The sequence below is a fragment of the Ramlibacter sp. AN1133 genome (genome assembly GCF_037890035.1).
GTDB lineage: Bacteria > Pseudomonadota > Gammaproteobacteria > Burkholderiales > Burkholderiaceae_C > Ramlibacter.
In genome coordinates, this window is the sequence record NZ_JBBKTQ010000005.1 from 1 (window position 1) to 53,111 (window position 53,111).

63 protein-coding genes (1 of these 63 running past the window's edge) are annotated in these 53,111 nt (G+C 70.8%); 39 read left to right on the top strand and 24 right to left on the bottom strand.

Features of this window, described 5'->3' with window-relative positions; translation table 11 throughout:
* Positions 1-99 precede the first annotated feature (99 nt).
* Entirely contained in the window at positions 100-564 is a 465-nt protein-coding gene (locus tag WG923_RS07875; RefSeq protein WP_340350403.1) for a hypothetical protein, read from the bottom strand.
* Between the two features lie 264 nt (positions 565-828).
* On the bottom strand, positions 829-1,176 hold the full coding sequence (locus WG923_RS07880; RefSeq protein ID WP_340350404.1) for a hypothetical protein: 348 nt from the start codon (positions 1,174-1,176) through the stop codon (positions 829-831).
* 329 nt (positions 1,177-1,505) lie between these two features.
* Here WG923_RS07880 and WG923_RS07885 point away from each other — a divergent pair, with 329 nt between their 5' ends.
* The 9 genes from WG923_RS07885 (at position 1,506) to WG923_RS07925 (ending at position 9,180) form a co-directional block, all read left to right on the top strand.
* A complete protein-coding gene (locus WG923_RS07885) occupies positions 1,506-2,597 on the top strand; it encodes an integron integrase (protein WP_445322908.1) in 1,092 nt (363 codons plus the stop codon).
* A gap of 111 nt (positions 2,598-2,708) precedes the next feature.
* Positions 2,709-3,359 (top strand): Crp/Fnr family transcriptional regulator, encoded by a 651-nt coding sequence (locus WG923_RS07890; protein ID WP_340350405.1) that lies wholly within the window; start codon positions 2,709-2,711, stop codon positions 3,357-3,359.
* Positions 3,360-3,430: 71 nt separating this feature from the next.
* Positions 3,431-3,631, top strand: coding sequence for a YgaP family membrane protein (locus WG923_RS07895; RefSeq protein ID WP_340350406.1), 201 nt, complete (start codon positions 3,431-3,433; stop codon positions 3,629-3,631).
* A 2-nt stretch (positions 3,632-3,633) separates the two neighbouring features.
* A complete protein-coding gene (locus WG923_RS07900; RefSeq protein ID WP_340350407.1) occupies positions 3,634-4,095 on the top strand; it encodes an OsmC family protein in 462 nt (153 codons plus the stop codon).
* Between the two features lie 156 nt (positions 4,096-4,251).
* Entirely contained in the window at positions 4,252-5,229 is a 978-nt protein-coding gene (locus tag WG923_RS07905) for a tripartite tricarboxylate transporter substrate binding protein (RefSeq protein ID WP_340350408.1), read from the top strand.
* A 6-nt stretch (positions 5,230-5,235) separates the two neighbouring features.
* On the top strand, positions 5,236-6,456 hold the full coding sequence (locus tag WG923_RS07910) for a CaiB/BaiF CoA transferase family protein (protein ID WP_340350409.1): 1,221 nt from the start codon (positions 5,236-5,238) through the stop codon (positions 6,454-6,456).
* The gene (locus WG923_RS07915; protein WP_340350410.1) at positions 6,453-7,445 is read left to right on the top strand and encodes an acrylyl-CoA reductase family protein; all 993 of its coding nucleotides are present in this window, start codon (positions 6,453-6,455) and stop codon (positions 7,443-7,445) included. The genes WG923_RS07910 and WG923_RS07915 overlap by 4 nt, the downstream gene beginning before the upstream one ends.
* Positions 7,442-8,716, top strand: a complete 1,275-nt coding sequence (locus WG923_RS07920) for an acetyl-CoA hydrolase/transferase family protein (protein WP_340350411.1) — start codon at positions 7,442-7,444, stop codon at positions 8,714-8,716. The genes WG923_RS07915 and WG923_RS07920 overlap by 4 nt, the downstream gene beginning before the upstream one ends.
* Before the next feature lie 263 nt (positions 8,717-8,979).
* Entirely contained in the window at positions 8,980-9,180 is a 201-nt protein-coding gene (locus WG923_RS07925) for a hypothetical protein (RefSeq protein ID WP_340350412.1), read from the top strand.
* Between the two features lie 38 nt (positions 9,181-9,218).
* On the opposite strand, the gene WG923_RS07930 is transcribed toward WG923_RS07925, so the two are convergent.
* On the bottom strand, positions 9,219-10,757 hold the full coding sequence (locus WG923_RS07930) for an acetolactate synthase large subunit (RefSeq protein WP_340350413.1): 1,539 nt from the start codon (positions 10,755-10,757) through the stop codon (positions 9,219-9,221).
* 126 nt (positions 10,758-10,883) lie between these two features.
* On the bottom strand, positions 10,884-11,852 hold the full coding sequence (locus tag WG923_RS07935) for a Bug family tripartite tricarboxylate transporter substrate binding protein (protein WP_340350414.1): 969 nt from the start codon (positions 11,850-11,852) through the stop codon (positions 10,884-10,886).
* A gap of 129 nt (positions 11,853-11,981) precedes the next feature.
* Here WG923_RS07935 and WG923_RS07940 point away from each other — a divergent pair, with 129 nt between their 5' ends.
* Complete coding sequence (locus WG923_RS07940; protein ID WP_340350415.1) at positions 11,982-12,176, top strand: hypothetical protein; 195 nt, start codon at positions 11,982-11,984, stop codon at positions 12,174-12,176.
* Between the two features lie 71 nt (positions 12,177-12,247).
* Here the strand turns inward: WG923_RS07940 and WG923_RS07945 are convergent, their stop codons facing one another.
* Positions 12,248-13,129 carry a hypothetical protein gene (locus tag WG923_RS07945; RefSeq protein ID WP_340350416.1) on the bottom strand — a complete coding sequence of 294 codons (882 nt, stop codon included), beginning with the start codon at positions 13,127-13,129 and terminating at the stop codon, positions 12,248-12,250.
* A gap of 210 nt (positions 13,130-13,339) precedes the next feature.
* Between WG923_RS07945 and WG923_RS07950 the strand changes: the two genes are divergently transcribed.
* The 9 genes from WG923_RS07950 to WG923_RS07990 all read left to right on the top strand — a co-directional run bounded on the left by WG923_RS07950 (position 13,340) and on the right by WG923_RS07990 (position 22,388).
* On the top strand, positions 13,340-14,056 hold the full coding sequence (locus WG923_RS07950; RefSeq protein ID WP_340350417.1) for a DUF1028 domain-containing protein: 717 nt from the start codon (positions 13,340-13,342) through the stop codon (positions 14,054-14,056).
* A complete protein-coding gene (locus WG923_RS07955) occupies positions 14,056-15,069 on the top strand; it encodes an ABC transporter ATP-binding protein (protein ID WP_340350418.1) in 1,014 nt (337 codons plus the stop codon). Before WG923_RS07950 ends, WG923_RS07955 begins: the two co-directional genes overlap by 1 nt.
* Positions 15,066-16,145, top strand: coding sequence for an ABC transporter ATP-binding protein (locus WG923_RS07960; protein WP_340350419.1), 1,080 nt, complete (start codon positions 15,066-15,068; stop codon positions 16,143-16,145). The genes WG923_RS07955 and WG923_RS07960 overlap by 4 nt, the downstream gene beginning before the upstream one ends.
* A gap of 30 nt (positions 16,146-16,175) precedes the next feature.
* Complete coding sequence (locus WG923_RS07965) at positions 16,176-17,699, top strand: ABC transporter substrate-binding protein (protein WP_340350420.1); 1,524 nt, start codon at positions 16,176-16,178, stop codon at positions 17,697-17,699.
* 57 nt (positions 17,700-17,756) lie between these two features.
* Positions 17,757-18,698, top strand: a complete 942-nt coding sequence (locus tag WG923_RS07970; protein ID WP_340350421.1) for an ABC transporter permease — start codon at positions 17,757-17,759, stop codon at positions 18,696-18,698.
* 10 nt (positions 18,699-18,708) lie between these two features.
* Positions 18,709-19,593, top strand: a complete 885-nt coding sequence (locus tag WG923_RS07975; protein ID WP_340350422.1) for an ABC transporter permease — start codon at positions 18,709-18,711, stop codon at positions 19,591-19,593.
* Between the two features lie 183 nt (positions 19,594-19,776).
* Complete coding sequence (locus WG923_RS07980; RefSeq protein ID WP_340350738.1) at positions 19,777-21,309, top strand: acetyl-CoA hydrolase/transferase family protein; 1,533 nt, start codon at positions 19,777-19,779, stop codon at positions 21,307-21,309.
* A 54-nt stretch (positions 21,310-21,363) separates the two neighbouring features.
* Positions 21,364-21,831 carry a hypothetical protein gene (locus WG923_RS07985; RefSeq protein ID WP_340350423.1) on the top strand — a complete coding sequence of 156 codons (468 nt, stop codon included), beginning with the start codon at positions 21,364-21,366 and terminating at the stop codon, positions 21,829-21,831.
* 143 nt (positions 21,832-21,974) lie between these two features.
* On the top strand, positions 21,975-22,388 hold the full coding sequence (locus tag WG923_RS07990) for a bacteriohemerythrin (protein WP_340350424.1): 414 nt from the start codon (positions 21,975-21,977) through the stop codon (positions 22,386-22,388).
* Positions 22,389-22,394: 6 nt separating this feature from the next.
* Here WG923_RS07990 and lepB read toward each other — a convergent pair whose 3' ends face one another.
* Positions 22,395-23,060 (bottom strand): signal peptidase I, encoded by a 666-nt coding sequence (lepB, locus tag WG923_RS07995; RefSeq protein WP_340350425.1) that lies wholly within the window; start codon positions 23,058-23,060, stop codon positions 22,395-22,397.
* A gap of 109 nt (positions 23,061-23,169) precedes the next feature.
* Between lepB and WG923_RS08000 the strand changes: the two genes are divergently transcribed.
* The 5 genes from WG923_RS08000 (at position 23,170) to WG923_RS08020 (ending at position 26,492) form a co-directional block, all read left to right on the top strand.
* Complete coding sequence (locus tag WG923_RS08000; RefSeq protein ID WP_340350426.1) at positions 23,170-23,307, top strand: hypothetical protein; 138 nt, start codon at positions 23,170-23,172, stop codon at positions 23,305-23,307.
* A gap of 58 nt (positions 23,308-23,365) precedes the next feature.
* Positions 23,366-23,557: a hypothetical protein gene (locus WG923_RS08005; RefSeq protein WP_340350427.1), complete on the top strand. Its 192-nt coding sequence runs from the start codon at positions 23,366-23,368 to the stop codon at positions 23,555-23,557.
* A 77-nt stretch (positions 23,558-23,634) separates the two neighbouring features.
* Positions 23,635-24,492 (top strand): polysaccharide deacetylase family protein, encoded by an 858-nt coding sequence (locus tag WG923_RS08010; protein WP_340350428.1) that lies wholly within the window; start codon positions 23,635-23,637, stop codon positions 24,490-24,492.
* An 11-nt stretch (positions 24,493-24,503) separates the two neighbouring features.
* Complete coding sequence (locus WG923_RS08015) at positions 24,504-25,469, top strand: tripartite tricarboxylate transporter substrate binding protein (protein WP_340350429.1); 966 nt, start codon at positions 24,504-24,506, stop codon at positions 25,467-25,469.
* 12 nt (positions 25,470-25,481) lie between these two features.
* Complete coding sequence (locus WG923_RS08020) at positions 25,482-26,492, top strand: ABC transporter substrate-binding protein (protein ID WP_340350430.1); 1,011 nt, start codon at positions 25,482-25,484, stop codon at positions 26,490-26,492.
* Between the two features lie 12 nt (positions 26,493-26,504).
* Here the strand turns inward: WG923_RS08020 and WG923_RS08025 are convergent, their stop codons facing one another.
* Genes WG923_RS08025 through WG923_RS08040 form a run of 4 tightly spaced genes read right to left on the bottom strand, consistent with a single transcriptional unit; the run spans position 26,505 to position 29,674 of the window.
* The gene (locus tag WG923_RS08025; protein WP_340350431.1) at positions 26,505-27,401 is read right to left on the bottom strand and encodes a reductase; all 897 of its coding nucleotides are present in this window, start codon (positions 27,399-27,401) and stop codon (positions 26,505-26,507) included.
* Positions 27,402-27,411: 10 nt separating this feature from the next.
* Positions 27,412-27,990: a thiamine pyrophosphate-dependent enzyme gene (locus tag WG923_RS08030; RefSeq protein WP_340350432.1), complete on the bottom strand. Its 579-nt coding sequence runs from the start codon at positions 27,988-27,990 to the stop codon at positions 27,412-27,414.
* Positions 27,987-28,517 (bottom strand): phosphonopyruvate decarboxylase, encoded by a 531-nt coding sequence (locus tag WG923_RS08035; protein ID WP_340350433.1) that lies wholly within the window; start codon positions 28,515-28,517, stop codon positions 27,987-27,989. The genes WG923_RS08030 and WG923_RS08035 overlap by 4 nt, the downstream gene beginning before the upstream one ends.
* Positions 28,517-29,674 (bottom strand): NAD(P)-dependent oxidoreductase, encoded by a 1,158-nt coding sequence (locus WG923_RS08040; RefSeq protein ID WP_340350434.1) that lies wholly within the window; start codon positions 29,672-29,674, stop codon positions 28,517-28,519. Before WG923_RS08040 ends, WG923_RS08035 begins: the two co-directional genes overlap by 1 nt.
* Here WG923_RS08040 and WG923_RS08045 point away from each other — a divergent pair.
* Together WG923_RS08045 and WG923_RS08050 are read left to right on the top strand one after the other, a co-directional pair.
* Positions 29,581-30,927: a hypothetical protein gene (locus WG923_RS08045; RefSeq protein WP_340350435.1), complete on the top strand. Its 1,347-nt coding sequence runs from the start codon at positions 29,581-29,583 to the stop codon at positions 30,925-30,927. The genes WG923_RS08040 and WG923_RS08045 overlap by 94 nt on opposite strands.
* A gap of 36 nt (positions 30,928-30,963) precedes the next feature.
* Positions 30,964-31,890: an alpha/beta fold hydrolase gene (locus tag WG923_RS08050; protein WP_340350436.1), complete on the top strand. Its 927-nt coding sequence runs from the start codon at positions 30,964-30,966 to the stop codon at positions 31,888-31,890.
* Between the two features lie 12 nt (positions 31,891-31,902).
* Here WG923_RS08050 and WG923_RS08055 read toward each other — a convergent pair whose 3' ends face one another.
* The 3 genes from WG923_RS08055 to WG923_RS08065 all read right to left on the bottom strand — a co-directional run bounded on the left by WG923_RS08055 (position 31,903) and on the right by WG923_RS08065 (position 33,287).
* Positions 31,903-32,316: a hypothetical protein gene (locus tag WG923_RS08055; RefSeq protein WP_340350437.1), complete on the bottom strand. Its 414-nt coding sequence runs from the start codon at positions 32,314-32,316 to the stop codon at positions 31,903-31,905.
* Positions 32,317-32,474: 158 nt separating this feature from the next.
* Positions 32,475-32,987 (bottom strand): MOSC domain-containing protein, encoded by a 513-nt coding sequence (locus WG923_RS08060; RefSeq protein ID WP_340350438.1) that lies wholly within the window; start codon positions 32,985-32,987, stop codon positions 32,475-32,477.
* Positions 32,988-33,017: 30 nt separating this feature from the next.
* Positions 33,018-33,287, bottom strand: a complete 270-nt coding sequence (locus tag WG923_RS08065) for a KTSC domain-containing protein (RefSeq protein ID WP_340350439.1) — start codon at positions 33,285-33,287, stop codon at positions 33,018-33,020.
* Between the two features lie 156 nt (positions 33,288-33,443).
* Here WG923_RS08065 and WG923_RS08070 point away from each other — a divergent pair, with 156 nt between their 5' ends.
* Positions 33,444-33,722 (top strand): hypothetical protein, encoded by a 279-nt coding sequence (locus WG923_RS08070; protein ID WP_340350440.1) that lies wholly within the window; start codon positions 33,444-33,446, stop codon positions 33,720-33,722.
* 49 nt (positions 33,723-33,771) lie between these two features.
* Here WG923_RS08070 and WG923_RS08075 read toward each other — a convergent pair whose 3' ends face one another.
* Entirely contained in the window at positions 33,772-33,918 is a 147-nt protein-coding gene (locus tag WG923_RS08075) for a hypothetical protein (protein WP_340350441.1), read from the bottom strand.
* A 266-nt stretch (positions 33,919-34,184) separates the two neighbouring features.
* On the opposite strand from WG923_RS08075, the gene WG923_RS08080 reads away from it, so the two are divergent.
* The gene (locus tag WG923_RS08080; protein ID WP_340350442.1) at positions 34,185-34,490 is read left to right on the top strand and encodes a hypothetical protein; all 306 of its coding nucleotides are present in this window, start codon (positions 34,185-34,187) and stop codon (positions 34,488-34,490) included.
* On the opposite strand, the gene WG923_RS08085 is transcribed toward WG923_RS08080, so the two are convergent.
* Entirely contained in the window at positions 34,491-35,456 is a 966-nt protein-coding gene (locus WG923_RS08085) for a threo-3-hydroxy-L-aspartate ammonia-lyase (RefSeq protein ID WP_340350739.1), read from the bottom strand.
* Between the two features lie 76 nt (positions 35,457-35,532).
* On the opposite strand from WG923_RS08085, the gene WG923_RS08090 reads away from it, so the two are divergent.
* Positions 35,533-35,874, top strand: a complete 342-nt coding sequence (locus tag WG923_RS08090) for a hypothetical protein (protein WP_340350443.1) — start codon at positions 35,533-35,535, stop codon at positions 35,872-35,874.
* 81 nt (positions 35,875-35,955) lie between these two features.
* Here the strand turns inward: WG923_RS08090 and WG923_RS08095 are convergent, their stop codons facing one another.
* Positions 35,956-36,231 (bottom strand): hypothetical protein, encoded by a 276-nt coding sequence (locus WG923_RS08095; RefSeq protein WP_340350444.1) that lies wholly within the window; start codon positions 36,229-36,231, stop codon positions 35,956-35,958.
* Positions 36,232-36,412: 181 nt separating this feature from the next.
* Here WG923_RS08095 and WG923_RS08100 point away from each other — a divergent pair, with 181 nt between their 5' ends.
* Complete coding sequence (locus tag WG923_RS08100; RefSeq protein WP_340350445.1) at positions 36,413-36,853, top strand: DUF7673 family protein; 441 nt, start codon at positions 36,413-36,415, stop codon at positions 36,851-36,853.
* 16 nt (positions 36,854-36,869) lie between these two features.
* On the opposite strand, the gene WG923_RS08105 is transcribed toward WG923_RS08100, so the two are convergent.
* The 5 genes from WG923_RS08105 to WG923_RS08125 all read right to left on the bottom strand — a co-directional run bounded on the left by WG923_RS08105 (position 36,870) and on the right by WG923_RS08125 (position 43,162).
* Positions 36,870-37,391 carry a hypothetical protein gene (locus WG923_RS08105; RefSeq protein WP_340350446.1) on the bottom strand — a complete coding sequence of 174 codons (522 nt, stop codon included), beginning with the start codon at positions 37,389-37,391 and terminating at the stop codon, positions 36,870-36,872.
* Positions 37,392-37,556: 165 nt separating this feature from the next.
* Positions 37,557-39,212, bottom strand: coding sequence for an alpha-amylase family protein (locus tag WG923_RS08110; RefSeq protein ID WP_340350447.1), 1,656 nt, complete (start codon positions 39,210-39,212; stop codon positions 37,557-37,559).
* Positions 39,209-40,393, bottom strand: a complete 1,185-nt coding sequence (locus tag WG923_RS08115) for a serine hydrolase domain-containing protein (protein ID WP_340350448.1) — start codon at positions 40,391-40,393, stop codon at positions 39,209-39,211. The genes WG923_RS08110 and WG923_RS08115 overlap by 4 nt, the downstream gene beginning before the upstream one ends.
* A gap of 3 nt (positions 40,394-40,396) precedes the next feature.
* A complete protein-coding gene (locus tag WG923_RS08120) occupies positions 40,397-41,803 on the bottom strand; it encodes an amidase (RefSeq protein WP_340350449.1) in 1,407 nt (468 codons plus the stop codon).
* Between the two features lie 177 nt (positions 41,804-41,980).
* Positions 41,981-43,162 (bottom strand): acyl-CoA dehydrogenase, encoded by a 1,182-nt coding sequence (locus tag WG923_RS08125; protein WP_340350450.1) that lies wholly within the window; start codon positions 43,160-43,162, stop codon positions 41,981-41,983.
* A gap of 117 nt (positions 43,163-43,279) precedes the next feature.
* Here WG923_RS08125 and WG923_RS08130 point away from each other — a divergent pair, with 117 nt between their 5' ends.
* Positions 43,280-44,176, top strand: a complete 897-nt coding sequence (locus tag WG923_RS08130) for a LysR substrate-binding domain-containing protein (RefSeq protein ID WP_340350451.1) — start codon at positions 43,280-43,282, stop codon at positions 44,174-44,176.
* Between the two features lie 114 nt (positions 44,177-44,290).
* Here WG923_RS08130 and WG923_RS08135 read toward each other — a convergent pair whose 3' ends face one another.
* Both WG923_RS08135 and WG923_RS08140 read right to left on the bottom strand, forming a co-directional pair.
* Positions 44,291-45,421 carry a 6-phosphofructokinase gene (locus WG923_RS08135; protein ID WP_340350452.1) on the bottom strand — a complete coding sequence of 377 codons (1,131 nt, stop codon included), beginning with the start codon at positions 45,419-45,421 and terminating at the stop codon, positions 44,291-44,293.
* A 183-nt stretch (positions 45,422-45,604) separates the two neighbouring features.
* Positions 45,605-46,165, bottom strand: coding sequence for a c-type cytochrome (locus WG923_RS08140; protein ID WP_340350453.1), 561 nt, complete (start codon positions 46,163-46,165; stop codon positions 45,605-45,607).
* A gap of 199 nt (positions 46,166-46,364) precedes the next feature.
* On the opposite strand from WG923_RS08140, the gene WG923_RS08145 reads away from it, so the two are divergent.
* The 8 genes from WG923_RS08145 to WG923_RS08180 all read left to right on the top strand — a co-directional run bounded on the left by WG923_RS08145 (position 46,365) and on the right by WG923_RS08180 (position 53,041).
* Positions 46,365-46,934, top strand: a complete 570-nt coding sequence (locus WG923_RS08145; protein WP_340350454.1) for a hypothetical protein — start codon at positions 46,365-46,367, stop codon at positions 46,932-46,934.
* Between the two features lie 131 nt (positions 46,935-47,065).
* Positions 47,066-47,605 carry a glycine zipper 2TM domain-containing protein gene (locus WG923_RS08150; RefSeq protein WP_340350455.1) on the top strand — a complete coding sequence of 180 codons (540 nt, stop codon included), beginning with the start codon at positions 47,066-47,068 and terminating at the stop codon, positions 47,603-47,605.
* Between the two features lie 21 nt (positions 47,606-47,626).
* Positions 47,627-47,863, top strand: a complete 237-nt coding sequence (locus tag WG923_RS08155; protein ID WP_340350456.1) for a PepSY domain-containing protein — start codon at positions 47,627-47,629, stop codon at positions 47,861-47,863.
* Between the two features lie 3 nt (positions 47,864-47,866).
* Entirely contained in the window at positions 47,867-48,538 is a 672-nt protein-coding gene (locus WG923_RS08160; RefSeq protein WP_340350457.1) for a response regulator transcription factor, read from the top strand.
* On the top strand, positions 48,535-49,866 hold the full coding sequence (locus WG923_RS08165; RefSeq protein ID WP_340350458.1) for an ATP-binding protein: 1,332 nt from the start codon (positions 48,535-48,537) through the stop codon (positions 49,864-49,866). The genes WG923_RS08160 and WG923_RS08165 overlap by 4 nt, the downstream gene beginning before the upstream one ends.
* A 124-nt stretch (positions 49,867-49,990) precedes the next feature.
* Positions 49,991-50,263, top strand: a complete 273-nt coding sequence (locus WG923_RS08170) for a YkvA family protein (RefSeq protein WP_340350459.1) — start codon at positions 49,991-49,993, stop codon at positions 50,261-50,263.
* 99 nt (positions 50,264-50,362) lie between these two features.
* The gene (locus tag WG923_RS08175) at positions 50,363-51,745 is read left to right on the top strand and encodes a sensor histidine kinase (RefSeq protein WP_340350460.1); all 1,383 of its coding nucleotides are present in this window, start codon (positions 50,363-50,365) and stop codon (positions 51,743-51,745) included.
* Between the two features lie 129 nt (positions 51,746-51,874).
* Positions 51,875-53,041: an SPASM domain-containing protein gene (locus WG923_RS08180; protein ID WP_340350461.1), complete on the top strand. Its 1,167-nt coding sequence runs from the start codon at positions 51,875-51,877 to the stop codon at positions 53,039-53,041.
* 42 nt (positions 53,042-53,083) lie between these two features.
* Here WG923_RS08180 and WG923_RS08185 read toward each other — a convergent pair whose 3' ends face one another.
* Positions 53,084-53,111 carry the 3' portion of an FAD-binding oxidoreductase gene (locus tag WG923_RS08185; protein WP_340350462.1) on the bottom strand. Its footprint extends 1,397 nt past the window's final position, so 28 of the gene's 1,425 nt are visible here — the last part of the coding sequence; its start codon lies off the right edge, out of view — the gene reads right to left on this strand; the stop codon is at positions 53,084-53,086.

Here is a 53,111-nt window from a genome sequence, read left to right on the forward strand (position 1 = left end):
GAAGGTGACCGGCACGTTGCGGCAAGGGGCCGCACGGTGCACGATTTCCAACTGCGCCGTGCGGCCCCTTGCCGCAACGTGTCCGCGTCGACCGTTCTGTTAGATGTCATTCTCCGGCAGTAGCCTCTTGTACGCAGCGACAAGCTCCCGAGAACAGAAGCCTTCCGGCAGGTCTTTCACAAAATCGCCGAAGAATCCGCTGTCTTCCTTGCGGTAGTTCTCAGCGTCAGCCAGAAGATCGGACAACGCCCGCTCGAATACCTCTCGATTCCCAGTTGCCCTCGCAACCCGAGCTTGGCAGCAAAGCGAATATCGGAGCAGAGCTCCAACAGAGCGAGAAATATCGACTGCCCGCGCGGCAGCGTCAAGCGCCTCTGCGGCACCGTCGGGCCGTCCGCTGAGTGCGTGTGCGAGCGAGAGCCACATGACCGCAGCATCGGGGTGATTTCCAACTCGCTCCCGCTGCACTTGCAAGTACTCGTCATCCATGTCTGCACGGATGTATTCCGCCCCCACTTCAGCGAGCAGATCGTCACGTTCGTACTCATCTTCGGCGGCTGCCATTAGAGAGCGCAAGTACGGAACCGAGCCAGGTACCAACTTGCCGTCGACGAGTACACGAGGTTCGCGCCGAACACGGAGCTGTTCCCGCAACGCGGCGCGCGCCTCTGGGTCTAGAAACGGCATGATGACATCTAACGTTGGAGTTGACCGGCACACACCGGCAAGGCGCCGCAAGCCGTATGCTCCCGCGCACGGCTTGCGGCGCCTTGCCGGTGTGTGTCCGCGTCGAACGACCTGTTAGGCGGCATGCGCGCGAACATACGCTCAGCGGTTCCGTTTTGCGAGTTCCTTAGCAAGTGCCGAAGTGGCTTGCGACAGCGAATCCAAGGGATTCGCGCTGCAGTAGTTGTAGATCCACAAGTCCCAGGCCGCCGCATCTGTTCCCGCGGCAACATTCGAGCGCTGTACGACGTACTCGTTGATGGCGGTCAAGTATCCTGCGACCCAGATGCTGTTACTCAGCTTCGCTCGCCCATCATCCTTGAAGTCGCCAACGACTTCCCCGCAACTCTTTGTGCCCATACTCAGGATGGTGAACCTCCCGGACGCATCGGCTGCAATTGCCCCGAATGCAAAGCCGGAAATGAGCAATGCCACAACGGTGTGCTTCATGATGAGCCTAGGTCGGTCCTGATGCCGCCTAACGTAATTTAGACGTCACCAAAAGCTCCCATATCCCCCACCCGCCGGAATAAACCCCTTCCAGCCCGTGCGCTATGTCCTTGACTCATACGAAGAATCCTTCGTAAACGGTGGATAAGAACAACCGCCTTTCGCAGACTTTTATCCCGTAGCAGCCCCCCGACGGCACGCATGCGGGATAAAGCCCAGCCCATCGGGCCACCAGCCCCTGGTCATCCCCCTCCTATCGGCGGAGAGCCTTGCACGCACCTCCTCCCCGCCCTATACTGTATTTAACAACAGTACGAACAGCGTACCCCGTGCACCCCCGCCCCCCACCTGCATTCCAGTCCCCGCGCCTGCTGGAACAGGTCCGCGAACAAGCGCGCTATTTGCACTATAGCCCGCGCACCGAGAAGGCCTACGTTTACTGGATTCGCTTCTTCATCCGCTGGCACGGCTTGAAGCACCCACGCGACATGGGCGCGCACGAGGTGCAAGCGTTTCTCACGATGCTGGCCAGCGAGCGGCAGGTCTCGCCGTCCACGCACGGCCAGGCACTCTGCGCCATCCTGTTCCTGTACCGCGAGGTTCTCTGCGTCGAGCTTCCATGGCTGCAGGAGCTGGCTCGCCCGCTCTATCGCCGCCGCATCCCGTCCGTGCTCACGCGCGAAGAGGTCGACCGGCTCCTCGTTTCCATGCAGGGCGTGACGCGACTTGTCGCTTGCCTCCTGTACGGCACCGGCATGCGCCTGATGGAGGCCCTCAGGCTGAGGGTGAAGGACGTGGATTTCGATCGCTGCGTGATCGTCATCCGCGAGGCCAAGGGCAACAAGGACCGCGTCGTCATGCTCCCCCACTCGCTCGACGGCACCCTGCGCGCGCAGCTCGCCGAAGCGCGCGCGACATGGGAGCGGGATCGCCGCGGCGGCATCGCAGGCGTCCAGGTTCCCGACGCACTGGAGAGGAAGTACCCGCAAATGGCCAGCACGTGGGCATGGTTCTGGGTCTTTCCGTCGCCGGTGCTTTCGGGCGACGCGCGGCACGGCGCGCAGCGCCGGCATCACCTCTTCGAGGAACGGCTGCAGCGAGCGATCAAGAGGGCGGTCGTCTCCGCGGGCATCGACAAGCGCGTCTCCGCGCACACGCTGCGCCACAGCTTCGCCACGCACCTGCTGCAGGCCGGCACCGACATCCGCACCGTGCAGGAACTCCTGGGCCACAGCGACGTGAGCACCACGATGATCTACACCCACGTCCTGAAGATCGCCGCCGGCACCACGTGCAGCCCCCTCGATGCCCTTGCCAGTCGCGCGACAACGGGGGTGGTGCCGGTGCCGGCGCCAGCAGCGGCCGCGGCGGCGGCGGGGCCGCTGCCGGCCCCGCGCGGCAGCCCGAGCATGACCCCCTGAATTCCCTCTCCCACCAACACCTCCTCGCCACCGGTCGCCGCCCACCCACCGCGACCCCGCCGCTTGACCCCCATCAACCCGCCCGGCCTCCGGCGGGTGAAGCATCCCCGCATGCCCGAAACCCTGGCGGACCTCCTGCACCTGTACCCCGCCCTGCGCCCCCTCGGCGGTGAACTGGCCGCGCTTGCCGCCCAGGCCATCGCCGCGCCCGCCGGCACCATCCTCTTCACCGAGAACGATCCCTGCCGCGGCTTCCCGCTGCTGCTCGAAGGCGAGGTGCGCGTCAGCCGCAGTTCGCCCGACGGCCGCTCGCTGGAGCTGTACCGGATCGTTCCGGGCGAGGTGTGCCTCGCCTCCAGTGCCTGCCTGTTCCGCAGCCAGCCGCTGTCGGCGCAGGCGGTCACCACGCGTCCCGCGCGCCTGCTGCTCGTGCCGCCGCCGACGTTCAAGGCCTGGCTGGCGCAGCCCGTCTTTCGCGACTTCGTGCTGGGCCTCTACGCCGAGCGCATGGCCGACCTGACGGCGCTCGTCGACGAGGTGGCCTTCCAGAAGCTGGATCGGCGGCTTGCCGCAGCCCTGCTCGGGCACGGCCCCGAGCTTGCCGTCACGCACCAGGAGCTCGCGAACGTGCTGGGCACGGTGCGCGAGATGGTCACGCGCCTCCTGCGCCGCTTCGAGCGCGAGGGCTGGATCGAACTGGCGCGCGAGCGCATCCGCATCCGCGACGGCGCAGCCCTGCGCCGGGTGGCGGAGGCTGGGTAACCAAAGTCACATACAGGCGCACGCGCGTCTGCTGCAATGCGGGCACCCCATCTCACCCAAGGAGCAAACCCATGAAAGCAAACGTCGGCAGCATCGACCGCATCCTCCGCGTCCTGGTCGGCCTGGCCCTGATCGGCCTCACCCTCACCGGCACCATCGGCGTGTGGGGCTGGCTCGGCGTGGTGCCCCTGGCCACCGGCCTGATCGGCTGGTGCCCGCCGTATGCGTTGCTCGGCATCAGCACCTGCAAGGTGCGCGCCGGCACCCGTTGACCATGCACCCCTTCCCGCATCGCTATCACGCACAGGCACGTGCGGCCGGCACGGGGCGCGTGATGGTCGGTGCAGAAGGCCTGCCGGAGATCGAGACCGACGCGCCGCCGGAGTTCGGCGGCCCGCCCGGCCACTGGTCACCGGAAACGCTGCTGGTCGCCGCCATCGCCGACTGCTTCATCCTGTCGTTCCGCGCCAGCGCGCGGGCGTCCAGGCTGGCGTGGTTGTCGCTGGCGGTGGACGTCGAGGGCGTGCTGGAGAAGGCGGACGGCACCACGCTGTTCACGCGCTTCACGATCTCGCCGCGGCTCACCGTCTCGCCGGGCACCAGCGAGACCCTGGCGCAAAGCGTCCTGCAGCACGCCAAGCGCCTGTGCCTCATCACCAATTCGCTCAGCGGCGCATGCGAACTTGCGTCCACCGTGCACGTGGTCGCCAACGACGAGGCGCCGGCCGGTCCTTGAGGCCCCCCGAGGGCGGGTTTGTGCGGGTGGCATGCTAACGCCACCGGGACTACGATCGCTTTTGCGTCGCTGCGGCCCCACGGGCATGCGGCGGCAGAGCGTCCCCCCGAATTCCCGCGCCCGCGCGGCGCGGCCCTCCGCCGAACGGCCACCCGCATGAACACCCTCCTGAAGAACGCCGCCTGCGCCCTGCTCGCGGCCTGCACCCTCGTTGCCGCGCCGCTGGTCCACGCCCAGAAGTACCCCGAGAAGCCGATCCGCTTCATCGTGCCCTTCCCGCCAGGCGGGGGCAACGACATCCTCGCGCGCGCCATGCAGCCGAAGCTCGCCGAGCTGCTGGGCCAGCCGGTGGTGGTCGACAACCGCGGCGGCGCCGGCGGCAACCTCGGCACAGACCTGGCGGCCAAGGCGCCGCCCGATGGCTACACGATCGTGATCGCCTCCAACCAGGTCACGATGAATCCCGCCTTCCAGAAGCTGCCCTTCGACATCGAGAAGGACTTCGTGGCCGTCGCCCAGGCGGCCAGCGTGCCGATGGTGCTGGTGGTGCATCCTTCGGTGCAGGCCAGCAACGTGCGCGAGTTCATCGCGCTGGCCAAGGCCAATCCGGGCAAGCTGAACCACGGCACGCCCGGCAGCGGCACGCCGCAGCACATCGCCTTCGAGGTGTTCAACCACGCCGCCGGCATCAGCGTGACGCACGTGCCGTACAAGGGCACCGGCCCCGCCATCGCCGACCTGCTGGGCGGCCAGGTGCAAAGCGCGATCGCCACCATGGCCTCGGTGGAGCCGCACATCAAGGCAGGCAAGCTCAAGGCGCTGGCCGTCACCACGCCCAGGCGCTCGCTGGTCGCGCCCAACCTGCCCACCATCGCCGAATCGGGCCTGCCCGGGTATGACGTGCCCCTGTGGTATTCGATCCTCGCGCCGGCCGGCACGCCGCGCGACGTGGTGGCGCGCCTGTCCTCCGACATCCAGAAGACGCTGCAGGATCCGTCCGTGCGCGAGCGCCTCGTGCAGCAGGGCTTCGACATCAGCTACCTGAACGCCGACCAGATGGCCGACCTGATGAAGCGCGACCTGGCGCGCTGGCAGAAGTCGATCCGGGAAATGGGCGGCATCAAGGTCGACTGAGCGTCCATGGCGGTGAACATCAACGACGCGCTCGCGGGCGTCATGGTGCTCGATTTCTCGCAGGTGGGCGCGGGGCCCACCTGCGGCATGCTGCTGGGGGACCTGGGCGCGGACGTGATCAAGATCGAGCCACCCGCCGGCGACATCGGCCGCAAGCTCGGGCCGCCATGGCAGCACGGCGAGTCGGTGGTGTCGATGAGCTTCAACCGCAACAAGCGCTCGATCGCCATCGACCTGAAGAAGCCGCAGGGTCCGCAGCTCGTGCGGCGCATGGCCGCGCGCGCGGACGTCGTGCTGGAAAGCTTCCGCCCCGGCGTGATGGACCGGCTGGGCCTGGGCTACGAGGCGCTGCGCCTGCTGAACCCCCGCCTCGTGTTCTGCTCGGTCTCGGCCTATGGCCAGACCGGCCCCTGGCGCGACAAGCCCGGCGTGGACGGGATCATCCAGGCCGTCTCCGGCCTCATGAGCAACATCGGCAGCGAGGATTCGCCGCCCATGAAGGTGCTGACGCCGGCGGCGGACATGACCACCGGCTTCCTCGCCATGGGCGCCATCCTCGCCGCGCTGCGCGTGCGCGATGCGACCGGCGCAGGCCAGCACCTCGACGTGAACCTGTACAACAGCGCGATCATGCTGCAGCAGTCCGCCGTCGCCTCGTACCTTTCCTGCGGCGAGAAGCCCGCGCGCACGGGGACGGCCGCGCCCTACTCCGCGCCCAACGAGGCCTATCCCACCAGGGACGGCTGGATCATGATCGCCGCCTACCACGAGGACCGCTGGAAGGCGCTGTGCGCGCTGCTGGGCGACCCGGCACTGGCCGGCGACGAGCGCTTCGCCACCAACGCGCAGCGGGTGGCGAACCGCAAGGCGCTGATGTCCGAGTTGTCGCGGCGGCTTGCAACGCACACCAGCGCCGAGTGGCAGGAACGGATGGAGGCCGTCGACATCATCTGCGGCCCCATCGCCGACTACGACATGCTGGCGGCCTCGCCCCAGCTCGCGCACAACGGCGTGATCGTGGAAATGCGCACCGCGGATGCCGGCGTGGTGCGCATGCCGGGCGCGGCCTTCGGCGACCGCGATGCGCAGGCGCGCGTGCGGCGCGGGCCGCCGGCGATCGGGGAACACTCGGTGGAGATCCTGCACGCAGCGGGCGTGCCGGAAGACGAAATCGCCGCGCTGCTCGCCAGCGGCGCGGTGGTGCAGAAGAAGGACGTGCAGCCATGAAGTTCCAGGCCATCCGCCTGTATTCCGAAGGCGGCGAGCGCAAGAGCCGGCTCGTCGAACAATCGCTCTCCGACCTCGATGCGGGCGAGGTCGTCATCCGGTCGCGCTACGCCGCGGTCAACTACAAGGATGCGCGCGCCGTCACGGGCGTGGGCAACGTGATCTCGCGCTTTCCCTGCGTGCCGGGGGTGGAGGTGGTCGGCACCGTGGTCGATCCGGGTGGCTCGGGGCTGCGCGAGGGCGAGCTCGTCACCGTGCAGGGCGGCCGCGACTTCGGCATGCGCCGCGACGGCGCCTACAGCGAATACGTGCGCGTGCCCGCGGAATGGGTCGGGCGCGTGCCCCCGGGCAGCGACGGCTTCTACATCGTGGGCATGGGCCTCGCGGCCTATACGTCGGCGCTGGCGGTCGACGAACTCCTGCAGCGCGGGATCAAGCCGGAAAGCGGCCCGGTGGTCGTGACGGGCGGCACCGGCGGCAGTTCCTCGTTCGCGATCGACATGCTGGCGGGCCTCGGCTTCCACGTCGTGGCCAGCACCGGCAAGGCCACCGAGCACGAGTACCTGAAGAAGCTCGGCGCGGCCCAAATCATCGGGCGCGAGCAGATCGCCTCCGGCGACAAGCCGCTGGAGGACCAGCGCTGGGCCGCCGCGATCGACGCGGTGGGCGGCGCACCGCTCGACGCGCTGCTGCGCTCGATGAAGAAGCGCGGCGTGGTGTGCGCCTTCGGCAACGCGGCGGGCGAGGAGCTGAAGACCTCGATCTATCCCTTCATCCTGCGCAGCGTGTCGCTGGTGGGAATCAACGGCAACCACCCCGTGCCGGAGCGCGGCGACGTGTGGCGCCGCATGATGCCGGGCGGCGACCTGCACCCGCGCCACATCCACGACATCTGCTACACGATCCCGTTCTCGCAGCTGCTCGGGCACTGCGAGAGGCTGATCGCGGGCGGCGTGCGCGGCCGCGCGATCGTGACCTTCGGCACGTGAAGGAGCTCGCCCTCGCCGACCTGCGCTTCGCCGGCATCGTGCGGCCGGGGGACACGGTGGTGTGGGGCCAGGCGGCTTCGGAACCCTTCGCGCTGACGGCGGCCCTGATGGCGCAGCGGCACGAGATCGGCCGCTTCGCCGCCTTCATCGGCGTGTCGTGGTCCGACGCGGTGCAGCCCGCCTTCGCCGACGCGGTGCGCTTCCTTTCCTATTGCGGCGGCGGGCGCAACCGCGCGCTGGTGCAGGCCGGCGCGCTGGACATCCTGCCCTGCCACTATTCCGAGCTGGGCACGCTGATGCGGCGCGGCCAGCTCCCGGTGGACGTGGTGCTGGTGCAGGTCGCGCCCGCGGACGAACAGGGCCGCTTCAGCCTCTCGCTGGCCGGCGACTACGTGGTGCCCGCGCTGGCGCAGGCGCGCGTCGTGGTCGCCGAGATCAACGCGCAGGCGCCGCGCACGCACGGCCCGCACTTCCTCACCGCCGCACAGGTCCACTTCGGCGTGCACACCGACCGGCCGCCGCTTGCCCCGCCGCCGGCCAAGGGGCATCCGGCCGAAGCCGCGGTGGCGCGCAACGTCGCGGCGCTGGTCGAGGACGGCATGACGATCCAGACCGGCATCGGCAGCCTGCCCGATGCGATCGCGCTGCAGCTCACCGACCGGCGCGACCTGGGTTTCCACTCCGGTTCCATGGGCGACGGCGTGGCGGCGCTGATCCGCGCGGGCGTGATCACGAATGCCCGCAAGACGATCGACGCGGGCGTGAGCGTGGCCGGCTGCCTGATGGGCAGCAGCTCGCTCAACACGCTCGCCGACTGCAATCCCGCGCTGCAGGTGCGCAGCGTCGACTACACGCACGCGCCGCAGGTGCTCGCATCCATTGACCGGCTGGTGACGATCAATGCGGCGATCGAAGTCGACCTCACGGGGCAGGTGAACGCGGAGGTCGCCGGCGGCGTGTACGTCGGCGCCGTCGGCGGCGCAGTGGACTTCGTGCGGGGCGCGCGGGCCTCGCGCGGTGGCATGCCGATCATCGCGCTGCCCTCGCGCACCGGCGGCAAGTCGGAAACGAGCCGCATCGTGGCGCGCCTGCACGGCCCGGTGAGCACCGCCCGCGGCGACGCGGTGGTCGTGGTCACCGAACACGGCGTGGCGGACCTGCGGGGCCTGACCCTCGCCCAACGCGTGCAGGAGATGCTGGCGATCGCCCATCCCGAGGAACGGGAGCGCCTGGCGCGCGAGGCGCATTCCACGCTGCCCGTACGGGCTTGAGCACGCGCGCAGCGCGCGCGTTGCGCAATAGCTCACACCCGCACGGCCCCGCGGCAACTCGACCAAGGCCTCCGCGCACTGGCCCATGCGCGCTTGCCTGTCGCGGCATAGGACTCTTCCTATCCCGGCTCGGCGGACGCCCTGCCCGCGAATCGGAAGGCGCCGAGGCCGTGATTCAGTGTCGGCTGATCGCGGGAATCCCGACTCTCTCCGATAGTTCTCCCATGCCGAGAGGCGATGCAACCCCCGCGAGGAGACCCCAAATGATGGATTCCGCCAACTCCCAGTTCCAGCTGTGCTTCCGCTCGCTGTTCGACAGCGGCCGCGGTTTTGCATTTCCCTGCGACCCCAAGGGCCAGGTCGACCTCGACAACATGAGCGAGAAGGCGCGCAACAACTACTTCTACGCCCGCGCCATGATCGGCCGCGAACTCACCTACCCGGCCGTCGAAGTCCTGCACTGAGACTGCACCCGGAGGGCGGCCCGCCCTCCGCGCGGGGCTCACACCATCAGCTCGATGACGAAGGGCCCCGGCTGCCGGAAGCTGCGCGCGAGCAGATCGGCACACTCCTCCATCGTGCTGGCCCGGGCGCCCTCCACGCCCATCCCGGCGGCCAGCTGAACCCACCCGAGATCCGGATCCCCCAGGTCCAGCATCCGCAAGGCGGTCGGACCCGGGGTCGCCCCCACGCTCCGGTATTCCCCCTGCAGGATCGCGTACTTGCGGTTGTTGAGCAGCACGGTCGTGCACGGCAGCTTCTCGCGCGCCTGCGTCCACAGGGCCTGCAGCGAATACATGGCGGAGCCGTCGGCCTGCAGGCTGATGACGCGCCGGCCGCCCCCGGCCAGGGCAGCACCCGTCGCCACCGGCAGTCCGGCACCGATCGCGCCGCCCACCAGGTGCAGCCAGTCGTGCTGCGGGGCCGCATGCGAGTGCTTGTAGAACCCGCGGCCGAAGGACACGCTCTCGTCCGAGACGATGCTGTGCTCGGGCATCAGCGCCGCGATCGTCTGCGCCACCTTGTCGGGCGCGGGCGCGCCGCTGGCGGCTTGCGGGCGCGGCCCGGGATCGGGCAACGGCACCTGCTTGGCGCCCAGCGTCTCGGCGAGTGCCCGCAGGGCGGCTGCCGCATCCTGTTCGGGCCGGGTCACCACGTGCAGCTGCGCATTCGACGGCGCCTGCATCGAAGGCTTGCCCGGATAGGCGAAGAAAGCCACCGGCGGTTTCGCGCCCACCAGCAGGATGTGCTCGAAGCGGGCGAAGGCCTCCATCGCGAGGTCGGTGTTGTACGGCGTGCGTTCGAGCTGCAGCCTGCCGCGGCCGCGCTCCACGTGGGCGTTCATGTAGTCGGCCATCAGCTGCGCGCCGGTGGCCTGGGCGATGCGCCAGGCCAGCGCCTGCGATTCGCCGCGCACGCCGCCGCCGGCCAGCAGGATCAGCGTCGGCTGGCCGCTGCGCAGCACGCGCGCGGCGTTCTCGATGGCGAAGCCGTCGAATGCGGGCGGGGCGGGCACGGGCAGCGGCTCGCCGACGAGGCCGCCCTCGTCCCACGAGGCGTCCGAGGGCAGGATCAGCGTCGCGACCTGTCCCGGCGCCGTGCGCGCGGCCTGCACGGCCGCGGCCGCATCGCGGCCGACGTCGGCCGCGTGGGTGCTCGTGCGCACCCAGGCCGACACGGTGCGCGCCAGGCCTTCGGTGTCGGCGCTCAGCGGCGGATCGTACGGCCTGTGCCAGGTGGCCTGGTCGCCGACGATGTTGACGATGCCGCTGCGCGCGCGGCGCGCGTTGTGCAGGTTGGCGATGCCGTTGGCCAGGCCCGGGCCGCAGTGCAGCAGCGTGCAGGCGGGCTTGCCCGCGATGCGCCAGTAGCCGTCGGCCATGCCGGTCACGACGTTCTCCTGCAGGCCCAGCACGCAGCGCAGGCCGGCGCTCTGGTCGAGCGCGGCCACGAAGTGCATCTCGCTGGTGCCGGGGTTGGCGAAGCAGGTGTCGACGCCGGAGGCAAGCAGCGTGGCGACGAGGCTCTGGGCGCCGTTCATGGTCGGGATCTCCTTCAAGGTCCCGCGATGGTACTGACTCGCCCGAGCGGAACGTGCAGGAGGAGATTGCCGGCCGCGCCCCCCGGCCGCGTGAGCGGGCAGCCGGCGCGGCCACCTCGTGGTTGATCAGTCCACCTTCGCGCCGGAGAAGTGGACGATCTTGGCCCACTTCTCGGTCTCCATCTTGTGGATGGCCCAGAACTGCTCGGGGGTGCCGGCGATCGGCAGGCCGCCCAGGTCCGCCAGCTTGGCCTTCATGCCGGCGTCGACCAGCGCCGCATTCACCTCGCGGTTGAGGCGCTGCACGGCCGCCGCCGGCGTGCCCTTGGGCACCGCAATGCCGAACCAGGCACTCGCTTCGTAGCCCGGCACCGTGTCGGCCACCGTGGGCACGTCGAGCGCCGGCGAGCGTTGCGCGCTCGTCACCGCGAGCGCGCGCACCGAGCCGCCGCGGATGTGCCCGATGATGGAGGGCATGTTGTCGAACAGCACGTCGACCTGGCCGCCGATCAGGTCCGTGATCGCGGGCCCCGCGCCCTTGTACGGCACGTGCTTCATGTCGATGCCGGTCATGAACTTGAACATCTCGCCCGACAGGTGCACCGAGGTGCCGGAGCCGGACGACGCCATGTTGATCTTGCCGGGGTTCTTCTTCGCGTAGTCGATGAATTCGGCCACGGTCTTCGCAGGGAAGTTCTTGGTCACCGTCATCACGTTGGGCACCCGCACGATACCGGCCACCGGCGCCATGTCCTCCAGGAAGTTGAAGGGCAGCTTGGGGTACAGCGTGGCGTTGATCGCGTTGGCGGGGTTGACCAGGAAGATCGTGTAGCCGTCCGGCGGGGACTTCACCGCCATCTCGGTGCCGATGTTGTTGCCGCCGCCGGCCTTGTTCTCCACCACCACCTGCTGGTTCAGCCGTTGCGACAGCCACTGGCTCATCAGCCGCGCCAGCAGGTCGGTCGTGCCGCCGGGCGGATAGGGCACGATGAACTTGATGGGCTTGTTCGGATAGTCGGACTGGGCCGATGCGGGCAGCGCGAACAGGCTGCCGAGCAGGACCAGGCCGGTGAGAATCCTCGGGATCAGACGCATCGCGGCTCCTGTGTGGGGAAGTCCGGCAGGCTACAGGGGCCGGCGAGCCAGCGTCAATCGGGACTCGCGGCAGGCGAAAAAGGATGACGCCCTACATCCGGCGGCTGCGCGGCTGGCCATCATGGGCGCATGAACACGCCGGCCCCACCCGCGAACGCGGAACTGAACGACGCCACGCCGACGCCGCCGGAAGAAGTGAAGGCGGACCTGGAGAAGGCCAAGGCGGAAAGCCACCGCCTCGACTCGCCCCGCCGCACCAACGATTCGACGATCGATCCGGAGCGGCCGCAGGAAGACATCCTCAAGGGCTTCCACGGCGGGTAACGCCATAAAAAAAGGGGGATGCATCCGCATCCCCCACCCCACGTTCTTCCCCGGAGGGAAGGAGTCACACGTTACTTCCCGACGGACACCGCCTGGGCGAAGATGATCTTGTCGAAGGTCTTGCCGAGCGAGCGCGCGGTGAAGTTGCTCATCTGCGTGCCGCCCTGCCACTGGACCTTGTCGCCGGCCTTCATGGGCGTTTCCATCGCGGCCACCCACACGGTCTTGCCGGCGCCTTGCTCCACCTCGATGTAGCTGTAGCCGCCGGCGTTGGTCACGGTCTTGACCGTGCCGCGCGCGGAGGGATCGGCGGCTGCGGCGGCGGGCGCGCCCGCGGCGGCCGCGGCCATCTCGTCGGCGCTCACGGCCGGCGTGCCATTCGGGAACTTGCCGTGCGGCGCCACGGCCACGGGGGCCTGGCCCACCGGGGCCCAGCGGTCCACGAACAGGATTTCGGGGAAGGTGCGGTTCAGCGACTTGGCCGTGAAGTCGCGCATCAGGCCGTAGTTGCCCCACTCCACCTCGGCACCCTGCTTCACGTCGATGTGCGAGCCGGCGATCCAGACCTTCTTGCCGGAGGCCATCTGCACTTCGGCATAGGTGTAGCCGCCGCCTTCGGCGGTCTGCAGCACCTTGCCGCGGTTGTGGGATGCGGTCGGCGCGGCGGCGGCGGAACTGCCACCGAACATGTCGACGGCCTGGCCCCTGGCCTGCGGCGCGGCGGCGGGAGCCTTCTGCGCGACCGGCTGGGCGGCCGGTGCGGGTGCGGCGGCAGCCGGCGCTTCAGCGGCGGGAGCGGCCGCGGGGGCGGCCGTGGCAGCGGGTGCCGCGGCGGTCACCGGTGCGGCGGCGACGGGCATGGCCGGCGCCGGCGCGGCGGTGGGGGCTTCTTGCTTCGAGCAGCCACCCAGCAGGGCCAGGACGGCGGCGACGGTCACGAGCGGACGAAACACGGAATCTCCTTCTACGCAGGCAGCTTGCCTGCAGTCGGAGCCGATTCTTGGGCCGGGGCGGCCCGCCGCACTTGATCTTCCTCAGTCGGGCCCGCCTTTTGCACGCACCACGGCCGGGGAGCGTCAGGGTTGCGCCGGGCAGCCTGGCGGGGCCGTTGGGCCGAGAATGCCCCCGAACTGGGCCCCCGTGGGCCCCAAAAGGATGCGGGAATGACGTGGTCCATCCTGGCGCGCGACGAGGCGGGCCGCTTCGGCGCTGCCATCGCCAGCCGGTTCTTCGCGGTGGGCGCGCTCACCGTGCATGCGCGGCGCGGGGTCGGCGTGCTCGCCACCCAGGCGCTCATGAATCCGCTCTACGGACCGCAGGGCCTGGATCTGCTGGCGGCCGGCCGCACGCCTGAACAAGTGATCGCGATGCTCACCGGCGCCGACGCCGGGCGCGAGCAGCGCCAGCTCCACGTCCTGCCCGCGCAGGGCCAGCCCGCGGCCTGGACCGGCGCGGCCTGCATAGCCTGGTGCGGCCATCGCCTGGGGGAGGACTTCAGCGTCGCCGGCAACATGCTGGCCGGAGCGCGGGTGGTCGATGCGACGGCCGAAACGTTCCTCGAAATGCGCGGCAAGCCCCTGGCCGAGCGCCTGCTCGCCGCCCTCGCCGCGGGTGAGGCCGCCGGCGGCGACAAGCGCGGCAAGCAGGCCGCCGCCCTGCGCATCCAGGCCGACGAGGACTATCCGCAGCTGGACCTGCGCGTGGACGACCACGAGGAGCCGGTGCTGGAGCTGCGGCGCCTGTACCGCAAGAGCCTGGAGCGCGCCCAGCCCTTCCTCGCCTGCCTCGCCGGCCGGCGCGATGCCGTCGGCATCACCGACCGCGCCGAGATCGAGGCGCGCATCGAGCGCTTCCAGCGCGAGCGCGGAGGCGCGGCCTGATGCCCGTCCTGGAAGTGCGCGACCTGCGCACCGAATTCAGCACGGACGACGGCAGCTTCCCCGCGGTGGACGGCGTGAGCTTCGCCGTCGATGCCGGCCGCACGCTGGCCATCGTCGGCGAATCCGGCTGCGGCAAGAGCGTGACGGCGCTTTCCATCATGGGGCTGGTGCCCGATCCGCCCGGGCGCATCACCGGGGGCTCGATCCGCTTCGAGGGGCGGGAGCTGGTGGGCGCGCCGAAGCGCGAGCTGCTGGACCTGCGCGGCAACGGCATGGCGATGATCTTCCAGGAGCCGATGACCTCGCTGAACCCCGCCTTCACGATCGGCGAGCAGATCGTCGAGGCGCTGCTGCGGCACTGGCCCGTCTCGCGCGGCGAGGCGCAGGCGCGCGCCATCGAGGTCCTGCGCCAGGTGCGCATCCCGGCGCCCGAGCAGCGCTTGCACGAATATCCGCACAAGCTCTCGGGCGGCATGCGGCAGCGCGCGATGATCGCGATGGCGCTCGCCTGCAACCCGCGCCTGCTGATCGCGGACGAGCCGACGACGGCACTGGACGTCACCATCCAGGCCCAGATCCTTGCGCTGATGCGCACCCTGCAGGCGGAAACCGGCAGCGCGGTCATCCTGATCACGCACGACCTGGGCGTGGTGGCGGAGGTCGCCGACGAAGTGGTCGTGATGTATTCCGGCCGCATCGTCGAACGCGCGAGCGTGGCCGCGATCTTCGCGCAGCCGCAGCATCCCTACACCGTGGGCCTGCTCGGCTCGATCCCGCGGCTGGACGTCGCGCGCGAGCGGCTGGCGTCGATCGAGGGGCAGGTGCCGAACCCGCTGCAGCGGCCGCGCGGCTGCCATTTCGCGGCGCGCTGCCCGTTCGCGATCGCACGCTGCCATGCCGAGTCGCCGCCGCTGATGGAAGTCGGCGCGCAGCACGCGTCGGCCTGCTGGCGCGCGCCGCTCGATCCCGACGTGCTGGCGCCGCACCTGCCCGAAGCGGTGGCCACGCCATGAACGCGCTCGTCGACGTGCAAGGGCTCGTCAAGCACTTCCCGGTGCGGCGCGGGCTGTTCGGGCGCGTGAGCGGGCTGGTGCGCGCGGTCGATGGCGTGGACCTGCGGCTGCACGCCGGCGAGACGCTGGGCGTGGTCGGCGAATCCGGCTGCGGCAAGTCGACCCTCGGGCGGCTGATCCTGCGCCTGATCGAGCCCACCGCGGGCCGCGTCGTGTTCGACGGGCAGGACATGGGCGGGCTTTCCACCACGCAGCTGCGCGCGCGGCGGCGCTCGATGCAGATCATCTTCCAGGACCCGTATTCGTCGCTGAACCCGCGCATGACCGTGGGCCAGACGCTGGCGGAGCCGCTGCGGCTGCACGGACTGCATGCGGGCCGCGAGGCCGGGCGCGTCGGGGAGCTGCTGCGCATCGTCGGCCTTGCGCCGGAACACGCGCAACGCTATCCGCACGAGTTCTCGGGCGGGCAGCGCCAGCGCATCGGCATCGCGCGGGCGCTCGCGGTGGAGCCCAAGCTGATCGTCTGCGACGAAGCCGTGTCGGCGCTGGACGTGTCCGTGCAGGCGCAGGTGGTGAACCTGCTGCAGGACCTGCAGCGGCGCTTCGGCCTCGCCTACGTCTTCATCGCGCACGACCTCGCGGTGGTCAAGCACATCGCCACGCGCGTGGCCGTGATGTACCTCGGGCGCATCGTCGAGACGGCGGACAAGGACGCCTTGTTCGCCTCCCCCCGCCACCCCTACACGCAGGCCCTGCTGTCCGCGATCCCGCGGCCGGAGCCGGACGCGCCGCGCGACCGCCTGGTGATCGGCGGCGACGTGCCCAGCCCGCTGCATCCGCCTTCCGGCTGCCACTTCCACACCCGCTGCCCGCACGCGCAGCCGCTGTGCTCGCAGCAGGTGCCGCTGCTGGAAGCGACGAGCGACGGCCACGCCGCCGCCTGCCACTTCTGGCGCGAGCTGCAGGGCCGCGGCGGCACCACAGCGCAGCCGATCGCCTTCGCTCCCGCGCGCCGCCGGCTCGAACGCCTGCAGGCCGCCTTCGTCACCCCGGCGCCGGCCGCGCCGGGCCCCTGAAACTTTCCTGGAGAGCCCACCATGCCCTGCTTGCCTAGATCCCTCCTGCGGCCCCTGGCGGTCGTCCTGCTCGGCGCCGCCGCGCTCGCCGCCCAGGCACAGACGACGCTGCGCGTCGGCCTGGCCGAGGACCCGGACGCGCTCGATCCCTCGCTGGCGCGCACCTTCGTCGGCCGCGTGGTGTTCGCGGCGCTGTGCGACAAGCTGTTCGACATCGACGAGAAGCTCGCCATCGTGCCGCAGCTGGCCACCGGCTACGAGTGGTCCGCCGACGGCAAGGCGCTCACGCTCAAGCTGCGCCAGGGCGTCACCTTCCACGACGGCGAGAAGTTCGACGCGGCGGCGGTGAAGTACAACATCGAGCGGCACAAGACGATGCCCGGATCGAACCGGCGCGGCGAGTTGGCGCCCGTGTCCACCGTGGATGTCGTCGATCCGTCCACCGTGCGCCTGAACCTGTCGGCGCCGTTCTCGCCGCTGCTCGCGCAACTCACCGACCGCGCGGGAATGATGGTCTCGCCCAAGGCGGCGCAGGCGGCCGGCGACAAGTTCGCCGCGCACCCGGTGTGCTCCGGCCCGTACAAGTTCGTCGAGCGCGTGCCGCAGGACCGCATGGTGCTGGAGCGCTACGCCAACTACTGGAACAAGGCCAGCGTCGCCTTCGACCGCATCACCTACGTGCCGATCCCGGATGCGACCGTGCGCCTGGCGAACCTTCGTTCCGGCCAGCTCGATTTCATCGAGCGCGTGGCGCCCAGCGACATGGAGAAGATCGTCAAGGAGAAGAAGCTCAAGACGGCCAGCATCACCGAGATCGGCTACCAGGGCATCACGATCAACGTGGGCAAGAGCGACAAGGCGAAGAACAACCCGCTGGGGCGCGACCGCCGCGTGCGCGAGGCCTTCGAGCTGGCGCTGGACCGCCAGGGCCTGGTGCAGGTGGTGATGGACAACGAGGCCATCGTGGGCAACCAGTGGGTGCCGCCGACCAACACCTTCTATGCGAAGAACATGCCGATCCCGAAGCGCGACATCGCCCGCGCCAAGGCGCTTCTCAAGGAAGCCGGCGTCCCCAATCCGAGCTTCACGCTGGTGACGCCCACGACCTCGGACGCGCAGCGCATCGCGCTGGTGGTGCAGGCGATGACGCGCGAGGCCGGCTTCGACGTGAAGATCCAGGCGGCGGAGTTCGCGACCTCGCTGAACATGGCGGACAAGGGCGACTTCGAGGCCTACGTGCTGGCCTGGAGCGGACGGCCCGACCCCGATGGCAACCTCTACAGCTTCCACGCCTGCAACCAGCCGCTGAATTACGCCGGCTACTGCGACGCCGAGACCGACAAGCTGATCAAGGCCTCGCGCGAGGTGCGCGACGTGAACGAGCGCAGGAAGCTGTTCGAGCAGGTCGCCGCGCGCGTGCTCAAGGAGCGGCCGATCGTGTACCTGTACCACCGCAAGTGGCTGTGGGCGTACAACCCGAAGCTCACGGGGGTGAGGAACATTCCGGATGGATTGCTGCGGGTGCAGGGATTGAAGATGGGCAACGGGGCGTGAAAGTGCCGCGGAGCGCCCCCACCCCAGCCCTCCCCCGGAGGGGGAGGGAGTAAGGCCATGTTCGATTACCTGGTCAAGCGCATCGCCCAGCTCATTCCGACACTGATTCTCGTGTCGATGCTGATCTTCGGCCTGCAGCAACTGCTGCCCGGGGACCCGGCGAAGATCCTCGCCGGGGAGGAGCAGGACCCGGCGGTGGTGGAGTACCTGCGCAAGAAGCTGCACCTCGACGAGCCGCTGCCGGTGCGCTACGCCTACTGGGTGGGCGGCGTGCTGCGCGGCGACCTCGGCGAGTCGATCCGCAACCAGCAGCCGGTGCTGGGGCTGGTGGTGCAGAAGCTGCCCGTCACCCTGCAGCTCGCGGCGATGGCGATGGGCATCGCGCTGGTGATCGGCATTCCGGCGGGGATCATCTCGGCCGTCGGCCGGGGCACGGTGTGGGACTGGGCGGCGAACATCTTCGCCTTGTGGGGCATCTCCACGCCGAACTTCTGGCTCGGCATCCTGCTGATCCTGCTGTTCGCCGTGAATCTCGGATGGCTGCCGGCCTCCGGCTACGTCAGTCCGTTCGAAGACCTCGGCGCCAACCTGAAGGCCATGATCATGCCGGCCTTCGTGCTGGGCAACGCGATCGCGGCGGTGCTGATGCGGCACATGCGCAGCGCGATGCTGCAGGTGCTGTCCGCCGATTACGTGCGCACCGCCCGCGCCAAGGGGCTCGACGAGAAGACGGTGGTCCTCAAGCACGCGCTGCGCAATGCGCTCACGCCGGTGATCACGCTCGGCGCGCTGGAGCTCGGCACGCTGCTCTCGGGCGCCGTGCTCACCGAGCAGGTCTTCACCATCCCCGGCTTCGGCAAGCTGATCGTCGACGCCGTGTTCAACCGCGACTACGCAGTGGTGCAGGGCGTGGTGCTGGTCACGGCCACGGCGTACATGCTGCTGAACCTGCTCGCGGACCTGGCCTACTTCGCGGTGAACCCGCGGCTGCGGCACTGACAAGGAAAGCATGGCCGCCGTCCTGCCCATCCCCACCTCCGAAGCCGCGGCGCCACCCGCCGGCCCGTGGCGGCGTGCATTGCGCCGCCTGCTGCGCCGGCGCGCCGCGCTGCTGGGGCTCGCCGTCGTCCTCGGCTTCATCGTGCTGGCGGTGTTCGCGCCGTGGGTCTCGCCGCAGGACCCGATCGCCACCAGCTGGAGCGCGATCCGGCAGGCGCCCTCGGCCGAACACTGGTTCGGCACCGACGAGATCGGCCGCGACGTGCTCTCGCGCGTGATCTGGGGCACGCGGGCCTCGCTGCTCGCGGGCGTCGTCTCGGTTTCCATCTCGCTGCTGATCGGCGTGCCGATCGGCATGGCGGCCGGCTTCCTCGGCGGCTGGATCGACGGCGTGATCTCGCGCATCACCGATGCCTTCCTGGCCTGCCCGTTCCTGATCCTGGCGATCGCGCTGGCCGCCTTCCTGGGCCCGAGCCTCACCAACGCGATGGTGGCGATCGGCATCTCCGCCGCGCCCATCTTCGTGCGGCTCACGCGCGGCCAGGTGCTGGGCGTGAAGGTGGAGGACTATGTGGAAGCGGCGCGCGCCGTGGGCAATCCGCCCTGGCGCATCGCGCTGCGCCACATCCTGCCGAACATCACGGCGCCGCTGATGGTGCAGGCCACGCTGGCCATTGCCGCCGCCGTGATCGCGGAAGCGAGCCTGTCCTTCCTGGGCCTGGGCCAGCAGCCGCCGGCGCCGAGCTGGGGCAGCATGCTCAACACGGCGAAGAACTTCATCGACAACGCACCCTGGATGGCGATCTGGCCGGGCGTGTCGATCTTCCTGCTGGTGCTGTCCTTCAACCTCCTGGGAGACGGCCTGCGCGACGCGCTTGATCCCAGGCAGCGGTGAGCGCCGGGCTTCGCGCGCTGCGCGGCTCAGCGCCAGCCTGCGTGAGCCGCGACCGCAGGCACGACAGTCGGTAGGCTGGCGGTGACCGAAGGGAACCCCAGCAACGGCCCAGTTGACCTCCCTCAGTCGGGACTCCGGGTATTCCCTTAGACTGCCGTCAACATCGGAGAGAACAAGAAAGTGCTGTCCCCCGCCTCCCGCGTCCTGCATCCCGGCCTGCGCCAGAAAATCATGTCCGCCGAACAGGCGGCCGCCCTCATCCAGCACGGCGACCACGTCGGCATGAGCGGCTTCACCAGTTCCGGTTATCCCAAGGCCGTCCCGCCCGCGCTGGCCCGCCAGATCGAAGCCCACAACCAGCATGGAGAGGTGTTCCGCATCGGCGTCTGGACCGGCGCCTCCACCGCGCCCGAACTCGATGGCGCGCTGGCCAAGGTCGGCGGCATCGAGATGCGCCTGCCCTACCAGTCCGACCCCACCTGCCGCGCGCGCATCAATGCCGGCGAGATGGAGTACATCGACATCCACCTGTCGCACGTGAGCCAGTTCGTGTGGTTCGGCTTCCTCGGCAAGCTCAACGTGGCGCTCGTGGAAGTGGCCGGCGTGCTGGAGGACGGGCGCCTGCTCGCGGCCTCGTCCCTGGGCAACAACAAGACCTGGTTGGACCTGGCCGACAAGGTGATCCTCGAAGTGAACAGCGCGCATGCGCTCGGCCTCGAAGGCATGCACGACATCTACTACGGCACGGCGTTGCCGCCCAACCGCAAGCCGATCCCCGTGCTGCATCCCAGCAGCCGCATCGGCGATGCCTACCTCCACGTGGACCCGGCGAAGGTCGTCGCGATCGTCGAGACCCACATCCCCGACCGCAACCCGAAGTTCACGCCGCCCGACGAGGCCTCCGAACGGATCGCCGAACACATCCTCGACTTCCTCGAGCACGAGATCTCGCGCGGCCGCCTGCCCAGGGAACTGCTGCCGATCCAGTCCGGCGTGGGCAACACCGCCAACGCGGTGCTCAGCGGCCTGAACAAGGGCAAGTACAAGGGCCTGACGGCCTACACCGAAGTGCTGCAGGACGGCATGCTGGACATGCTCAAGTCCGGCACGCTGGCCTTCGCGTCCTCCACCGCGCTGTCGCTCAGCGACGAGGGCATGCGCGAGTTCCTGGACAACCTCGACTACTACCGCGAGCGCATCCTGCTGCGCCCGCAGGAGATCTCCAACCACCCCGAGGTGATCCGCCGGCTGGGCGTGATCTCCATGAACGGCATGATCGAAGCCGACATGTACGGCAACGTCAACTCCACGCACCTCATGGGCACCCGCATCATGAACGGCATCGGCGGCTCGGGCGACTTCGCCCGCAACGCCTACCTGTCGATCTTCATGTCGGCCTCGACGGCGAAGAACGGCGCCATCTCGTGCATCGTGCCGATGGCCAGCCACGTGGACCACACCGAGCACGACGTGCAGGTGATCGTGACCGAGCAGGGCCTGGCGGACCTGCGCGGCCTGGCCCCGCGCCAGCGCAGCAAGGTGATCATCGAGCGCTGCGCCCATCCCTCCTACCGCGCCGCCCTGCAGGACTACGAGGACCGCGCCCAGGCGCTGGCCCGTTCCGGCCGCGCCGGCCTGCACACTCCGCACCTCCTGCGCGAAGCGCTGTCCTGGCACGAGCGCTACGAGGAGACGGGGCGCATGCTGCCCCGATAACCGCGCCGCCAGCGGGCCCTCCCCGCCCCCGGGCCTTTCTGGGATAGTGGCGCGGTGGACCGTGCCCCCTCCCCGCCGCGCTGGCTCCTGCCCCTGCTGGGACTGGGCGCGCTCGCCTGGCTCCTGCAGGCCTGGCTGCCGCCCACGGCCACGCTGTCGGCCGCAGGCATCGACCGGCAGGACCTGCTGCGCGGCACCTGGCTGCGCGAATACAGCGAGGACGGCGTGCAGGTGCGGCGAGTGCTCGAACTCGCGGCGGACGGCGCCTTCCACGAGAGCGTGCGCATCGCCGACGCCCGCGGGCGCATCACGCGCATGGAGCACCAGGGCACCTGGCTGTACGACGGCACCAACCTCAAGCGCAAGTACACCCTCATGAACGGCGAGCCGCCCTCGCGCCTGAACGTGCCCTTCGCCACCTTCGAGGTCGACTTCCAGGGCCGCAACGACTTCGTGGGCGTCGACCACGTGCACCGGGTGCGCGTCGAATACCGGCGCGTGGCGGACGACACGCAACCCTGAGGCTCGTCTCCCGGGGCTCCGCGGGCGTGAATGCTTCACGCCGCCGGGGCGTCCCCTGCATGTCCGCACCGATTCCTTGCGCCAGCGCAAGGAATCGCCGCGCAGTAGGCGCTACTTTTCCCCCGGATAGGAGCCACTGACCAATGAGCGCGTTCGTCTGGGAAGACAAGTACAGCCTGCAGATCGCCGAAATCGACCGCCAGCACCAGAAGCTGTTCGCCCTGTTCAACGAGCTGTATGACGCCATGCAGCAGGGGCAGGCCCGCGAGGTGATCGACAAGGTGCTGACCAGCGTGGTGGACTACACCGCGTACCACTTCGCCTTCGAGGAGAAGCTGCTGAAGGAGGCCGGCTTCAAGGAGGAGGCGGCGCACCGCGCCGAGCACGGCAAGCTGGCCGGCCAGGCCAAGGCGCTGGCGCAAAAGCTCAAGGAGCGCGGCAGCGACACCACCGTGGCCATCGCCACGCTCAAGTTCCTGGGCGACTGGCTGGCCCGGCACATCCTGGTGTCGGACAAGAGCTTCGCGCCCTTCCTGCTCGCGCGCGGGATCCGCTAGGCTCCTTCAGCGGATCCGCTCGCCCAGCCGCGCGAAGCGCGGCGCCCAGCGGCCCAGGATGTCGGCGGAAACGAGGATGTGGTGCGCCCGGCCGATCAGCAGCCGGCGCGGCACCATGCCGATGTAGCGCGAATCGGCGCTGTCGTCCCGGTTGTCCCCCAGCACGAAGAAGTGCCCCTCGGGTACCCGCACGGGCGGGAAGCTGCGCTGCGCCGGCTGGCCCGGCAGGAACTGCACGGCGTGCTCGCGCGTGTCCAGCCGCTCCAGCGTGCGCACCGTTTCCGCCGCGACGCCGCGCCGCTGCTCCCGCACCGTCACCGGCTCGCCGTAGCCGGCCGGCCGGCCATTGACGAACAGCACCTCGTTGCGCATCTCGACGACGTCGCCGGGCAGCCCCACGATGCGCTTGATCAGCCGCGTGCCGTCGGCCGGCGAATGGAAGGTGACCACGTCGCCGCGCGCGGGGTCGCCCAGGTGTGCAATCGCCACGTCCGTCAGCGGCACCTTGGCGTCGTACGCGAGCCGGTCGACCAGCACCACGTCGCCTTCCAGCAGCGTCGGGCGCATCGACCCGCTGGGGATCGGATTCCAGTCCGCCACGGCCGTGCGGAACAGGCCCAGGCCCAGCAGGAACAGCAGGAAGCCGCGGTTGCGGCGGAACCAGTCGCGCATGTCCATCTCCGATCAGGCAAGCCGAACGGGATTCTGGCACCGCGTGGGCGCCTCCGGCGCTAGCATGGCCGGCATGCTCCGGCGCGCGCCGCGGGCCGAAGGAATCCGCATGACCAACACCCTGCTGTGGACGGCGCTCTATGTGTTCATCGCGCTGGTGGTGGTGGCGGTCGTGGTCCGCGGCATCAAGGGCCTGCTGCGTCGCAACGAACCGCGCGGCCCCTTCCGGCGTCCGCCTGGGGAGTGACGCTGCGGTGGCGACAAACGGCGGCCGCTGCTAACATGCCGGGGCCAAGGCTGTCCCCATGCAAGACCGCATCCTGTTCCTCGACCCCGAGGTCAAGCCGCCGGAATACCGCGTCCCGCGCGGGCGCAGCGGCGTGGGCGCGCAGTCCGCGCTCGAGACCCTGCTGAGCGACCTCGAGCGCATCCGCAAGGCCAAGGAAGCCTACCGCCAGCTCTTCCAGGGCATCGAACAGGTCGTCACGCGCCATTAGCACGGGCCCCGGGTAACTCCCCGCGGGACACCGCAAACCCCTCCAGATAATGGCCTCCGTTTCGAGGAGGCCCCCGCATGCAGGCTGCGATCACCCGGCTGCCCGACAGCTTCCGCTGGCCCGGCGGACGGCGCCTCGCCGTGATCTTCAACATCGCGTACGAGGCATGGTCGGACGGGCAGGCCCCCGGCATCGGTCCGATGGGCAACGTGCTCAAGCCGGGCTTCTTCGACACCAATGCGCATTCGTGGGCCAGCTTCGGGCTGGTGCGCGGCATCCAGCGGCTGCTGGCGATCGCCGAGCGGCACCAGGTGAAGACCAGCGTGATGGTCAACGGCGTGATCTGCGAGCGCGACCCGGCGATGGTCCGCCAACTGGCCCAGCTCGGGCACGAGATCGTGAACCACTCCTGGGGCATGGACGTGATCCCGGTCTATCTCGACGAAGCGGGCGAGCGCGCCAACCTCGAGAAGAACCACCGCATCCTGCACGAGACCGCCGGCGTGGCGCCGCGCGGCTGGATCAGCCCGCGCGGCACCGGCAGCGCCATCAGCTCGCGGCTGCTGGCCGAGGCCGGCTACCTGCACCACGGCGACGTCAACGACGACGACCGCCCCTACGTGATGGACTTCGGCGGCCGGCGCATCGTCGGCATCCCGCTGACCATGGACGTCAACGACCTGCCGATCTGCATCCGCTACGGCCACGCGCCGCGCCACATGCTGGAGGTGTTCGAGGACACCTTCGCGGCCCTGCGTGCCGAGGACGCGCCCCTGATGCTGGACGTGACGGCGCACACGCACGTCATGGGCCGCGCCTCCGGTGCCTGGGTCTACGACACCATCATGGGCCGCGTGAAGCAGTGCGAGGACGTCTGGATCTGCACGCGCGAACAGATGGCGCGCCACGTGCTCGAACACGCGCCGCGCGCATGAAGGAACGCCGCATGCATCGCATCCGCCGCGCCCTGCTGCTCGTGGCCGCCCTCGCGCCGCTCTGCGCCGCGGCCCAGCCGGCGGCCTGGCCCACGAAGCCGGTGCGCTTCGTCGTCGCCTTCGCGCCGGCGGGGCCGGCGGACATCATCGCCCGGCTCCTCGGGCAGAAGCTCGGCGAGGCGCTGGGGCAGGCCGTGGTCGTGGAGAACAAGCCGGGCGCGGGCGGCAGCGTGGCCTCCGCGCTGGTCGCGCGCGCCGAGCCGGACGGCTACACGCTCATGATCAACACCAGCTCGTACGCGGTGAACCCCGCGATGCAGCGCAGCCTGGGCTTCGATCCGGACAAGGACCTCACGCTCGCCAGCCTGGTCGCCTCCAGCCCCAACCTGATCGTGACCGGCCCGGCCGTGAAGGCGCGCACGCTCAGGGACGTGCTCGCGGAGGCGAAATCCGGCAACTGGAACTACGGCACGGCCGGCGCCGGCACCACGCCGCACCTCACGGCCGAATACCTGTTCAAGGTGCTGGGCAAGATGAACGTCACGCACGTGCCCTACCAGGGCGCGGGCCCCGCCCTCGCGGCGGCGATGGCGGGCCAGACGCAGCTGGCCAGCGTGGCCCTGCCGGCCGCGGTGGAGCTCGTGAAATCGGGCCGCGTGCACGGCCTGGTCGTGACCGGCGCGAAGCGCTCGCCGGCCCTGCCCGAGGTGCCCACGGTGGCCGAATCGGGCTTTCCGGGTTTCGAGGACGTCACCTGGGTCGGCGTGTTCGCGCCGGCCCGCACGCCGGAGGCCATCCTGCAGCGCCTCAACCGCGAAGTCGCACAGATCCAGCGCGATCCGGATTTCCAGGCCCGGCTGGCCGCCGCGGGCTTCGAGCCCCTGTCGGGCGGCCTGGCCGAAGCGCGCGACTACCTGCGCGCCGAGATGATCAAGTGGTCGCGCGTGGTGCGCGACACCGGCGCCAAGGCCGACTGAGGAGACCCCACGATGCACGACGAGCAAGCCCCCTCCCCTTCCCGCCGCCGCCTCCTGATCGCCTTCGGCAGTGCGGCGGGCCTGGGCGCGTGCGCGCAGCAGCCCGCCGCGCCCGAGCCGCAGGCGCGCGTGCGCGTGAAGGTCTTTCCGGGCGCGCAGAACCTCGGCCTCTTCGCCGCCGCGCAGCAGGGCTTCTTCGCGCGGCGCAACCTCGACGTCGACCTGCAGTTCACGCAGAACTCGGTGGAACTGCGCAACGGCCTGGCATCGGGTGCGTTCGAGATCGCCCATGCAGCCGTCGACAACGCCGTGGCGATGCGCGACCCGGGCGGGCAGGACGTGGTGATCCTCTCCGGCGGCGACAACAGCATGAACGAGCTGTTCGTGCAGCCGGAGATCACGGCCATCTCGCAGCTGCGCGGCAAGACGCTGATCGTGGATGCGCCCAATACCGCGTACGCGCTGCAGGCCAAGAAGATCCTCAAGGACCGCGGGCTCGCGTCCGGCGACTACACGCTGAAAGAGGTCGGCGGCACCTTCCAGCGCATCCGCGCGATGCAGCAGGACAAGTCGAACACGGCCTCCATGCTCAACCCGCCGTTCTCGCTGCAGGCATTGGCGAGCGGCTTGCGCAGCCTGGGCAAGGTGTCGGACCTGCTGGGTCCGTACCAGGCCTCGGGTGCGTTCGCGATGCGCCCATGGGCGCAGGCGAACAGCGGCGTCGTCGAGCGCTACCTCGCGGCCTGGATCGAGGGCACGCGCTGGGGCCTGAACCCGGCCAACCGCGAGCCGGCCATCGCACTGCTGGCGCAGCGCCTGCAGCTCGAACGCCCGCTGGCCGAATCCACCTACGGCGTGCTCGCCTCGGGGCTGGCGCGCGACGCGGCCTTCGACGCGCCGGGCTTCGCGCGCCTGCTCGCGATCCGCGCCGAGATGGAAGGCCAGTGGGGCGGCACGCCGCCGCCACAGGACCGCTTCGTGGACCTGCGCTGGTACCAGGGTGCGCTGCGGCGCGTCGGCTAGGAGCCCAGGCTCCTAGGACAGTTCCGCCGACTTGATCTGCTTCGCCTGCGCCTTCACCGCGTCGAACTCCGCGCGGGCACGGGCGATCTCCTCCGGGCTCGCGCGCTCGATGTTGCAGTAATCCAGCTTCCAGTCGCTCGATTCGCTCCACCGGATCGGCGACTGCACGGTGGTGCGCGGGGCCGTCGCCGACTGCAGCAATTGCAGCGCGAGTTCCAGCGTCTGCCGCTGCGAGGCGGGATCGTGCGGCCTGCCCGCGCCGTTGCCGAGCGGGAAGTCGGAGAACAGGAAGCGCGGCACGCCCACGTGCTCCACGATGTCCCTGGCGCAGCCCATGACCACGGTGGCAATGCCGGCGGCTTCGAGTCCGCGCGCCACCAGCGCCAGGGTCTGGTGGCACACCGGGCAGTTGGGCACGAGCAGCGCGGCATCCACGCCGTCGTCCAGGCAGCGCTGCACGATCAGCGGCACGTCGGCTTCCATCGTGTGCCGCTGGCTGCGGTTGGTGGGCGCGCCGTGGAAGCGCGGCGCCAGCCGCATGCGCCCCTCGCCCGCCAGCGTTCGCATCAGCGGCAGCGGGAACCAGCATTGGCTGTCTTCCATCGAGGTGTGCCTGCGGTCGATGGCCACGTGGGCGATGCGCAGGTCGTGGTCGCGCGCCGTGTCGCCGGTGTAGGGCACGTAGAACTTGACCGCCGCATTCATCGGCGCGCCGGGCCCCTGCGGCCCCTTGCCCGGCTGGTACGGCGCCGCCGTCGTCACCAGTGTCACGACGCAATCGGCCAGCGCCTTCTTCAGCGGCTGGAACGGCACCTCGTCGAAGTGCGCGTAGCGGTAAGGGTTGCCGTAGCCGAGCGCGAGGTACCAGTCGCGGGTGCGCTCGAGGTAGGCGATCGGTGCGTCGTGCATGGAGGGCTTCCTAGAAGGGCGGCAGCCCCAGCGCCGCACGGAAGCGGTTCTTGAGGTACACGCCGTCGCGGGCGGGGAGCGCCTTCGGCAGATCCTCGGAGGCCACGTGCACCTGCGCCAGCAGGCAGCCGCTGCGCGCGGCGATGCGCGCGGCCAGCGACGCCACGGCTTCGGGCTCGCGGATCGCCTCGGCCTGCGCGAAACCGCAGCCGCGCGCCACGGCCACCAGGTCGGTGCCCAGGCTGGTGTGGCTGCGCTGCATGCCGGTCTCGCCATAGTGCCCGTTGTCGAGGACCACCACCGTGAGGTTCGCCGGCTGCTGCGCGGCGATGGTCGCGAGCACGCCCAGGCCCATGAGCTGTTCGCCGTCGCCGGTGATCACCAGCACGCTGCGCTGAGGCTGCGCAAGCGCCAGCCCCAAGCCCATGGCGGCGGCGCCGCCCATGCCGCCCCAGAGATAGAAGGTCCCATCGCGGTCCCCGGCCGCGAACGCATCCCAGCTCGGCGAACCGAGGCCCGTGACGACCAGCGCCTCGGGGCAGCGCGCCAGCAGTTCGCGCACGAAGGCGCGCCGGTCGATGCCGCTCATTGCGCGCCCTCCCAGGCCTTGCGGCCGATCAGCTTCTGCGCCAGCAGCACCGCCACCGACTCGCCGGCGCCGAAGGCCGCATCGACGCCGGCCTGCACCGTCTCCGCCACCTCCTCCGGGCGCGTGGCGCACAGCACCCGCACGCCCATGGCCTCCAGGCAGGGCCGCACGGCCTTGGCCATGGGCACCTGCCACGGGTTGAATTCGGCCCACTCGCCGCGCATCGTCACCAGCGTGAGGAAAGGGAAGCGCCCGTTCTCCACCAGCGACAGCATGTTGATGCAGTTGCCCACGCCGCTGCTTTGCATCAGCAGCACGGCGCGCTCGCCGCCCAGCCAGGCGCCGCAGGAAACCGCGATGCCCTCCTCCTCGGTGGTGAGCACGATGCCGCGCAACTGCGGGTCGGCATGCACGCGGCGGATCAGGTGCGCATGGCCGGCATCGGGCACGTAGGCCACCTGCCGCACCTGGCCCTGCTTCAGGATCTCGAACACCTGGTCCTGCCAGGCGGGTGCCGCGCGCTCCATCACGACTCCAGCCGCGGCGGCGTGGCGCCCGCGAGTTCGCACCACGCATCGGCCATGGCAGAGAAGTCCTTCGCGCCCCAGCCGCGGGCGCGCGCCACGCTGTAGGCCTCGCGCGCCGCCGCTGCTGCCGGCACCGGTGTGCGCACGGCGTTGGCCGCCTCGACGATCAGCGTCAGGTCCTTGTGCGCGAGGTCGATGGTGAAGCCCGGTTCCGTGTCGCCGCGCAGCACCTTGGTGGGCCAGGCGATCTTCAGCTGGCCGTTGGTGGCGGTGGTCCCGTGGATCACTTCGAGCGTCTTCTCCAGCGACAGGCCGAACTTCTGCGCCAGCGTCAGTGCCTCGGCGTTGAGGTGGCAGGAGACGATCGCCAGGTAGTTGTTGACCAGCTTGGTGCGGGTGCCGGTCCCCGTCGGCCCGCAGTGGTGGAGGGTGGTGCCCATCGCCTCCAGCAGCGGCCGGACCGTGGCGAAGTCCTGCGCGCTCGCCCCCACCATGAACAGCGATTCGCCGCGGTCGGCATGGCTCGCGAGGCGGCCCACCGGTGCATCCACGAAGCGCATTTCGCGGCGCGCCGCGGCGGCTGCCACGCTGTCGGTCACCTCGGGCGCCACGGTGCTCATGTCCATCACCAGCGTGCCCGCGCGGGCGTTGGCCAGCACGCCACCGGGGCCGGCGATCACTTCGGTGACCGTAGCGGAATCGGGCAGCATCGTGATCACCACATCGCAGGTGCGGGCCAGTTCCGCGACGTCGCGCGCGGCCCGTGCGCCGGCCGCGACCAGGTCCTGCACCGGGCCCGGCGCCAGGTCGTGCACCATCAGGCGGAAGCCCTTGCGGCACAGGTTCAGCGCCATGCCCCGCCCCATGCGGCCCAGGCCGATGAATCCGGTCAGTCCCTTGCTGCTGTCGTCGCTCACTCGTCGCTCCCTGGATGCCCCGCGCCGGGGCTGCGCAGTCCTTGTAGCGCAAGGCGCCCCGGCGCGAGAGCGGGGAAACCACGTGGCGCGGTGCGCGCCCGCGCTATTCGGCCCCGTGCCGCCGTCGCTCTGACACACTGGGCGGCTTGCACGCCGCCCAAGACCTCCTGCTCGCTGCCCTGCGCGCTGCGCCGCGCAGGTACCGCCTGCCGCCGCTGCCGCCCGATGCCGCGCCCGCACGCGCCGGCGACGTCGAGACGGCGCTGGCGTTCGCGATCGAGGCGGCGCGGCTGGGGATTGAGCAGCGGCGGCCGGTCGCTGACGATGTGCGCGATCTCTTCACCGGCGCGCTGGCCGCGTTCCTGCGCGAGGCCATGGTGGGCGAGCGGGGCGATCCGTCGTTCCAGGCCCTGGTGCTGCAGGTCCACGATGCGCAGGTGCACGAGTTCGTGCGGCTGTCCCGGTCGGCGGCCGCCGACCGGCGCACCGTGCGCAGCCTCACCGACGCGATCGCGCATCCCGGCAAGACGCGTGCGCTGCCGCCCGGTCCCGGGCGCGATCGGCTGGCCGCGCTGCACGCGCTGGTGGCGGCGGATGCGTGGACTTCCCTGCGCGACGCGCTGGCGGAAGGCGCGCCCGAAGCCGATGCATCGCTCGCAGCCACGCTGGACGCGATCCTTGGCAGCGAGGCGCTGCAGCGGCTCGTCCGGCGCGCGGCGCTGCTGCCAGGCGCCTCCGTGCAGCGCTACCTCGCCCTGTGCGAGCGGCGCGGCCCTTCCGCCAGCAGCCACGCGGCAGCGACCCAGGGCCGCAGCGCCGCGCGGGCCGGCGACGATGCCGAGCGCGCCACCGTGGCAGCCTTCCAGCAGCTGGTGGACCTGCTGCGATCGCGCACGCCCGGCACCTACCGCGTGCTGCGCAGCCTGCGTCCGCTGGCGGGCTTCCCCGGCGACCGCGGCAAGGCCAAGGACGAATGGGATGCGGCGATTGCCAGCGACTCGCGGGAAGGTGCGGACCTCCTGCTGCTGGCCGAAGTGAAGGCCGCGCCGGCCGCCGCCAGCTCCGACTTCTCGCGCCTGCATCGCGGCCTCGTGCGACTGGCGCACGCGGACGCGGCGCGCAGCTACGCCTTCGGCACCGCCGACGGCGAGGCACGCATCCGCGGCGCATCACTGCGGCAACTGCAGCCCGCGCCTCGCGGCCTGCCGGCGCAGGTGATCTACTGCTGCACGGCGCCGCCGGAAACGCAGCCCTCGCTGCTGGCCGCCGCCAGCAAGGCCGTGCTCGCGGCGGAGCCGGCCAGCCTCGCCTACGCCCGGCGACTGGCGCAGGGCGACACGCCGGACGATGCGCAGCTGCGGCCCGTGTGGGAGGCGCTCACGCACGCGCCGCGCCTGCGCGCCACGCTGCACCAGGATGCCACCGCCCGCCTGGTGCGCGAGGCCATGCTGCATCCGCAGGACCTGGTGGCGAGCCTGGCCGCACTGCCCTAGTGGGCAACATGGTCCGGACGGTGGCAAGCTTCGCCCATGACACCCCTGCACACCACCCGCGCCGGCGTCCTCGAAATCTCGTGGCACGCCTGCGGCCCCGCCGAAGGGCCGCCGGTCTTCCTGATGCACGGCTTCCCGTACGACATCCACGCGTACGCGGAGGTCGCGCCGCTGCTGGCCGATGCCGGCTGCCGCGTGATCGTGCCCTACCTGCGCGGCTTCGGGCCGACGCGCTTCCTGGCCGCCGACACGCCGCGCTCGGGCGAGCAGGCCGCGCTCGGCGCCGACCTGCTGGCCCTGATGGACGCGCTGCGCCTTCCGCGCGCCGTGCTCGCCGGCTACGACTGGGGCGGCCGCGCGGCCTGCATCGTCGCGGCGCTGTGGCCCGGGCGCTGCGCCGGCCTGGTCTCGTACAACAGCTACAACATCCACGACATCGCACGCGCGATGGAGCCCGACACGCCCGCCAACGAACAGCGGCTCTGGTACCAGTATTACTTCCACTGCGAGCGCGGGCGCGCGGGCCTGGCGAAGGACCGCCGCGCGCTCACGCGCCTGCTGTGGCAGCTCTGGTCGCCGAGCTGGCGCTTCGACGACGCGACCTTCGAGCGCTCGGCGGCGGCCTTCGACAACCCGGACTTCGTCGAGGTGGTGATCCACTCGTACCGGCAGCGCTACGGGCTGGTGCCGGGCGACCCGGCGTATGCGGACATCGAGCGGCGCCTGGCCGCCCAGCCCGCCATCACCGTGCCCGCCATCACCTTCGACGGCACCGACGATGGCGTGCATCCGCCCGCGCAGGGGGAAGCCTCCGCGCACCGGTTCACGGGCCCGCGCTCGCACCGCATCGTGCCGGGCGTGGGGCACAACATGCCGCAGGAAGTGCCGCGGGTGTTCGCGGACGCGGTGCTGGAACTCGTTGGCGCCGCGCGCCAGCCTTCCTCGAACTCGTTCGCGCCCTAGGAGCCTGGGCTCCTAGCTTTCCTCGAGCTCGTAGCGCGTCCACGCGTGCGCCAGCAGGTGGCGCAGCGAACTCTGGCGCTGGTCGTACGCGGCCGCCGGCTCGTCGCGGGTGGGTTCCACGCCGGCCAGGGCGCTCTCGAAACTGAGCTGGTAGGAGCGCAGCGCTTCCCGCGCCGACTTCCGGCGCACGCCGCGCAGGGCCTCCTCGAGTTGCGAACGGCTTTCCCGCAGGCCCGTCGCGATGCAGGCGTTCAGCTTGTCGGCGTCGACGATCGAGATGCTTTCGCGGTAGCGCACCTGCACCCAGCGCGAACAGCTGGCCAGGACCTGGCGCGTGAAGTTGCGGTAGCCATGCACGCGCGCGCCGCAACAGGGGTGCAGGCGCCCATCCGGCTCTCCGTCGGCGAAGGAGGCGACTGGCAGCAACACAAATGCAAGCGCCACCGCTACGGCACGTCGGTTCTCTCGCATGGTTCTCTCCCTGTACTCCGGGCAGGGTAGCCGGCACCTTCCAGGGGCATAACGCCCGAAAGTGCCTCCCCCCATGCAACGCATGGTGACATCGTCCGTGCCTGTTACACGCGCTACTGGTCCATGAAGCAGCGCACCGCGTCTCCGCGCGCCACGGTGCCGCCTTGCAGCACGCGCGCCGTCACGCCGCCGTGGCCGCGCATCGCGTTCCACGCCCCGGGCCCGAACCGGTCCTCCATCCTGGAGCAGGGCTCGCAGGGGCCGCTGATTTCGAGCACCACGTCGCCTCCGATGCGCAGGCGCAGCGCCTGGTCGCGCAACAGCGCACGCGCCGCGAGCAGGTTGAGGCCGGAGACCACGAGGTTGCGGCGCAGGTCGGCAGGGTCCAGGGCATCGCGCCGCAGCAAGGCGGCGATCACGGCAAGGTGCTCGGACTGGACCAGCGTCACCTGCCGCTTGCCGCCGGCGCGGCCCGCCGCCGCGCGGTCGCCTTCGAGCCCGCGGCCTTCGACCACGCGCACGGAGGGCACCGCCTGCGCCCGCTGGCCGCGCGCGGGACGCAGCAGGATGGCTTCGAGGCGGCCCGGATGCGGGAAGGCCGCCGCCAGCGCGCGCAGGTCCTTCATGCGGCGCGCGCGGCGCCGGCGGCGCGGCCCCTACTCGTCACCGAACAGGTCACCGAGTGTCTTGCCGCCGCCGGAAGGCTTGCCCCCGCTGCGCGGCGTGCCCTTCGGGTATTCCTCCGCGATCCGGTCTTCCCAGTAGGTGGCGGGATTCGGCGCGCTGCACAGGCGCCGGAACACCTCCTCGGGGACGTGCTTGTACGCCAGCACCGAGCCGTTCTCCCAGTGCAGATCGAGCTGGCGCGATGCGGAATCGTATTCCGCCTGGCGGATGCGACCGCCCGTGAACACTTTTGTCGTCATGCGCGGCTTCCCCGGGGAAGATGCTTTGGTACGAATGAGTCTAGCGTTGTGTCCCGTGCGGTCGGTGCCGGTCGGGCCGTGTAAAAGGCACTTTCGTCCATTGGTCCCCAAACGTCTCGTGAGTAACATTTCTCACGGTTTCGAACGGGGAGCGACATGAGACTGACCCTTTGTGATTGCGGCGTGGCCTACCTGGTGCGATTGAACCGGTCCTTCTGGATGCGGTTCGTGCCCGGTCGCCGGCACTATTTCTGCGTCCGGTGCAAGGCGCACCAGCTGCTGTCCCGGCAGGGGCTGCGGCGCGCGTTTCCCAACCTGCCGCCGCAGATGGACACCTCGGTCACGGCGCCGGGCGCGCTCGAACAGCCGTCCGCCGTTCCCTCCGAGCTGTTCGCGTCCTCCACGCGCGCACCGGCCCGCGTGGGCCCGCGCTAGGCCTCCGCGCGAGGCGCGCCCCCGGTCGCTCCCCCTCGACCGGCGCGCCTCACCCGGAGATGTTGTGGTACCGCTCCACCTGGCAGGCGTAGGTGTTCTCGCCCGCCGCGCAAGGCGAAGGTTCCGCCTGCGGGGGCGGTAGCGAAGAGCAGGCCGCCAGCGGCAGCAGCAGAGCGAGCAGGAATTTCCGGGCCATGGGCTCTCCCTTCAGGCTGCGCACGCGAGCGGCGCCAGCGGGACGCCAATGTAAGGCAGGCCCGCCTTGCCTGCAGCGCCTTGCCGCAGCCCCCTCCTGCGCCCGGGGTTTGCCCCCCGCCAGGCACCGAAGCGGTGCAGGGTGTGAACTCGCACACGCGATTTCGCCCATGGCTGTTGCGCCAACCCCCTCGCCGGCCACATCGGCACCAATGGCATCTTGTCATGGCCGAGCGGGGCCGCTACAACAGGCACGGAGGCCCCGACATGTTCCACAGCAGACGTACCCACGACACCGCCCTCCTCAAGCTCCTGGCCAGCGCGGCTGCGCTGGGCCTGCTCGCCTGCCTGTCCGCCGCGGCCATGCTTGGAATGAGCACGCTCGCCCGCAGTCCCATGCTGGCCACCAGCGTCGTGCTCGTGACGGGCGCGCTGGCCGTCGGCCTGCGCCGCCTGGTCGCGGAAATCGCGGACCGGCGCGCGGCCGAAGACCTGGGCGCGTCCGAACTCACCACGCTCACCTTCCCGCCCGAGTCGCGGGTGCAGCGCACGCGTCCTTCGCAGCTGCGTTGATCACCGCGAGAGCAATTCGCACAGGCGCGCCAGGTCCACGTTCCCGCCGCTGACGATCACCCCGACCCGGGCCCCGCGCACTTGCTCGCGGCGCGCGCGCGCCGCCGCGAAACCCAGGCAGCCGGTCGGCTCGAACACCAGCTTCATGCGTTCGGCGGCGAAGCGCATGCACGCCACCAGTTCGGCGTCGCTCGCCGTGAGGATGTCGTCGACGTGCGCGCGGATGATCGGGAAGGTGAGGTTCCCGAGGTGCTGCGTCTGCGCGCCGTCGGCGATGGTGCGCGGCGTGGCGATGTGCACGATCGCGCCGCTGCGCAACGACTGCTGGCCGTCGTTGCCCGCCTCCGGTTCCACCCCGTAGACCTTGCACTGCGGCGCCAGCGCGCGCGCGGCGAGCGCCGTGCCCGCGAGCAGGCCGCCGCCGCCGAGCGGCACGAACAGGTGGTCGAGCGCGCCGACCTCCTCGATCAGTTCCTGCGCCGCCGTGCCCTGCCCCGCGATGACGTCGGCATGGTCGTACGGCGGCACCAGCGTCAGGCCGTGCTCGCGCGCGAGCTCGCGGCCGATCTGCTCGCGGTCATCCTTGTAGCGGTCGTACAGCACGACGTTGCCGCCATAGCCGCGGGTGGCCGCCACCTTCGCCGCCGGCGCATCGTCGGGCATCACGATGGTGGCCGGCATGCCGAGGATGCGGGCCGACAGCGCGATCGCCTGCGCATGGTTGCCGGACGAGAACGTCGCCACGCCGGCGCGGCGCTGGTCCGCGTCGAAACGCGACAGCGCGTTGAAGGCGCCGCGGAACTTGAACGCGCCCATGCGCTGCAGGTTCTCGCACTTGAAGAACACTTGCGCGCCGAGCTCTTCATCGAGCGTGCGCGAGGTGAGGACGGGCGTGCGGTGCGCATGCGCGCGGATGCGCCCGGCCGCGGCCAGCACATCCTCGTAGCCCGGCAGGGCCGTGTTCATGGTTTGCAACGATGATCTCCTTGCATCTGCGGACGGTCGGTCCATACTAGCGGCCCCGATGTCGAAGGAGCTCGCGATGTGCTACCTCGTTCGTCAACAGCAGCCTGAATTCGAAGCCGGCGGGGTGGCGCAGCCGCCGGGGCTGCCGAGCATCCGGCCGCGTTGGGCCGGCGCCGGCGCCGCCCTCGTCTTCGGTGGCCTCGCGCTCGCGGGGGCACTGCTCACCACCCCCTCCATGGCGCCGCAGGCGCACGACGCGAAGGATCGCGCCGCGCCGCTGCCGGTGGCCGAACGCTCCACGCAGCTCTCCGGCGCCGGCGGCGTGCAGGAGACCTCGCTGCAGATGGACGACGGCGTGCCCACCAGCACCACCGACTTCAGCAAGGCCACCGCGGGCCACTGCCACCACGGCCTCTAGCCTCGGCGTCGCTTCGGCGGACCCCACGTCCGGGTCACCGGCGCGGGTCGTCTCCCGCTTTTCCGGTTGCAGGCCCGCGCGTCAGCGGGTCTTGGTGCGGGTGCCCCCGCCCTTGGCTGCCGGCTGGGCGGGCGCCTCGGCGCGGGCGCTCGCGCGGGCCTGGTTCTGCGCCAGGGCTTCGTCCTCGCGCTCGTGCGCGTAGAAACGATAGCCGGCGCCCAGCATCACCACCGTGAACAGCGCCATGTAGCGGTATTCGTTTCTTTTCGTTCCGCTCAGGAGGGCGGCCAGCAGGGCGAGCGCGCCGGCGACGAGCAGCAGTTTGACGTCGGTGTGCAGGTTGCTGAGGAATTCCATCGATGCTCCAGGGGGCAGCCTGCACAGTACCCCACCGCATTGGCCCTGACCAGCTTGCGGCCCCGCAGCGCGCCGGGAATGTGGCGGCGACGGCACGCCGGCCGCCCCGCGAATGCCCTCTTACCAGCGGGCGGCCTCCTGCAGTAGAAGAACGCAGGACAGGACACCAGGGGAAGCGGCCATGAACCACGGCGATCGGGAGCGGCGGCACCACGCGAGCCTGGAGCGCATCAACCGCGTGCAGCTGGTCGTCGGCCGCGGTGACCGCATGCGCGTGGACCACGAAGGCACCCTGCTGGAGCGCGCCCGCATGCTGGGCGAGGAGATGCGCTCGCACGAGGCCACCGAACTCGGGCTCGCCGCCTTCGACCGGCTGCTGCGCCGCGCGGAGGAACGCGACGCCCGCCACAGCCGCGACATCCTGGCCTTCGTGGCGGCCCTCTGGAGCAACCGGCCGCTGCCGCTGAACACCCTGCGCGGGCTGGACGCCGCCGTGGGCGACGACATGCTCGCGGTGCTCGATGCCTTCCGCTACGCGCGGCTGGACCTCGTGGAGGCGGTCGAGGGCGGGCCGCGCCGCGTCGCCCGGCTGGTGAACGAGCGCAAGCTGTCGAAGGCGTGAGGGCGCCTGCGCCCGCTCATTCGTGCGCGATGATCACGCCGCCGGCCATGTCCACCCAGCGCACGGACTGGAACGCCGGCAGCAGGCGCCGGAATTCCACCGCCGCGTCGCCGCCCCGGCCTTGCACCGTGACGTAGCCCACGTGGCCGGCGGCGGCCAGCACGGTGAACTGCAGCAGGTAGCCCCGGGCGGCGCCACGCGCCTGGCTCGCTGCCGCCACGAGCGTGCTGCCGTCCGGAAGCACGGAGCGCGTCGTGCGGACCACGCGGCCGTGGCTGGCGGCAGCCGAGCGCACCAGCCGCACGCTGCGATCGGCGAAGTTCGGGTCGGGGGGTTCGTCCGCGGAGGCGAGGTAGACCGAAGCCGCGACCTCCTGGGCCTGCGGGCCGCGCAGCAGCACCGGCTCCGCCGGCCGCACCACGGTGTAGCCGCCGGGCCACTGCATGGCGAGGTGCCCGAAATACAGCTCCTGCGCCTGCGCCGCGGCGGCGAGGCAACAGCTGCCGAGGACGACGAGGACAGTCCGAACGAACTTCATCTTCCACCTCCCATCACGCAAGCGGCCGCGCCCGCGCCGGGCAGCGTGGGCGGGTGAATCCCTCGAGCTGAAGGCCATCGTGGGACGGGCGTCCCCGGCAATCCTTGACGCACCGCAAGCTTGGCGCACGGCCGCGGCGACGGCACCACGAAGCCGCGGCAGTCGTCAGGCGGTCGTCCGGTCCAGGAGGTAACCCAGCCCGCCCGCGCGGTACCAGTGGTAGCCGTAAGGTTCCATCACGATGCGGTGCACGCCGCGGCCGTCGGCGCGGCTGTGGTCCTGCGTCAGCAGGTTGATCAGGTCGCGCCCCTTGCGGTCGACGGAGCGCAGCCGGATCTCGGTGACCTCGCCGAGCAGGTTGTGGATCACCACCACGGCGTTGTTGCGCCAGTCGTAGCGCAGCGCGAGCACGCCGTCGTTGCCCGTCTCCAGCACGGTGAAGTCGCCCCATCCGAGTTCCGGCACTTCCTTGCGCATGCGGATGATGCGCTCCGTCCAGTTCAGCAGCGAGTCGGCGTCGCGGCGCTGGTCGGCCGCGTTGATCTTGTGGAAACCGTAGGGCCCTTCCTGGATCACCGGCACCACCGGCTTGTCGCCGCGGGTGAAGCCCGCCAGCGGCTCCGTGGACCACTGCATCGGCGTGCGCGCGCAGTTGCGCTCCGGCAGCGCGAGGTCGTCGCCCATGCCCAGTTCGTCGCCGTAGCGGATCACGGGCGTGCCGGGCAGCGTGAACAGCAGGCTGTAGGCGAGTTCGAGCCGGCGCCGGTCGCCACTGAGCATGGGCGCCAGGCGCCGGCGGATGCCGCGGCCATAGAGCTGCATGTCCTGGTCCGGGCCGAGCGCGGCGAACACCGCCTGCCGCTGCTCCTCGGTGAGCCGCCCCAGGTCGAGTTCGTCGTGGTTGCGCAGGAAGTGGCCCCACTGCGCGTTCGCGGGCCGCCCGCGCGTCTGCTCCAGCGCCTTCACCAGCGGCTTCGCGTCCCCGGTGGCGAGCGCGTAGAAGACGCGCTGGTTGACCCAGAAATTGAACATCATCTGCAGCCGCTCGCCCTCCGCGCCGAAGTAATGCAGGTTGTTCTTCGGCTCGACGTTCGCCTCGGCGAGGATGATCGCGTCGCCGCGGCGCCATTGCAGGAACTCGCGGAACTCGCGCAGCATCTCGTAGCGTTCGCGGCTGCGGATGTCCGGGCCCTTGGTCTGGATCACGAAGGGCATCGCGTCCATGCGGAAACCGGACACGCCCAGCTGCAGCCAGAAGCCCATGATCTTGCGGATCTCCGCCAGCACCAGCGGGTTCTGCGTGTTGAGGTCCGGCTGGAAGTCGTAGAAGCGGTGGAAGTAGAACTTGCCCGCGACGGGGTCGCGCGTCCACGTCGTCTTCTGCACGCCGGGGAACACCATGCCCTTCCCGGCGTCCCTGGGCCGCGTGTCCGACCAGACGTAGAAGTCGCGGTACTTCGAGTCCGGGTCCTTGCGCGCTTCCAGGAACCAGGGATGCTCGTTGCTGGTGTGGTTGATGACCAGGTCGATCATCACGCGGATGCCGCGCTGCCTGGCCTGGTGGCTGAAGTCGACGAAGTCGCCCAGCGTGCCGAAGCAGGGATCGACCTGGTAGTAGTCGCTGATGTCGTAGCCGTCGTCCTTGCGCGGCGACTTCTGGAACGGCATCAGCCACAGGCAGGTGACGCCCAGGCCGTGCAGGTAGTCGAGCCGGCGCGACAGGCCCTCGAAGTCGCCGATGCCGTCGCCGTTCGAGTCCATGTAGGTCCCGACGTGCAGGCAGTAGATGATCGCGTTCTTGTACCAGAGGTCCTTGATCATTCGCGGCCCTCTTCTTCTTCGAGCGCGGCGCGCACCAGCGCCTTGAACTCCGGCCAGAAGGGCAGGTCGGAGCCCATGTAGCGCTGCGTCATGAGCGCCACGCACACCTTCTTCGCGGGCCAGATCCACCACTTGGTGCCGGCGAGGCCGCCCCACTGCAGGTCGCCGGGCCGGCTGCTCGGGTCCGCGTCGGAGCGTTCGACGGTCACCGAGCCCGCGTAGCTGTGCCCGCGGCCGATGGTGCGTGGCTCGTGGGGAAACCCGATCCACATCCCCGGCGGCAGCTGGTTGCCGAACACCAGCGGCAAGGTCTGCGGCCGCAGCAGCGGCGCGCCCCCACCGGCGAGCACGGCCAGCAGCCTGCCGAAGTCGTCCAGGCTGGTGACGAGGCCGCCGCCGGCGTTCAGCCGCGGCGCGGGCTGCAGGTAGGCGCCCGGGGACGGCAGGTGGTCGGCCCGGCGCAGCCCCCGCTTGCCCGGATCGCGCAGGTCGCCGATGTACATCCGCGCCAGGCGTCCCTGCTTGTCCGGCGGCACGAAGAAGAAGGTGTCGTGCATGCCCAGCGGCTCGAAGACGTGGCGCTGGAAGTGCCGGTCCAGCGTTTCGCCCGCGACCACCTCGATCACGCGGCCCATCACGTCGGTGGCGACCGAGTAGTTCCAGTCCGCGCCGGGCTGGAACAGCAGCGGCAGGCCCGCGAGCGCCTCCATCATCTGCGCCAGCGTGAGCGCGGGATCGGCCACGCCCGCGGCCATCGAGGCCTTGGCGATGGGCGCGTTGGGCTGCAGGAAGGCGTAGGTGAAGCCCGCCGTGTGCGTGAGCAGGTGGCGCAGGCGCACGGGCTCGCGCAGCGGCTCGGTGTCGTCCAGCGCTGTCGCGCCGGGGCGCAACGCCCGCAGCGCCCCCAGCGCGGGGATGTATTCGGCGACCGGGTCGTCCAGGCCGATGCGGCCCTGTTCCACCAGCCGCAGTGCCGCGCAGCTCGTGACCAGCTTGGTGTTGGAGAAGGCGCGGAACAGGTGGTCCTCGCGCAGCGGCACCTGCGCTTCGCGGTCGGCCCAGCCGATGCAGTTGCGCGCGACGCTCGCGCCGCCACGCAGCACCGCGTACGACACGCCGACGAGTTCCTCGCTCGCGATCCGCCGCCGCAGGGCGGCATCCACCGGGGTGAAGTCCGGCATGCCTCAGTCTGGCCGCGGCGCGGCGATGAGGTGCGCCCGCTCGAGCGCGCTGGCCACGCGCAGGACCACGCCCTCGCCGTCCAGCGGGCCGACGATCTGCAGCCCGATGGGCAGCCCGCCACCATCGAAGCCCACGGGGAAGGAGGCCGCGGGGTGGCCGGTGAGGTTGAAGGGATAGGTGAAGTACGACCAGTCCACGGCGTTGCGATCCGCATGGCCGGGCGGCACGTCGACGCCGACGGGCAGCGCGGTGACCGGCAGCGTCGGCGTGAGCAGCACGTCGACCTGGCGGAACACCGCCTCCGCGCGTTGCCACGTCTCCTCGCGCAAGGCGACGAGCTCCGCCTCGGCCGGCGGCGCCAGGGCCTGCAGGTCCGCGATCGCCTGGCGCAGGGACGGATTCACCAGCTCGAGCAACTGCGGCGTGGGCGCGAGTTCGGCCAGGCGCTCGGCGATGCGGCCATAGAACAGCCGGTTCCAGGCCGGCGCCGGGTCGCGTGCGAACGGCGGCGGCAGCACCCGCACCTGCGCGCCTTCCTCCTGCAGCTGCCAGGCGGCCTGTTCGCAGGCCTCCAGCACGGCAGCGTCGGCGCTGCCATACCCGAGCGACGGACACCAGCCGATGCGCAGCCCGCGGCTGCCTTGCGAGAGGCTCGCGAGGTAGTCAGGGACCGGCGCGCGCAGCGAGGCTTCGTCGCGCGCGTCGCGCCCCGCGATCACCGACAGCATCAGCGCGGCGTCGCGCACGTCGTGCGTGATCGGGCCGACGTGCGCCAGGGCCGGCGCCGCCGCAGCCGGCCACACCGGCACGCGGCCGAAGCGCGCCTTGATGCCGAACACGCCGCAGAAGCTGGAAGGAATGCGGATCGAGCCGCCGCCGTCCGTGGCCAGCGCCACCGGCACCATGCGGGCGGCGACCTGCGCCGCGGCTCCGGCGCTCGAGCCTCCGGGGGTGCGCTCCGTGTTCCAGGGGTTGCGGGTGATGCCCGTCAGGGGCGAGTCGCCGACGGCCTTGGAGCCGAGCTCGCTGGTGGTGCTCTTGCCGACGATGCAGGCGCCCGCGTGGCGCAGCCGCTCCACCGAAGGCGCGTCGTGCTGCGCGACGTTGTCGGCCAGCAGCTTCGAGCCGAAGGCCTGCCGCACGCCCTTCACCGCGATCAGGTCCTTGACGCTGACCGGCACGCCGGCCAGCGGCCCCGGATCGCGTGCACCGGCGATCAGCTTGTCGACATGGTGGGCCTGCTGCAGCGCCGCGTCGGCGGTGAGCGTGGCGAAGGTGTTCAGGCGCGGCTCGAGGCGTTCGATGCGATCGAGGAACTCGCGCATGACGGCGACCGCCGTGATGTCCCGCCGGCGCACCGCCGCCGCGATGTCGACGGCCGTGGCCTGGGTGACATGGGACAGGTCCATCGCGCACACCTCCGTGGGAAGGCGAGGATGATGAACGGAAACGGCGCAAACGCAAAGAGCAAGCCGCGCAGGAGGGTTCGACTCCTTGCGCGGCTCTTGCGTTGCTGCGGGTCCACTGGATCCCCGCCTGCGCGGGGATGAGGTCACGGGAGGCGGCGCGTGCGCCGCCTGGCGACGTCAGCTGAACGCCTGGATGCCCGTGATCGCGCGGCCGAGGATCAGCGCATGGATGTCGTGCGTGCCTTCGTAGGTGTTCACCACCTCCAGGTTCACCAGGTGGCGGGCCACGCCGAACTCGTCGCTGATGCCGTTGCCGCCCATCATGTCGCGCGCCATGCGGGCGATGTCGAGCGCCTTGCCGCAGTTGTTGCGCTTGAGGATCGAGGTGATCTCCACCGGCGCGGGACCCTCGTCCTTCATGTGGCCCAGCCGCAGGCAGCCCTGCAGGCCCAGCGAGATCTCGGTGAGCATGTCGGCCAGCTTCTTCTGCACCAGCTGGTTGGCGGCCAGCGGCCGGCCGAACTGCTTGCGATCCAGCACGTACTGGCGGGCGCGGTGGAAGCAGTCCTCCGCGGCGCCCATGGCGCCCCAGGCGATGCCGTAGCGCGCGGAGTTCAGGCAGGTGAACGGGCCCTTCAGGCCGCGCACTTCGGGGAAGGCGTTTTCCTCGGGGCAGAACACCTCGTCCATCACCACCTCGCCGGTGATGGAGGCGCGCAGTCCCACCTTGCCGTGCACGGCCGGCGCCGAGAGGCCCTTCCAGCCCTTTTCCAGCACGAAGCCGCGGATCTGGCCGCCGTCGTCCTTGGCCCAGACCACGAACACGTCGGCGATCGGGCTGTTGGTGATCCACATCTTGCTGCCGGACAGCTTGTAGCCGCCGTCGACCTTGCGGGCGCGCGTGATCATGCTGGCCGGGTCGGAGCCGTGGTTCGGCTCGGTCAGGCCGAAACAGCCGATCCACTCGCCGGTGGCGAGCTTGGGCAGGTATTTCTGCTTCGTCTGCTCGTTGCCGAATTCGAAGATCGGCACCATCACCAGCGAGGACTGCACGCTCATCATCGAGCGGTAGCCGGAGTCGACGCGCTCGACTTCGCGAGCCACCAGGCCGTAGCACACGTAGTTCAGGCCCGCACCGCCGTACTGCTCGGGGATGGTGGGGCCCAGCAGGCCGAGCTCGCCCATCTCGCGGAAGATGGACGCGTCGGTCTTCTCGTGGCGGAAGGCTTCCTGCACGCGGGGCAGCAGGCGCTCCTGCGAGTAGTCACGGGCAGCGTCGCGCACCTGGCGTTCGTCGCTGGTCAGCTGCTGGTCCAGCAGGAAGGGATCGCTCCAGGAGAAGGTGGCTTTGGTGCTCATGATGGTCGGACAGGAAAGCTGATGGATGGCCCGATGTTAAGGGCCTGCCCCCCGCCGGCGAAAGCGAAAGTTTCTGCAGCAGTTATGCTTGGAATTCATGACTGAGGGGGAGCCGGGATGCGACGCAAGCTGCCTTCGACCCAGACGCTGGCCTGCTTCGAGGCGGCGGCGCGCCACGGCAGCCTGACGCGCGCCGCGCAGGAGCTGGCGCTGACGCAGGGCGCCGTGTCGCGCCAGCTCGCGCAGCTGGAGGAATTCCTCGGCGTCAAGCTGTTCCGGCGCGCCCGGCACGGCATCGCGCTCACGCCGGCCGGCGAGGACTACGCGCGCAAGGTGTCCGTGCGCCTCGATGCGATCGAACGCGATGCGCTGGACCTGATGGGACGGCAGGGCCAGGGCGAGTCGGTGACGCTGGCGGCCGTGCCCACCTTCGCCACCCGCTGGCTGATCCCGCGGCTGGCGCGGCTCGCGCGCGAGCAGCCGGACCTGAACGTGCACATCGCGGCGCGCACCCGGCCCTTCCTGTTCTCCGACAACGAGTTCGACGGCGCCATCTACGCCGGCACGCCGCAGCAGCTCGAACAATGGGCGGGCACGCAGGCCACGCTGCTGCTGCAGGAGGAAGTGGGCCCGGTGTGCAGCCCCGCGTTGCTCAAGGGCCGCCTGCCCGCCACGCCGCGCGCGCTGGCGAACCTGCCGCTGCTGCAGCAGTCCACCCGCCCGGACGCCTGGCGCGACTGGTTCGATGCGCAGGGCGTCGAGGCGCCCAAGGCCATGGCCGGGCCGCGCTACGAGCTGTTCTCGATGCAGGTGGCGGCGGCCACCTGCGGGATGGGCGTGGCGCTGCTGCCCACCTTGCTGATCCAGGCGGAGCTCGCCGCCAAGACGCTGGTGCCGGCATGCGACAAGGGCGCGGTCACGCGGCGGGGGTACTACCTGGTGCAGCCGGAGCAGCCGGAACGGGCGGCGATGGCGTCGTTCAAGGCGTGGCTGCTGAACGAAGTGCGTTCGTAGGCTGGGCCGCCAGGCGAAGGTGAGCGTGGCGAACCCCAGCTTCGCGATGCTCGTCGATCGCTGGGGTTCGCAAAGCTCACCACCAGCCTACGAGATCCCAGCAGTCCGCCGCCCTCAGGTCATCAACGCCGACGGCACCTTGCCATCGAACCGGACCTTCATCCCCGGCACCCCGAACGACGTCCCCACGGCCATCGCCGTGGCCACCATCGGCGCGTCCGGCGACACCGTGCGCTGGCGGTTCGCCACGTCGGCGATCGCCACGCTGGTCAGGCGCCCCTGCTGCACCGCCGCCATGCGGCCGTACTGTTCGTCCGCGACCAGCGCCGCGGCATAGGCACCGAAGGCGGTGGCCAGGTTGCGGTCGTACGCGGTCGGCGTGCCGCCGCGCTGCACGTGGCCGAGGATCGCCGTGCGCACCTCGCTGTCGATCCGCTGGCACAACTGGTGCTCCAGCACGTTGCACGCGCCGCCCAGGCGCAGCGGATCGGGGCTGTCCTTCACCACCTGCCGCACCGCGAGTTCGCCGCCCCTGGCCTTGGCGCCTTCGGCGACGCAGATCAGCGTGAAGCGCTGCCCCCCGGCCTGGCGGTCGCGGCAGATGCGCGCGACTTCCTCGATGTCGTGTTCGAACTCGGGGATGAGGATGATGTCGGCGCCGCCCGCCACCCCCGCATACAGCGCGATCCAGCCTGCATAGCGGCCCATCGTCTCCAGGATCATCACCCGGTGGTGGCTCTGCGCCGTGGTGTGCAGCCGGTCGAAGGCCTCCGTCGCGATCGCCACCGCGGTGTCGAAGCCGAAGGTGCGGTCGGTGTACATCAGGTCGTTGTCGATGGTCTTGGGCACGCCCACCATCTGGAGGCCCAGCTGCTGCAGCTGGTGCGCGATCGACATGGTGCCGTCGCCGCCGATGACGACGACCGCGTCGAGCTTCAGTTCCTCGCGCACGTAGCGCACCACCTCGGGCGACATGTCGATGTTGCCGCGCGCGTGGTAGGCGAAGGGATTGGCCTTGTTGCTGGTGCCCAGGATGGTGCCGCCCAGTGTGAGGATGCCGGACACGTCGCGGTAGCTCAGCGGCCGCGCCTGCCGTTCGATCATCCCGGCGAAGCCGTCCACGAAGCCGATCACTTCGGCACCCGCGTCCTGCATGAGGCTCTTGGCGACCGCGCGGATGACTGCGTTGAGGCCGGGGCTGTCGCCGCCGCCGGTGAGGATGCCGATGCGCTTGGGACTCGTCATGGATGTTCTGCGGGGGAAATCACGGCCGCGGGCCGGCCCTGGAAGGCGGCCATGATACGGCTGCACGACGGCGCCGGGCGCGTGCACGCATGGCCCGCCGTGCTGCGGAAATGACAACGGGGTGCATGCCGCAGAGCATGCACCCCGGGGCCGTGGAGGCCGGTACTGCTACTGCAACGGCTCCTACTTCGACTGGTCGATCATGAAGTCGACCGCGGCCTTCACGTCCGCATCCGCCAGCGAGGTGTTGCCGCCCTTCGGAGGCATCATCCCCTTCTTGCCCTGGAAGCCGCTGAGCGCGTGCTGGTACAGCGTCTCCTTGCCCTGCGCGATGCGCGGGCCCCAGTCGGCCTTGTCGCCCGGCTTCGGCGCGCCGGTCACGCCCGCGGCGTGGCACACCGCGCAGGTGGCGCTGTAGGTCGCCTGGCCGTTGCCGCCGGCACCCATGGCCACCGTGCCGCTGCCGCTGGCGCTCGTGTCCGTGCCGGCGGTCGCGCCGGAGGAAGATGCCACCGTGCTGGACGAGGACGCGTCCGTCGTGCTGCTCGTCGAGGGTGCGGCGGCCGTGTCCGTGCTGCTCGTAGAGGGTGCGGTGGCCGTGTTGCCAGTGTCGCCGGCCGACGGGGCGGTCGTGGACGGCGACGAGGAGGACGACGCCGTGGTGGCAGCGTCGTCGTGGCGGCCGCAACCGGCGAGCGCGGCGGCAACCGCGAGGGCCGTGGCGGCGAGCATGAGCTTCTTCATCGATCTCTCCCTTGTGCTTGGCGATGACTCGAAAATTCTAGGAGCGCGCCCGTGCGGGCCGGGACCGCGTGCCCCTGCCATCCCTGTCCGACAAGACCCCGCGCGGCCCGATCGCACCGGTTCAGGAAACGTTCATGGGCCCGTCCGCAGACTTGCTTCCAGGCCAGAAAGGAACTGGCCCCCAACCCTGGAGGTGACCATGCAATCGACTCTTCGCAAACCTTTCGTGGCCGCTGGCCTGCTGTTGTCCTGCGCCGCGGCCCTGCTGGCCCAGCCGGCGATCGCCCGCGAGCAGCAGTGGGTGGTGCAGGCCCCCGCACCGGTGGCGCCCGCCATCGTCGCAGGCGACCGCGACCGTGACGGCCACGACGGCTGGCGCCATGGCTGGCGCGACGGCTGGCGCCGCGACGAACGCGCGCCGAGCATCGTCGACCTGAGCCCGCTGCCCGGCGAACGCGTGGGCGAGCGCTACCGCATGACGGTGTCGGCCCGCTTCGCCGACCACGCCAGCGGCGTGGACCCGGCGTCCGTGCGCCTGCGCATCGACGGCCGCGACGTGACGGCCGCCTCGCGCGTGGACGACGACGAGGTGCGCTTCCACAACAACCTGTTCCCGGGCCGGCACGTGGCCGAAGTGATCGTGCGCGACCGCGCCGGCAACACCGCACGGCGCTCCTGGCAATTCGACGTGGTCGACCGCGACCGCCACGGCTACGGTGACGGCGACGGCTACCGTCGCAGCGGCTGGGGCTGGGGCTGGCAGCGCTGAGCGCGGACGGGCGGGAGCGCCGCCGGTGCGGCCCCGCCTCCCGCCCGGTTTACAGGGCCTGACGTTCGTTCATATTGCGTTCAGCCAGCCCGACTTAAGCTTCCAAGCACAACGAAACGAAGGAGTCTTCCATGCAACGCAGCGCTCTCGCTCCCGCCTTCCTGCTCGCCGCCCTGGCCGCCGCCAGCGCGCAGGCGCAGAGCTTCACCGACAACGCCCGGGTGCGGGCCGTCGAACCCCAGTACGAGGTCGTGCAGGTCCCGCGCCAGGAATGCACCAGCCAGTGGGTGCAGGAGCAGCCGCGGGCCGCCGCCCCCGGCGCCGGCGGCTACGGCGGCGCCATCATCGGCGGCGTCGCCGGCGGCCTGCTGGGCAACCAGGTGGGCAGGGGCCACGGCCGGGAAGCAGCCACTGCCGCCGGCGCGGTGATCGGCGCCATCACCGGCGACCGCATCGCCAACAGCGGCACGGCCGTCGCCGCGCCGGTGCCGGAAGCGCGCGAGGTGCGCAGCTGCCGCACCGTGTACGACCAGCAGAACCGCCTGACCGGCTACCGCGTCACCTATGATTACCGCGGTGTCGAGTCGACGACCGTGATGCGCGACCAGCCCGGGGCCACCATCCCGGTGCGCGTGTCCGTCACCCCGCTCGAGCCCGAGATCCGCCGTTAACCCGCCAGCCCCACGCCCTTCATGGACCTCATTCGCCAGCTGATCCTCGCCGCCGCCGTGGCTGCCGCGTTGCCCGCCTGGGCCGACGTCAGCCGCGACGACGCGGCCGCGATCGCCCAGCGGGTGAGCCAGGGGCGGGTGCTGGCCGTGGAGCGCGCCGAGGTGGACAACCGCCCCGTGTGGCGCGTCAAGGTGATCACCCCCGCCGGCGACGTGCGGGTGGTGCTGGTCGACGTGGCGACGGGGCGCCCGCTCTGAACCATGCGCCTGCTGCTGATCGAGGATGAAGCCACCCTGCGCCTGACGCTCAAGCGCCAGCTGGAGGAAGACGGCTACCGCGTCGACGTCGCCGTCGACGGCGAGGAGGGCCTCTACATGGCCCAGGAGTTCCCCCTGGACCTCGCGATCGTCGACCTCGGCCTGCCCAAGCTGAGCGGCATCGCGATCGTGCAGAAGCTGCGCGCCGAGGGCCGGGCCACGCCGATCCTGATCCTCACCGCCCGCAGCACCTGGCAGGACAAGGTGCTGGGCCTGGAGGCCGGCGCCGACGACTACCTCGTCAAGCCCTTCGAATATCCGGAACTCGCCGCCCGCGTGAAGGCGCTGCTGCGCCGGTCCTTGAAGGCCACCACCGACGTGCTCACGCTCGGGCCGATCAGCCTGGACCTCTCGGCCCAGGCCGTGAAGCTCCATGGCGAGCCGCTGGAGCTGACCGCCTACGAATACCGCCTGCTCGAATACCTGGTGCGGGAACGCGCCCGCGTGGTCACCAAGCAGGAGCTGTCGGATTACCTGTACCCGCACGGCGACGACCGCGACAGCAACGTGCTGGAAGTGCTGGTCGGCCGGCTGCGGCGCAAGCTCGACCCGGACGGCAGCCTCGCGCCCATCGAAACCCTGAGGGGACGCGGCTACCGCTTCACATTGGGATGACCCCGGGCTATTCGATCCGGGCCCGCCTGCTCCTCGGCGCCGCGCTGGTGCTGGTGTTCTTCATGGCCGGCGCCGGCATCGCGGTGCAGCGCGCGCACGCCGACAGCGTGCGCGCCGCCCATTACGCGAGCCTGCACAGCACGGTGGACCTGCTGCTGTCGCGCGCCGAGGTGGACGCCTCCGGCGCCCTGGTGATGCCGGCCGGCCTGGGCAACGCGCGCCTGTCGCTGCCCGGCTCGGGGCTGTACGCCAGCATCTCCAACACCGACCGGCGCGAGCAGTGGCGCTCGCCGTCCAGCGTCGGCGTGCAGCCGCCGTTCCGCACCGAGCTGGAAACCGGCCGCCTCGTATCGGAGACGCTGCTGGATGGCGAGCGCGCGTACATGGCGCTCACCTACGCCGTGAACTGGCAGGCCGGGCCGCGCCCCGCGCACCTCGTGCTCTCGGTGCTGGAGGACCGGGCCGACTACGAGCACGAGGTGGCCGTGTTCGCCCGCACGCTGTGGGCCTGGCTCGGGTCGGCCGGCGTGCTGCTGCTGGTCGCCCAGCTGCTGCTGCTGCAGTGGGGGCTGGCGCCGCTGCGCCGGGTGGCCGGGGAGATCCGGCGCGTGGAGGCCGGCGAGCAGGAGAAGATCGAAGGCCGCTATCCCACCGAGCTCTCGGGCCTGACCGACAACCTGAACACGCTGATCCAGCAGGAGCGCGTGCGCCAGACGCGCTACAAGGAGGCTCTGAGCTACCTCGCCCACAGCCTGAAGACGCCCCTGGCGGTGCTGCGCAGCGCGCTGCAGGAACCGGTGCGGCTGCCGGAGGCGGTGGCGCAGCAGGTCACGCGCATGGACGCCATCGTGCAGCACCAGCTCGGACGCGCCGCGGCCGGCGGCGCCACGCGCTTCGCGCCGGCGGTGGTGCTCGCGCCGGTGCTGGAGCGCATCCGCGAGGCGCTGTCCAAGGTCTATGCCGACAAGGGCCTGGAATTCCGCCTGGAGTGCCCGGCCGACCTGGCCTGGCGCATCGACGAAGGCGACCTGTTCGAGATGATGGGCAACCTGATGGACAACGCCGCCAAGTGGGCGGGCCGGCGCGTGATCGTGCGGGCGCGGCGCGAGGGCGAGCGCCTGCGCATCCAGGTGGACGACGACGGGCCGGGCTTCAGCGACACGCACTCGGTGCTGCAGCTGCACGTGCGCGGCGACGAGCGCGTGCCCGGGCACGGCGTGGGGCTCGCGGTGGTCGACGACCTGGTGGCCAGCCACCACGGCGAGCTGAAGCTGCTGCGCTCCGACCTGGGCGGGGCCCGCGTCGACATCACCCTGCCCGCACCGTGAAGAAATTGCGCCTGGGCCACCCCGGTGGCACGATCCGCCGCAGCCGCCTTGCATTGGGCGGCACCGGCGCCAAGTGCGCCCTCGCACGGCTCCGTGGGGGGCCGGTCACCGGAAGCCATCAGCCATGTGGAAACGCCTGACTCTCTTGTGGACCCTGGTGCGCGGCGACGCGCGGCAGCTCTGGTTCGCGCTGCGGCATCCCGCCGCCCCGCGCTGGCTGAAGGTCGGCACGGTGCTGATCGTGCTCTACGTACTTTCCCCGATCGACCTGATCCCGGACGCGATCCCCTTCCTGGGCGCGGTCGACGACCTCGTGCTGGTGCCGCTGGCCATTCGCTGGCTGTTGAAGCGCCTGCCGGCCGACATCGCGGCGGCGTCCGCGGCACGAAGGTCCTGAGCTTGCGGACCTGCGGTGCCGGTGGGCGCCGCAGGTCGACACGGCACTTTCGTGCCTCCCCACCGCATTACTGTCGCGCTAAGGTCGGCCCAACCCGTCATGCCGCACGCCTACCGCCTGAGCCTTTCGCGCCAGTTCCTCGTGGCCAGCTTCCCGATCGTCCTGCTCGGGATGCTGGCGCTCGGCTGGTACGTGGCCGGCGCCATCGAGCGCGGGGTGACGAACCGGATGGCGGGCGTCACCAGCCTCTATGTCGACAGCTTCATCGCGCCGCACCTGCAGCACCTGGAGCCCGACGGCGACATCGTGGCGGAACACCGGGCCGCACTGGACCGGCTCCTGAGCGAGTCGCCGCTCGGACGCAAGATCGTCGCCTTCAAGATCTGGAACGCGCGCGGCCGCATCATCTACAGCACCAACCCGGCCCTGATCGGGCGTCAGTTCCCGATCGACGAAGGCCTTGCCGGCGCGCTGCAGGGGCGGGTGCAATCCAGCGTCAGCGACCTCGACGAAACCGAGAACGAGCTGGAGCGCCCGCGCTGGAAGCGCCTGATCGAGACCTACAGCCCCATCCACGCGGACGGCCGCGGCACCGTGCTGGCGGTGGCGGAGTTCTACCAGCCCACCGACGAACTCTCCCACGAGGTGCTGGTGGCGCAGGCCGGCAGCTGGCTGGTGGTGGGCGGCATCATGCTGGCCATGTACCTGCTGCTGTTCGGCGTGGTGCGCCGGGGCAGCGAAACGATCGCCTCGCAGCGCGAGCAGCTCAATGCCAAGGTCACGGAGCTGTCGGATGTCCTGAAGAAGAACCAGGAGCTGAGCGACCACATCCGGCTGGCCGCCGTCCGCACCACGACCTTGAACGACCAGTTCCTGCGCCGCATCGCGGCGGACCTGCATGACGGCGCCGCGCAGGATCTCGCCCTCGGATTGATGCAGTTCGAGTCGCTGGCGCACAAGTGCGAGGCGCATGGCAGCGGCGAAGAGGCCGGCAAGGTGCGGGCCGCGCTGCAATCGGCCTTGCGCGAACTGCGCTCCACCTGCGTGGGCCTGACCATGCCGGAAATCGAACGGCTCGACGCCCTCGAAGTCGCGCAGCGCGCGGCGCAGGACTTCGAGCGCAAGACCGGTTCGCGCATCACCGTCTCCCACGGCGGCGGCAGCGGCCAGCCGGCGGGGCCGGTGAAGACCACCATGTACCGGCTGATCCAGGAGGCGCTGGGCAACGGGCTGCGGCATGGCGGCGCCTCCAGCCTCAAGGTGGGCCTGTCCTGCGATGCCGATTCGATCCTGGTGGAAGTCGGGGACGACGGTTGCGGCTTCGACCCGGACGCCGCGGCACCGCCGGGGCACCTGGGCCTGGCCGGCATGCGCGAGCGGGTCGAACTGCTGCGCGGCTCGATGGTGGTGAGCAGCGTGCCCGGACAGGGCACGCTCGTGCGGGCGCGTCTGCCCATGAGCATCGAGGGCTACACCGAGTAGCGGGCCGCCCGCGCTGCCTTGCCAGGCCCGGGGTTGTCTCTTGCGCGCCATCCGCGGGGCGGGCCGGCCTTGACGTGGGTCAAGCGACGGCTGCCTGGCCGTCGCGCGCACGCGCGGCGCGCGTCGGGCATGCGATCCTTCCTGGCGATGAGTCCCGCGGTCTTCCTCACCGGCGCGCGCAGTCCCGGCCCCGTGCGCTGCGCCTGCCTCCAGGTCCTGGTGCGCCCGGGCGGCTGCACCGGCATGGACGACGAGACGCTGCAGGCGATCGTGCAGGGCGCCATCGAGGCGCAGGAGGCCGGCGAGGTGCACTTCTCCTGGCAGGGCGCGGAGCCCATGGAACAGGGCCTCGACTTCTTCCGCCGGGCGCTCGCGCTGCAGCACGCGCATGCACCGGGGCGCACTGTCCGCAACACCCTGCACACGGGCGGCACGCTGATCGACGACGCCTGGGCGGCGTTCCTCGCCGCGGCCGGCTTCGCGGTGACGCTGCACGTCGACGGCCCGCCGGGCCTGCTCGCGGCACAGCCGGGTGCGCGGGACGACCGGCTGCTGCACGGCATCGGCCGGCTGCAGGCCCACGGCGTCGAGTTCCAGGCCTGCACCGCGGTCAGTGCCCTGAACGCGCACCATCCGCTGGCCGTCTACCGCTACCTGAAGGAGATCGGCGCGCGCCAGATGCAGTTCGTGCCGCTGGTGGAGCAGAGCGAGGACTGCGGGGGGCCGCGCCGCGCGCCGCGCGACGTGGAGCTGTCGCGCCGCACCGTCGGCTCCATCGCCTACGGGCGCTTCCTCACCAGCGTGTTCGGCGAATGGGTCCGGCACGACGTCGGCCGCGTGTTCGTGCACCTGTTCGACAGCACGCTGCAGGCCTGGGTGCACGGCCGCGCGAGCCTGTGCAGCTTCGCCGAAACCTGCGAGCGCAAGCTGGCGATCGAGCACGACGGCTCGGTCTACGCCTGCGAGCGTTACCTGGATGCGGGCCATCGCCTGGGCAGCCTCGAGGAGGCGTCGCTGCCCGACCTGCTGGCGGCCCGCGAGCAGCGTGCCTTCGAGGAGGCCAAGCGCGACACCCTGCCCTCGCAGTGCCGCCGCTGCGACGTGCTGGCGGCCTGCCGCGGCGGCTGCCCGCGCCACCGATTCCCGAATGCCGCTGCCGGCGGCGCGGCGGTGAATTACCTGTGCGCCGGCTACCGCCACTTCTTCCGCACGGTCGCACCGCACATGCGCGCGATGGGCGTGCTGCTGCGGCAGGGGCGGCCGGCGTCGGACATCATGCGTTTCAGTCCGAGGTAGGCTGGCCCGAAGGGGCAGGTGAGCCGCGCGACACCCCGGCGTTCAGAGCGCGAAGATCTTGCCGGGATTG

What these genes read in the sequence shown, in the direction of transcription:
- WG923_RS07970 (WP_340350421.1), top strand. Translation starts at nt 17,757, where the DNA reads ATGTTCGATTACCTGGTCAAGCGCATCGCCCAGCTCATTCCGACACTG.
- WG923_RS07905 (WP_340350408.1), top strand. Translation starts at nt 4,252, where the DNA reads ATGAACACCCTCCTGAAGAACGCCGCCTGCGCCCTGCTCGCGGCCTGC.
- WG923_RS07875 (WP_340350403.1), bottom strand. Translation starts at nt 564, where the DNA reads ATGGCAGCCGCCGAAGATGAGTACGAACGTGACGATCTGCTCGCTGAA.
- WG923_RS08015 (WP_340350429.1), top strand. Translation starts at nt 24,504, where the DNA reads ATGCATCGCATCCGCCGCGCCCTGCTGCTCGTGGCCGCCCTCGCGCCG.
- WG923_RS07890 (WP_340350405.1), top strand. Translation starts at nt 2,709, where the DNA reads ATGCCCGAAACCCTGGCGGACCTCCTGCACCTGTACCCCGCCCTGCGC.
- WG923_RS08160 (WP_340350457.1), top strand. Translation starts at nt 47,867, where the DNA reads ATGCGCCTGCTGCTGATCGAGGATGAAGCCACCCTGCGCCTGACGCTC.
- WG923_RS08095 (WP_340350444.1), bottom strand. Translation starts at nt 36,231, where the DNA reads ATGGAATTCCTCAGCAACCTGCACACCGACGTCAAACTGCTGCTCGTC.
- WG923_RS07910 (WP_340350409.1), top strand. Translation starts at nt 5,236, where the DNA reads ATGGCGGTGAACATCAACGACGCGCTCGCGGGCGTCATGGTGCTCGAT.
- WG923_RS08105 (WP_340350446.1), bottom strand. Translation starts at nt 37,391, where the DNA reads ATGAAGTTCGTTCGGACTGTCCTCGTCGTCCTCGGCAGCTGTTGCCTC.
- WG923_RS07880 (WP_340350404.1), bottom strand. Translation starts at nt 1,176, where the DNA reads ATGAAGCACACCGTTGTGGCATTGCTCATTTCCGGCTTTGCATTCGGG.
- WG923_RS07895 (WP_340350406.1), top strand. Translation starts at nt 3,431, where the DNA reads ATGAAAGCAAACGTCGGCAGCATCGACCGCATCCTCCGCGTCCTGGTC.
- WG923_RS08145 (WP_340350454.1), top strand. Translation starts at nt 46,365, where the DNA reads ATGCAATCGACTCTTCGCAAACCTTTCGTGGCCGCTGGCCTGCTGTTG.
- WG923_RS08125 (WP_340350450.1), bottom strand. Translation starts at nt 43,162, where the DNA reads ATGAGCACCAAAGCCACCTTCTCCTGGAGCGATCCCTTCCTGCTGGAC.
- WG923_RS08090 (WP_340350443.1), top strand. Translation starts at nt 35,533, where the DNA reads ATGTGCTACCTCGTTCGTCAACAGCAGCCTGAATTCGAAGCCGGCGGG.
- lepB (WP_340350425.1), bottom strand. Translation starts at nt 23,060, where the DNA reads ATGCGCGACTGGTTCCGCCGCAACCGCGGCTTCCTGCTGTTCCTGCTG.
- WG923_RS07940 (WP_340350415.1), top strand. Translation starts at nt 11,982, where the DNA reads ATGAACACGCCGGCCCCACCCGCGAACGCGGAACTGAACGACGCCACG.
- WG923_RS07975 (WP_340350422.1), top strand. Translation starts at nt 18,709, where the DNA reads ATGGCCGCCGTCCTGCCCATCCCCACCTCCGAAGCCGCGGCGCCACCC.
- WG923_RS07915 (WP_340350410.1), top strand. Translation starts at nt 6,453, where the DNA reads ATGAAGTTCCAGGCCATCCGCCTGTATTCCGAAGGCGGCGAGCGCAAG.
- WG923_RS08085 (WP_340350739.1), bottom strand. Translation starts at nt 35,456, where the DNA reads ATGAACACGGCCCTGCCGGGCTACGAGGATGTGCTGGCCGCGGCCGGG.
- WG923_RS07935 (WP_340350414.1), bottom strand. Translation starts at nt 11,852, where the DNA reads ATGCGTCTGATCCCGAGGATTCTCACCGGCCTGGTCCTGCTCGGCAGC.
- WG923_RS08005 (WP_340350427.1), top strand. Translation starts at nt 23,366, where the DNA reads ATGCAAGACCGCATCCTGTTCCTCGACCCCGAGGTCAAGCCGCCGGAA.
- WG923_RS08135 (WP_340350452.1), bottom strand. Translation starts at nt 45,421, where the DNA reads ATGACGAGTCCCAAGCGCATCGGCATCCTCACCGGCGGCGGCGACAGC.
- WG923_RS07990 (WP_340350424.1), top strand. Translation starts at nt 21,975, where the DNA reads ATGAGCGCGTTCGTCTGGGAAGACAAGTACAGCCTGCAGATCGCCGAA.
- WG923_RS08115 (WP_340350448.1), bottom strand. Translation starts at nt 40,393, where the DNA reads ATGCCGGACTTCACCCCGGTGGATGCCGCCCTGCGGCGGCGGATCGCG.
- WG923_RS08070 (WP_340350440.1), top strand. Translation starts at nt 33,444, where the DNA reads ATGAGACTGACCCTTTGTGATTGCGGCGTGGCCTACCTGGTGCGATTG.
- WG923_RS08010 (WP_340350428.1), top strand. Translation starts at nt 23,635, where the DNA reads ATGCAGGCTGCGATCACCCGGCTGCCCGACAGCTTCCGCTGGCCCGGC.
- WG923_RS08150 (WP_340350455.1), top strand. Translation starts at nt 47,066, where the DNA reads ATGCAACGCAGCGCTCTCGCTCCCGCCTTCCTGCTCGCCGCCCTGGCC.
- WG923_RS08155 (WP_340350456.1), top strand. Translation starts at nt 47,627, where the DNA reads ATGGACCTCATTCGCCAGCTGATCCTCGCCGCCGCCGTGGCTGCCGCG.
- WG923_RS07900 (WP_340350407.1), top strand. Translation starts at nt 3,634, where the DNA reads ATGCACCCCTTCCCGCATCGCTATCACGCACAGGCACGTGCGGCCGGC.
- WG923_RS08170 (WP_340350459.1), top strand. Translation starts at nt 49,991, where the DNA reads ATGTGGAAACGCCTGACTCTCTTGTGGACCCTGGTGCGCGGCGACGCG.
- WG923_RS08175 (WP_340350460.1), top strand. Translation starts at nt 50,363, where the DNA reads ATGCCGCACGCCTACCGCCTGAGCCTTTCGCGCCAGTTCCTCGTGGCC.
- WG923_RS08120 (WP_340350449.1), bottom strand. Translation starts at nt 41,803, where the DNA reads ATGGACCTGTCCCATGTCACCCAGGCCACGGCCGTCGACATCGCGGCG.
- WG923_RS08065 (WP_340350439.1), bottom strand. Translation starts at nt 33,287, where the DNA reads ATGACGACAAAAGTGTTCACGGGCGGTCGCATCCGCCAGGCGGAATAC.
- WG923_RS08100 (WP_340350445.1), top strand. Translation starts at nt 36,413, where the DNA reads ATGAACCACGGCGATCGGGAGCGGCGGCACCACGCGAGCCTGGAGCGC.
- WG923_RS08075 (WP_340350441.1), bottom strand. Translation starts at nt 33,918, where the DNA reads ATGGCCCGGAAATTCCTGCTCGCTCTGCTGCTGCCGCTGGCGGCCTGC.
- WG923_RS07960 (WP_340350419.1), top strand. Translation starts at nt 15,066, where the DNA reads ATGAACGCGCTCGTCGACGTGCAAGGGCTCGTCAAGCACTTCCCGGTG.
- WG923_RS07955 (WP_340350418.1), top strand. Translation starts at nt 14,056, where the DNA reads ATGCCCGTCCTGGAAGTGCGCGACCTGCGCACCGAATTCAGCACGGAC.
- WG923_RS08000 (WP_340350426.1), top strand. Translation starts at nt 23,170, where the DNA reads ATGACCAACACCCTGCTGTGGACGGCGCTCTATGTGTTCATCGCGCTG.
- WG923_RS08030 (WP_340350432.1), bottom strand. Translation starts at nt 27,990, where the DNA reads ATGAGCGGCATCGACCGGCGCGCCTTCGTGCGCGAACTGCTGGCGCGC.
- WG923_RS08060 (WP_340350438.1), bottom strand. Translation starts at nt 32,987, where the DNA reads ATGAAGGACCTGCGCGCGCTGGCGGCGGCCTTCCCGCATCCGGGCCGC.
- WG923_RS08020 (WP_340350430.1), top strand. Translation starts at nt 25,482, where the DNA reads ATGCACGACGAGCAAGCCCCCTCCCCTTCCCGCCGCCGCCTCCTGATC.
- WG923_RS07950 (WP_340350417.1), top strand. Translation starts at nt 13,340, where the DNA reads ATGACGTGGTCCATCCTGGCGCGCGACGAGGCGGGCCGCTTCGGCGCT.
- WG923_RS08050 (WP_340350436.1), top strand. Translation starts at nt 30,964, where the DNA reads ATGACACCCCTGCACACCACCCGCGCCGGCGTCCTCGAAATCTCGTGG.
- WG923_RS08140 (WP_340350453.1), bottom strand. Translation starts at nt 46,165, where the DNA reads ATGAAGAAGCTCATGCTCGCCGCCACGGCCCTCGCGGTTGCCGCCGCG.
- WG923_RS08025 (WP_340350431.1), bottom strand. Translation starts at nt 27,401, where the DNA reads ATGCACGACGCACCGATCGCCTACCTCGAGCGCACCCGCGACTGGTAC.
- WG923_RS08110 (WP_340350447.1), bottom strand. Translation starts at nt 39,212, where the DNA reads ATGATCAAGGACCTCTGGTACAAGAACGCGATCATCTACTGCCTGCAC.
- WG923_RS08180 (WP_340350461.1), top strand. Translation starts at nt 51,875, where the DNA reads ATGCGATCCTTCCTGGCGATGAGTCCCGCGGTCTTCCTCACCGGCGCG.
- WG923_RS08165 (WP_340350458.1), top strand. Translation starts at nt 48,535, where the DNA reads ATGACCCCGGGCTATTCGATCCGGGCCCGCCTGCTCCTCGGCGCCGCG.
- WG923_RS08035 (WP_340350433.1), bottom strand. Translation starts at nt 28,517, where the DNA reads ATGGAGCGCGCGGCACCCGCCTGGCAGGACCAGGTGTTCGAGATCCTG.
- WG923_RS07930 (WP_340350413.1), bottom strand. Translation starts at nt 10,757, where the DNA reads ATGAACGGCGCCCAGAGCCTCGTCGCCACGCTGCTTGCCTCCGGCGTC.
- WG923_RS08080 (WP_340350442.1), top strand. Translation starts at nt 34,185, where the DNA reads ATGTTCCACAGCAGACGTACCCACGACACCGCCCTCCTCAAGCTCCTG.
- WG923_RS08130 (WP_340350451.1), top strand. Translation starts at nt 43,280, where the DNA reads ATGCGACGCAAGCTGCCTTCGACCCAGACGCTGGCCTGCTTCGAGGCG.
- WG923_RS07925 (WP_340350412.1), top strand. Translation starts at nt 8,980, where the DNA reads ATGATGGATTCCGCCAACTCCCAGTTCCAGCTGTGCTTCCGCTCGCTG.